A 57,671-nucleotide genomic window follows, 5' to 3' on the forward strand; every position below is an offset into this window, starting at 1 on the left:
CATATTCACATTAATTTTTACGCATTTTCTTTCTCTCATTTTTAACACACTCCTATGTAAATAAATTATCTATAAAGGATATATGGTTAAAAATGAAATTTAACAAAAAATTTTATAAAAAATTATTTTACACTATTAAGCACAATCAATTCCTTTTTCTTTTTCTCCACAATGTCTTCAGTTTTTTTCTTTATAAATTGCTAAAAATTCAATATTACGCTAGCAAGAGAAACAATGCAATTTTTAATTTTTCCTACATGCACTTTATAATAATAATTTTCTTTTCTATCCAACCATCCCTTACTGCTCCAAAATTTAAAGTCAGCAGAACATTGAGGTGCCTTTGAAAATGCTCTTTGCTGCATTTTGAAAGATAAAAGTTTAATAAACGATGGCTTTATAACGTCTGTATTAATTATCTTACTGTAGAACAAATCCGCTTGTTTATTTAATTTTTTCATTTCCTTTGTTGACTTTGCATCATCCCTTTCATGTACTGGAGCATAAGTTAATCCAACTTTTGCACAAGTTATAAATCCCATTGTACCAATTATGAAGGATAATATACTTCCCACAACTCCTAATCCCACCGCACCGGTAGATATTACTACCATTGCCTTCTTCCCATGAAAATCAGGTCGATGACATCTGTAAGCAAAGCGATCTAGAAAGTTCTTCATAATCCATGATACATTGTATGTATATACTGGCGATCCAAATATCACAGCATCAGCTTGTTTCATTTTTAATTCAAGATTATTTCTATCGTCCTTTAACGGACAATTTTCTTCGCCTTTTTCAATGCATATAAAGCAACCTTTGCAGGTATTAATATTAGTTTTGCTCAGTTGCACATATTCAAATTTAATTTCATTATTCTTTTCTGCTAATCTTTGTTCAATTAGTCTAACAGTCTTATAAGTATTACTATTTACTCTAGGGCTGCCAATTATCGCCAATATATTCATATTTCTTTCTCCCATAATATTTTTCACAATTTAAATTTATACAATTAAATATCGTTTAAATATATTATATTATTGGTCAGAGTTATATGCGGCACTTGTTATGACTGCAATTAAGTGGTGCCTGCAAAATGATGGATACTAACAATTAACTAATCATCCTCAGCTTTTTTTAAATTATCAGAAGTGTTTGATTATCTATGTGAATGAATAGTACTGTATTTGGTAAAGACGTATTCAGATAATGCAATTAGATATTCTATTCTTGAAAGTAAAGATACTCCCAACAATATGGGAGCAACTGTAATTAGTTTTTGCGTAATTTTTTCAACATATCATAACTCAATGTACGAAATACCTGGCAATACTTTCGAAATCCATCTTGTCCAATAATATAAATATTAGGCATATAGTCCATTCTCTTTTTTGAATATATAATACGTTCCAAGCCATTATCTATAGCTGTATGATTGCTTAAAGCCACATCTACCTTTTTACGTGTTGCTTCACTAATAAAGTAATCTAATGACTTGAGATATTGGATTACTTCATTCTTTGTCCATGGTGGTGTCGTCTCTCCCCATAGTGCTGCCATATGAATTTCTCCATCATCTTTTACAGGGAATATGTAGCTTAACCCTCCCGGAGTATGACCAGGGGTACCGTAAACATATATTGTTTTATCACCTAATGTTATGGTATCGCCATCCTGAACATAAACATCAATTTTGTAATCTTTCCAGGTTTCTGGTCTATCAGGCTTAGTTGGATGCTCCTCCCAAAAAATATCATCTACTTTAGAAAGGTATGTGCAAGCATGGTATTTCTCGACCAACCATCTCCCACATCCTGTATGATCAACATGTCCATGAGTCAAAACCAGTTTTTTTATTGTATCAGGATTCCAACCTACATCTTTAATCGCATCAACTATTGCCTCAAAAGCTTTTTTTGCCGGCCAAATAGCATCTATAACTATCAATCCTTCACTAGACTTTAATACAAAACAGTTCGTTTCTTTTTGTGCAACGATTAGCAAATCATCAAAAATCTTAGCATGAGTAAAAAATGACATGTCTTCCATTGCTTTGATTGTTTCTTTCGTAATAACTGGCTTATTTAATCTATTCATTTAATATACACTCCTCTGTACAAAATTAATTTCATAGCTGCACAGAGGATAAACGATTCTTGGGATGCATACGTAAGAATCTCTTCATGATGTCACCTTCTCTAAAAATTAAAATTTATCTTTATAAATTATAACATATTTTATAAACATTGGATTATTTTGTTTAACCAAATATTTTTATGCATAGAAAAAAAATACCTATGCTCTGTAAGTACCTATAAATAACTTATTCCATGAAAGTTTATAATATCACTTTACGAAATATATAATTCCACTAATTATTCATCTATTTTTAATATTTTGAATAAATACTAAGGATACCTTATGGCGTCAGCTTCACTGTTGAAAAAAACGCAAAATATGGTAGGATACAAATTTTGTTTATAAAAATAGAGTAGCTTTTACACTACTCTATAAAACTATTTTTTTGATTGTGCCTTAGTTATTGTTTATAATTAAGCACTTACTATAATTTGGCTTTCACTTACACCAGAAGCAACTAAAAATTCATCTTATCTACTGTCTTTTTTATTACTATTTAACAAAAATACCGTAGATTCAACTTTAAATAATACGGTATTTGAAAATTTAATATTTATTATTTATCATAATTTTATATATTCAGTAACAAAATCAGTAAAAAGAATGCCTTCTAAATGGTCAATTTCATGACAAAAACATTTTGCTAAATCTCCTGTACCTGTTAATATTATTTCTTCACCTTTTTCATTAAGTGCTTGTATTCTTACTATTTTGGGTCTTAATAATTTTCCAAATACATTAGGATTGCTTAGACATCCCTCAATAACTTCTTGACTACCTTCCTTGCTAATTATCTTTGGATTAACTAATTTTATAAGTCCTTGACCCATATCTATAACAACTAATCTTTTTAGTATACCTATTTGTGGTGCTGCTAACCCACCGCCATTTTCTTCATTATACATAGTTTCCGCCATATCATCTAGAATCTGCCGTATTTTTTCATCTACAATCTCAACTTCCCTACTTCTCTTTCTTAATATTTCATCACCAAAAAGTCTAATTTGCCTCAATGCCATTTAGATTGCCCTCCTACTTAGTTGTGCTCTTGATTTTCTTTCACTTTGTTCAAAAAGAAAAACTTCTTCTATAGAACAGTGAAATATTTGTGAAATATCGTAAGCTAACCATATAGATGGCTCATATTTTTCTGTTTCAATAGAATTTATTGCTTGCCTTGATACTCCTACAAGCTCTCCCAATTGTTGCTGTGTTAACCCAATAGCTTCACGAAATTCTTTTAATTTGTTTTTCATTAACAATCACTCCTGTAATGTTTACCTTACACAAAAGTATATTCTAATTTAACTTTCATATCAAGTTAACATTACATTGTAAGCACTCTAGTATTTAGTATAGTAAATTATAATTACAACTCATTTATTATTTTTTTGGGGATTGCATTCTTGCACTTAATTACATACTTAAACGTAAATAAATGCTTTCAATCAATCCACTTATTGCCGGAATCAAAGCTCTCCCACTTATAACAATAGCTATAGCTGGCAATATCTTTTTTGACTCTTTTTCAAATAGTGCAACTAATGCAAAAATAATTTAACGCTAAATATAAATTCAATTGCTCAAACATATATCCAATGTTTAATAAATAGTGTTCCTTTTCTTCACTATAAATCAGCAAACAGTATTCTCCACGTTTAGATGTAGTATTTTCTCTTGGAACAATCTTATATTTTATTTCTATTTCCTTACAAGCGGATTTAAGCTTTCTATTTTTTCATTTATGTACTGCAATTCTTCTTCTGAAAGTGTTAATGTATCATCAAATTGTCTAAATGACTTTCTTTTAAAAATCATATCATATAATTCATTCAATGTTGCAATCTCCTTATAATCTTTTCTCAACTCAAATGTTATTTGATTATAAAATTTTTTACAACATAAACGTTATCTTATTACCGAAACTCTGAATCGCCTCTCTAATACCTTCAAAAAATTACTATTCATCTCATTCTCCAACTAATCCACTTTCTCTCATCCTCTTAACAAACTTTTCAGATTTCTTATTGACCTTTTCCTTTAGAAAAATAGAAATTATTATTGAAATAAAAAAATATATAGATAACATTCCTGCATTATAGTATAAGGAGCTCCAAATAATTCCGCCTTCTGCTTCTCTCATTCCTCCTATAGCATAAGTAAAAGGAAGCATTGGACTTATATTTTGAAAAAACTTAGGTGTAAGCTGTATTGGAAAGGTTCCTCCTGATGCTGAAACTTGAAGTACCATTATAATCAAGGCTAAAGCCTTACCAACATTTCCAAATACGGAAACAAGCGTATAGATAATCATGATAAATACTAACCCTACATACATAGAAAATATTAAAAATACTATCAGACTTATAGCATAAGTTTTAATGATAAACAGGTTTCCTAAAACAATAATAACAGTCTGAAGTAATGAGAGCGTAGCAAGAGTTAAAAATCTACCAAAAAACATCTTTGTTGTTCCTAATCTTTTACCCTCTTCTAAAGGCTCTACATGTATAGACAATATAGAAAGCAGTGTAAATCCTCCCACCCAAATAGCTAGAGTGCTGTAAAATGGAGACATGGCTGATCCATAGTTAGGTATAGGAAATACTCTATTTTGCACTAGTTCAATTGGATTTGCCAGAAAATCACTTACATCTTTTGTGTTTTTATGTAAAAAGTCTGTAAGTTCATTAAATTTCTGATCATTATTCAAATTTTTAAACTTTTCAACATTACTATGAATAGTCTCTTGAGCCTGAGGAAATTTATCTTTAATATTTTTAAGCTGTGCTGCTCCTAAATCAGTACCAAGGTTTGCGTCTTTTAGTAAACTATTTATTAAAGGCATATTATTTTTTGCACTTTCTAAAAGCCCTAGCGAATTATTTGCCATATCGGTTGTATTATTTACCAGATTATTTATTTGTGGAGAAATAGTGTTATCAAAATTACTTATTGACTCATCCATAAGCTGAGATGTTTTATCTATATTTTGTATAGCAGAATTTATTACATCAGAAGAAATTGCATTACCACTACTTAGAGTACTTATAATATTATCCAGATTCAATTTATTTTGAACCAGCTGATCTCTAATATTTTGCATTTTGCTTATGAAATTAGAAAGCAAATTACTATGTAACATGTTATTTACAGACTGAAGTATATTTATATCATTATTAATAACAGAAATTGCATTGTTCAAATTATTAACTGAAGACTTTAGCGCCTCCTGCTGACCTTTAACATCTGTATTTATAGAATTATTAATGCTGCTTAGGTTATTTTTAACTGTGTCCGCATTAGCCTTTGCTCCAGCTAGATCAGTTCTTATATATGGAGATATGTTTTTTATTGTTCCATTGACTTTTCCAAAAAAATCATTACTGGATTTGATAACATTTTGAGCATTATTCAAGGAATTCGTTATATTAGGTACATTCTCCTGAATATTTTTTATGAAATTATTCATATCTACAGCTCCATTATATGCATTATTTATGCCCTCTCCGATTTGAGGAAGATTAGCATCTATATTACTTACCAGATTTATAAATTCCTCCAAATTAGGCTTAAGTTGCTCTAGTTCAACACCATAAGCGCTCATATAATTAAGCACAGTGTTACTTACTTCTTTAGTAACAGAACTAGTTATTTCACTTTGCAGCGTGGTTAGTCCGCTTTTTGTAATCTTAGGCGCAATAGCATTAATTTTTTCGTTAACTGCATAAATTAAGTTAGCTTTAGTAGGTTCGCCATTTGCTGTAATAGATAGAAGATTGCTTGAAAAATCTTCAGGTATGGTTATACTAGCGTAATACTTACCATATTTCACTCCACTTTCAGCTTCACTTTCATCAACAAAAGTCCAACCAATACTTTGATTATTTCTTAGTTTATCCACTACTTCATTACCCACATTGATTTCTACGCTTTGAATCTTAGAACCTTTATCATTATTTACTACTGCTACTAACAATCCTTTGGTGTTACCATAAGGGTCCCAAGATGCTATTATATTAATCCATGCATATAAGGCAGGAACAAAAAGCAATCCTGCTATTATAAGCATAAGAGGTTTATTAGATATTATTTTTTTTATATCCCGTTTATAAATTTTAAGTATTATACTCATAAACCTTTATATACTCCCTTTCTTGAATCTAATATTAATATGTTAATTTCATTGGATAAATCAAACATTCTAAAAAGATTATGTCTGACTTATATTTTCCACTAAAATATCAAATAATTCATAACAGAGTTAAAACAAAGGGATGGATAATATCTTAAAGACACCTTTATAAATATCACTCTGAATATTGTCATATTTATTTGCTTGTTTAAAATATTTATATTTTCTCAATACTATTTCAATTAATCAAGGATTTATGACAGGCACAAGACTTATCAAGTATTCTTAATATACTTTCAAGAAGATTTCGCTACAAAAATAACTATTCAAGCAGTAGTATTTTAATCAAAAAAATATCGCAATCAATATGCGATACTTTAATTTATTATTATTTATACCATTAAGAATACATTGAATATTAACTTCAGTTAGTTACTATAATTATAATTCTATATTATTTGAGTTATTTTGGAATAACAGGAACCCATAATTCGTGTCTTGGTTTATGTTTTGGTCCGTAAAAACATTCAATACATGGTAAGTTAGCAAATTCATAACCAGAGGTAGGAATCCATTCGGAATATAAACGCTTCCATGCATCTGTAATATTAGGGAAAACTGCCCAGGTACTTGGTGGAATAATAAGAGTTTCCATACCACTAGGAGCTTTGCCATCATACCTTACTCCCATAAAATAATCAAATTCTTCATCCATAATAGTAGCTTCTTTTCCACAAACGCCAAGAATACTTTCCAGCATGCATTTTGGATTCTCCCATGACATATCAATCAATTCCTGCGTAAATCCATCTTTTTTTGCATTGTTCCAAAGTGTAGGAATAGTTTTAAACGCTCTGCTTGTTTTCACTGATTTACTTTTTCCTACAATTCTCAATTCAAAATCGATATTTTCAATTCTGTACTCCATTTCCATATCTCCCTTAATTGAAATTTGAAAAGATATTCTTGGATAAGCTTTTAATTGAACTCCTTTTTGACGCGCATCGGATGGATTTATTCCATGAGTCTTTCGGAAAGCCCGTGAAAACGAATCAGCAGATTCGTATCCGTACTTAACTGCAACATCAATAATTCTAGTATTATTTTTTTGAATTTCAAATGCTGCATTCGTTAATCTTCTTCGTCTAATATATTCCGAAAGCGATATACCTGCAATAGATGAAAACATTCTCGAAAAATGATATTCCGAGCAATAAGCAGTTTGTGCAACTTCTGTGTAGTTTATCTTGCCATCAAGATTATTTTCAATGTAATCCAATGCCTTATTCATTCTTTCAAGCCAATCCATAAAATCGCTCCTCTCTATATTTAGTTTACCAAAAAAAGAAGTTGTCCAACCGACATTTGATGCACAAAAATATCGGTTGGAGCCATGCGTAAAATAAATATAATTAGCTTCATGTTTAATTATAGATGTTATTAATTCAGATACCAATATAGTCTATTGTTCTTTTATATTTTGCTAAAACAAATAAGATAGCCTTCATCTAACAAGGATAATAAGGGTTTAATTTTTTCAAAGCCATCATTTAGATTTTCTATTAAATTCAACTCCTAATGTCTCTCACAAAAAATTCTCCCTTGATATACAACTTATTACTTAATACTTTTTAGTATTGTATCAATATTATTATAATTAGCTCCAAGATCTTTAGCCTTAAGTATCTCTTCTTTTGCTAAATCAAACTTTTTCATATTATAATATACTATTCCCAGGCAATAATGCCCATCTTTTAAATCTAGCTGTTCTAAGTCCTTTGAATAGTTAACAGCATCATCATATTTCTTTAAATAGATATCTGAATTAACAATGCATTTTAAAGTATAAATTTTTATATTTTCAGATGGATTTAATTCCAAGATTTCCTTGGAAATTTTTTCGGCCTCTTTCCAATTTTGTGCATTAAAATATTGCTCTAGTTCTGTTACTAATCTTATTTCTTTACTTTGAGTATTATTAAAGCCCCAAAAAACTGTTGATGACGTTATTATAACTGCTAGTAATAAATAGACATATCTATTAAAATACCATAATCTCTTTTTCGATTCATTGAAAATACCTGCAAAAGTTAATCCGCCTATAAGCCCTCCCAAATGTGCAAAATTATCTATTCCTGATTTAGTAAATCCATAAAACAAGTTTATGCATATTATTCCAACAATGTTGTAGCCTAAGCCAGACTTAAATAATGCTGGTTTCTCTATACATATAAAAAGGATAGCTCCAAATAATCCGAAAATAGCTCCTGATGCTCCTGCTCCAGGATTCATATTAAATGCGAAACTAAATATATTACCTAAAATTCCGGCTGCAAAATATATAGCTATAAACTTGCCCTTCCCAAAAATTTTTTCAGCAAGTATACCGACTAAATATAATGAATAACAGTTTAAAGCTACATGAACTATGTTAACATGTAAAAATATTGGCGCTATAAACCTCCAATATTCTCCTTGTAATATATGTTCATTTTCTTTACTTCCAAATTCTAATAGCAGTGTATTATAATCTGTACCTGATTTCCATGAATATAACCCCATTAAAGCAAATATTAAAAGATTTAATGCAATTAATATGTACGTAATTACTGGTTTTTGACTCTTAAATTCAACCCTAGATTCCATTTTCTTTTTCTCTACAATGTCTTCAAAGCTTGCAGATGAATTATCAATTTTCTTATATTCACTAAAATACTTATTTAAATGTTCTTTTACTCCAAATTCATCTTTTTTAGTTTTGAAATGACTCATAACACTTTGCTTTTCAAGATTCACAACAATACTTCTTAAATATTTTCTGCCTGCTACTTTATTAACTTGGTTATCCTCAATAAGCTTGATTATCTCTATTGGTGGGTCATTTTGAAAAATGAATATTCCGAATGAATATACAAAAGTATTCTTCTTAGTATTAAGAAGACTTTGCTTAACATCTATAAAATATTGTTTTATTTCTTCTTCAGAAAACAAGTCCCCATTAATTAATTCCAACGCAATCATTGTGCCAAAATAATCTTTCATCATTATATTATCTTTTTCGTCTATTTTTACTTTATTCTCTTCATCACATAAAGGTATAAAATCCTTATATTGGGTAAAACTCTTCATTATTAATTCAATTTCATCTTTATACATATAATCCCCCTATCTCAATATTAAGAAATATAACTATATTTTACCACAAAATAAATATAAAGTGAGTGTGACATAGTCACTCCTTTTTACTTTATAAAAATTTATTCATTTGATATTGAACGATTTTCCTCAAAGATGAATATCATGTATTCGAAAGGGGCTGATTCAAAAATGGAATTAGATGGAGTTAACTATAGCAATAACATGCGAAATTTACAAGGCAAATGCCAAAAATACTTATACTGCGATGTTACTTTAATAATGTCAGATGGAAGCATATTTGATGGAATTATTGAAAATGCAGATCAAGACCGTATTGTAATGTTAGTTGGTGAGGATGCAATGGATCTAGATGATAATAATGATGATGAATATAATTATGATGAAAAAAGACAGTATGGGAATGTTGGATTTCATCATCGTCCACGAAGAAGATTTAGACGTTTTAGACGTAGATTTTTCCCGTTCGCTAATATAGCTGCTTTAGAATTATTATCATTCATTCCTTCACACCATCATCATCCTTATTAAGAAAGAAAGAGTATAAGGGTTAGGCTTATACTCTTTATATATTTTATGTTCAATTACTTTGACATTATTGAATAATGATATATTTAAAACTTTTATTTATTAAGAACATATTTTATTAATTACTACGTCAAATCTAAAGTTTATCTAATTTTAGTATGATACATGAATCACTTATCGTTAGTTTAATTTCAAACCTCATACAAAACTTTATACAATACTATGTGTAAAAATGAATAAATTTTATCAATATAGACAGCCTATAACTGTATATTTTATTAATAAAAGCGTATGGATGATTAACTTTACATTCTAGTATTGTGTAATTTCTTCATTTGATGAAAATCTGCATCCGTTAGTAGAATGGTGTAGTGAAAGTATTACAAATTAATAAAATTACTTTATACCTTTTTCAAAATCATTTTAATACCAAAACATATTAATAAAAATCCAACAAATATATTTAATATTTGTATTACACTAGTGGGTAAAAATATCTTAGTAAAACTTCCTATTAGATTAATTAGTGATAGAAAGAATATTGTAGATAATAATGCTCCAAAGCCAAAAGAGTAAACATCTTGCCTTTTTATATTTTCTTCAGTAATCTTTGTTGAAAATATACCCGCCCAAAAAATTATTGTCAAAGGATTTGATGAAGTAATGATAATTGCACTTGTAAGTGCATTAGTAGAAATGAAAATCCCCTGTATACTTAAGCTCGGTATAATTTCAATATTAAATTGATTTAAAATTGCGCCGAATCCAAAAATAAATAGAATTATAGAACCAAACATTTTTAAACATACCTTTATGTTCTTTTTATCAATTATTGAAGCTACACCAAGAATAGCAATAGTAATAAAAATCCCATCAACTAAAGCAACACCTAATACACTTATTTCTCCAGTATAAAATCCATTTAATGCTGCCATTTGAAATATAAATAAACAAACAGGTCCAATTGCAAATTGTAGCAGCATACCGAATTTAAAACCTTTAAAAATCATTTTATTACCTCTCAAATATTAATATCTTCCTTCAACGAAGAAAGAGCTATTATTGTATTTGATTTAATTACACCTTTTATATTTTTTAATATTTTTGATATAAAATGTTCTAAAGAATTTGTATCTTCTACGAGCACTTTTAATAAGTAATCATACTCGCCAACAACATGGTGACACTCTAATACAGAATTATATTGAACAATATATTTTCTAAATCCCTCTACATTTTCTGGCTTATCAATGTTAACAAAGACAAAAGCTAAGAGTCTAAAATTAATTTTGTCTCTATTAACTTTTATAGTATATTTTTCAATTATATCTGCTTCTTCCATCTTTCTTATTCTTTCTGCTACAGCAGGAATAGATAGATTTACTCTTTTACTTATTTCTGAAGATGATGCCCTACCATTTTCTTTTAAAACATCAATAATTTTTAAATCAATTGTATCCATAACATTTAACCACCTTTTAATTTATTTAATTAATGTTATTGTACAAATAAATTTAATTTAAATAAATAATTTCTAAAATTACAATAAAATATTAGTTATTTTTAATATTAACTTACAATATTTAAAGTTCATGCTACTAATTTTAGTATTAAACCTAAATATCTGTAACTGGTTAATTTTCTTTTTTCTATATCAAGTATCGAGTAAATCCATTAATCCTACATCCGTTTTTAGTATTACGCAAAAAATACCGCATAACATAATGCGATATTTTTATTAATCTCTAATATAATAATAATCCACGCCAGTAATTTAATAGTTATTCTAATTCTCTCTACGTAAATAATAAAACAGTTACACTTAATATAAATTGTATAATTGAAAATGGAGTCATTACATATTTTTCTTTTTTACTTTTTGTTAGAATTCCATTCCCTACAATTGCATATGCAAGGAATAAAGTATTCACTATTATAACTATCTTCATAAACATAGAGTTAAATCCCATATGTAATATATCACCTCTTTGCAAATAAGCCATACCAATAAAGGTAAATATACAAAAAAAAGTTCCACTTGTGAAACGCATTTTTTTTGGTAGTACTTTATTTTGCCCTCCAAGTACATATTCACCAAATGGAGCCCCAAATGTAATGGATAACTGTAATAAAGCCATTCCAAAAGTAATCACTGCACATATGAGTGAACTAACATAACCTATCATATTAACATCTCCTCGATTTTTTATATTGTATTTGTTAATATAATAAACCCTGTAGTATACTACCTAGTCAATACTCTTTTTATTTTATTTTTTTCTTTATTTCAATACAACTTCTTATATTATAATTCTCAATATTATATATAACCTTTTCCAATCCCCTTTTTAAACCACGCAAATCTTCAATTTTATTCTCAATTACTTCTATTTTCTTAAATATCATTTCTTTGAATAAATCATTTTGAGAATTCAGCTCTTCTTCCGGAAAAGAAATAATATTTTTTATTTCATTTAGAGTGAAACCAGAATCTTTTATTATTAAAATTACTTCCATTACTTCAATATGGCGCTTGGTATATATTTTATAACCATTTTCCTTTTTTTCAGGTAATGGTAATAATCCAAACTTTTCATAGTATCGAATTGTTTCCTTATTTACTCCTAGTAATTTAGAAATTTGACCAATTGTATATTCTTCCATTTATCCTCCATATAACTGCTTACGCTCCCAGTTTACAAGTGTTTACTATTTATAAATCAATTATAGCATATTGTGTATTTTAAAAATTTCATTTAGGAAAAATCAAAGCTATTCATCATGATGATAATGCATATCTAAGTACTATTGTTGATGAAGCTATCAGCTATTATTATGAATATCTTAAAACATCTCTATTTAATTATATACATATATTGAAGTTATTGTTATAATCGAAGAATGTATTAACTACAATTTATTCCGTAATTGTAAAAAGTTCAGATTTATCAAATTATTGCCAAGGAGAAAAGACTAATGGATATCATTAAGGGACAGAAGCAAGACCTATCAAGCATTCTTAATATAATTTCAAACTGTATAAAGTATATGGAAAGTCAAGGCCTATATTTGTGGGATGAATTTTATCCCAATTCAGGTATTATTGAAAATGATATTAAGCGTGAGGATTGTTACGTTTTAAAGACTAATGGAAAATGTGTAGCATATGTTGCAATAAATGAAGAGCAGCCACCTGAATACAGTCAAATAAACTGGATTAGCAATGGAAGAAAGGTGCTAGTTATTCATAGATTATCTGTTCATCCTGAATTTCAAGGAAAAGGTATTGCAAAAAAAATGCTAAAATTCATTGAAGATTTCGCTACTAAAAATAACTATTCAAGCATTAGGCTAGACGCTTATAGTGCAAATGAAAATGCACTTAGATTATATGAGAATTTTGATTATGCGAAAGTGGGACAATTTTATCTTCCAGTAAAAGAGTTACCTTTCTATTGTTATGAGAAAAATATTTAAACCACCTACTATGTTAATCCCACTTAGCTAGGCGCACAATTGGAATTTGGAGCTTAGATAAGAGGTAATAGTTATAAAGTTGAATAAATGCTAAGGATACCTTATGTTGTCAGCTTCACAGTGGAAAAACACGCAAAATAAGGTAGGATACAAATTTTGTTTATAAAAATAGAGTAGCTTTTACACTACTCCATAAAACTATTTATTTTCTTAATTGTGCTTTAGTTATTGTTTATAATTAAGCACTTACTATGATTTGACTTTCACTTACACCAGAATCAACTAAAAGTTGCTTAGTTGTTTCACTGCTTACATAAAATTTGGCTTTATCACAAAATCTAAATGCATCCATTCCTATACTTGTTACACTATTAGGAATTTTTACACTTGTTAAATTAATACAACCTTGAAATTCAAACTGATTTATGCTTGTTATACTGCCCGGAATTATTATGCTTTTTAAATTAGTACATCCATCAAATGCAAATGGATCTATACTTTTTACGCTATTAGGAATGACTATGCTTGTTAGATTACTACAGTTCATAAATACTATAGATTCTATACCTGTTGTACTATCTGGGATTGTTACGCTTGTTAAATTCTTGCAGGCAGACGCTGATGTAAATCTTATACGTTTTATCTCAGTATCATCAATTTTGTTTGGTATCACTACTGAACTATCAGAACCGGTATATTCTACTATTGTTCCAGTTGATTTATCAAATTTAAAACTTCCACTTGTTGTAAGTTCTGTCCTCGCACCACTATCATTTAGATAATATCCATCAATTGTTGTATCTTTAGCCATGTAACCTTTAGAATCAAAATAGTACCATTTAGAATCAATTAACCTCCAACCTGTAGCCCATGAATTTCCTTCTTTATACCACCAACCTGTAGGATTTTGTTTCCATTCTGCACTTGCTCCTATTGGATTTAGTGCTAATACCGAAGCTGCAATTAATGAACTCGCTATTACTTTTTTCAATCTAAAACTTCTCATTCTTTACCCCCTATGTAATTTATTGTATTTTATAACATAATATATAATTATATCATATTTTTTCAATAATACATTTATTATTATTACTAAAAACTACATTTGTAAAAAATCAAAAATATTAGCCTGAATAATTAATTCTGTGCCTATATCCTTCCAATTCTTTTTTATATTCATCTGTCTTATGTCTAACAAAGTGGGTATTTATATTGAACTATCTAAGATCATGGGCATTTTCACGCCCCAATCTGCTTTACTATGACATAATATTAATATCTTTTTTACTTTATGGCAGCATACAATCCCAAATAAAACTATTATTTGGACAAACAGGTTTAATTAAATGCTATAATTGGATATATATTACCAATACATAGGAGGCTCAGAGATGAAAAAGAAATTAGCTAAACTAATCCTGATTATATCAATATTGATAACTATTTTTTTGTTAACTTTTATTCCTCATAAATTAGTAGATATTTCATCAGACGATGTATCATCAATATACATTTTTTGTGGAAGGAACGGAACTCATATTGAAATTACAGATAGGGACACAATAAACCATATAATAAATAATTTGGATTCAATAACCTTTCAAAAGGATAGTTTTAATTTTTTTAGAATGGGGTATGCATATCGAATTACTATTTATACACACAAGTACATTCCATATAGAGAATTTATTATTAATTCAGATACCAATGTAGTCTATTGGGGTTTTTTATATTATGCTAAAACAAACAAGATTAATTATGAATTTATTCAAAGTTTATTTAGTTAGATAAAAGCACCCCAAAATTCAATTTTGAATAATGCGGTGCTTTGAATAATTTTTCGTTTTTTATCATTCTGATGTAAAATATAAAAAATACGTATTAACCTAACTATGCATCATACTTATGCTATACATGGTATGAATAATGCGAAAATACCACTATATCCGAAAAATTCATGTATTTAACATCCGTAAAAATAAGCTTATACATCACCTATCAAATCTACATCAAATGGTGTTTCTTGGTACACATAGTAATTCAACCAATTATTATAAAGTAGATTTCCATGGGCTCGCCATGAAACTATAGGTGCTTGATTAGGGTCATCCTCTTTGAAATAATTCTTCGGAACCTCAATTTTTTCTCCTTTTTGTAAATCTCTAAGATACTCATTTTTCAGAGTAAAAGGTCCATATTCTGAATGCCCAATAACAAAAATCTGTTTCCTATCTTTTGACATAATAATGTTAACCCCAGATTCTTCAGATTCTGAAACAACCTGTAATTCACTCACTCCTTCAATATCCTCTCTTTTTATTTCAAAATACCGTGAGTGTGGTACAGAGTATTCGTCATCAAACCCTCTTAATAAATCAATGTTTTCAACTGTTGGATGATGTCTAAACACGCCAAACATCTTTTCTTCAAGCGTACGTCTAGGGATGCCGTAATGATAATACAGACCTGCCTGGGCTCCCCAGCATAAATGAAAGGTGCTTGTAACATTGGTTTTAGACCATTCCAATATCTTTTTTAGTTCATCCCAGTAAATTACTTCGTCAAATTCCATTTTTTCAACCGGGGCTCCTGTGATAATCATCCCGTCAAATTTCTCACCCGATATCTCTGAAAATACTTTATAAAACGTCGATAAATGTTCTCTGGAGGTATTCTTGGAATCATAGCTTTCCATATGAATAAAAATCACTTCTATTTGAAGCGGCGTGTTAGAAAATGCCCTAAGCAAATCTAGCTCAGTGTCTTCCTTAAGCGGCATTAGATTCAAAACCAAGATTCTTAGCGGACGTATATCTTGATGGAATGCTCGACTGTTGTTCATTATAAAAATGTTTTCCTGCTCCAATAACTGTTTTGCTGGTAAATTATCAGGGACTTTTACTGGCATTTTACCACTCCTTTAACTCTCATTTAGATAAATAATCAGAACTTCACTATTTATCACCAACGTTACTTAATAACTTGTAAATATACAATATTATACCATCAAATTGTATAAGCAACAAATGTATCCGATAACTTTTATACATTTTTCTCAACCCGTTATTCAATTTTCATATAAATTATCAATGTGCCTTACTTCTTCTCCAAATTTTAGTATTCTGTAGAAACAAAATCGCAAATTCAATCTCTTGAATAATTCAATATTGGCAAAGTTATTTCCTTTTATAATTGGTATTTTCATTTAGATATTTTATAAAATTTTTACTTATCTCTATCTTCTTATTATAATTCTCTATAATAGATATAATATCAGATATTCTAGCTGTAGATAGTAGTATAGATAGTGGTGTAGATTTTACTCGGAGCTTTAATATCTCTTGGCCATGATTACCAAAAAATATGCTATATAAGACGCCATACTTCTTTCCTCTATATGATTCTTGAACTAATTTTATATCCAATTTTTTTATTGCTTTAAACAAAACTGTCTCTTTAGAAAAAATATTGCTAGTTTCTATTCTATCTGTATAAACGCTAACATGATTAGTATATATATAAACTGTTACTGCTAACATAATTAGTTCAGCAAATAGAAAAAAGCAAATAAAGCCTATATTTTTTATGCAAATTATCATTAAAATTGGGAACACACAAAGAAGAATAAATAAAGGCATAAATATAAGCTTAACTGCCATATTATAGTCTGTAAGAATAGGTTTTTCTTTTTTCAATATATATCAGCCTCCTTTATTGTTATAATATAATTTATAAAAATTTTAATTATAATTTTTACTTATATTTTATCTAAACATCCATCTATTATTTCTAATATAACAATATTATGAGTTGATAATTGTAAAATTCCGGCTCACTTTCTATGTAAAATGAATTTCTGATGTGGATAGTTAAATTTAGTTACAAGTTCATCTTCTTCGAATCCACATTTTTTATCTCCCCTTATATCATCTTCTCTAAATGTTGTAACTGATATATCTATGTTATTAGGAAATAATTATAACTCTTATTTCTTACAGTCTTTTTTATAATAGGTTATGCTCAGACCTATATAAATTACTCCAAGAAAAGCAAAAGAAATTCCCCTTAAATATTCTTTATCAATTAGATTCATTATTGCTACAAATAAAAAGCACATACTTGAAAGCAACCATAACTTCCATGTTTTTATGTTCACAATTTCTCCTCCTCATAATATGATATATTCCATTGAAGTAAATCTAATGCCGTCTACAGTTTATTCAGTATTGGTATCCTTAAATCCAAGGTGATGATATATTTCTATTGCATACGGGGATGAATTCACTGTAATACTCTTAATGCTTTTATTAGATTTACAATATTCAACTAATGTTTGAAATAAATTCTTTGCTATGCCTTTCCTTTGGTACTCTTTCTTCACAAAAAACATAGAAATATGATTATTGTCTCTGATTGCAATAACCCCTTTTAAATCACCTGAAATAAAACAACCCCAAAACATCATTTGTCCATTATCAAGCTTTTGAGTTATTGATTCATAACAAATAAACTCCTTGAACGTATTAACGCCTTGTTCAGAATAATCTGGTGCTTCAAATTCTTGAAAAACACTCCATATTAATTCAAGAGCATTTTTCATATCACTTTTTTGTAATTTTGCTATCTCCATATTATCCCTCATTCATATATAGTAGTCAAAATTACTGGCTGTCATTTAGTATACAAAACAATATAAATAATTAGGGTTTTTTATAAAACTTTTGTCTGTCCAGTATAAGTTAAGATAGCAATTTTTAATCTAAAATTGCAATTGCTCTAATAGGGGCCCCATCAGAATTTTCGTATTTTAAAGGAAGAGCACAGAATGTAAATAAATCACTTCCTACAACCCCTAATCTAGTGAGATTTTCAATAACAACAATATCTGTTTTATGAAAAAGTTGTTTATGAATTTTTAAGTTTACATCTGAAATAGGATCGATTCCAATAACATCTAAACCAACACCTTTTTTCTTACTATGAATTAAATATTCAGCAACTTCTTCTGTAATATATGGATAATTTCCAAAATATGCACTAGTGCCCCAGCGCTCATCCCAGCCTGTGTAGAATAAGATATACTCTGCCTTATCTGCCTTTTCTTTTACTCTTTTAATGTATTCCATAGTAATCCTTTGACCATCTTGTAAATCACTACAATCAATAACCAATCCTTTTCCTACAAATTGTTCAACTGGCAATGAATCTAAAGTGGCTCTTTGATCAAATAAATGTGCTGGTGCATCCATATGAGTTCCTGTATGTGAAAACATTGTGAGCAAGGTTTCCTTAAAACCATCTTTCTCATATGTATTTGCAATCTCCAACTTTGGACATTCTGTCCCTGGATAAACTGGCATATTTTCTGATATAGTATGCGTTAAATCAATTATTTTCATAATGTTTTTTCCTTCCTAATCTAATATTAATAATAAGCTTAACAACATTGCCAATCGTATTCTACTTTTGAAAAGTCTCTATTTTTCAAATCTTCTTCACTAATAAAAAAATTGCAGTTTCCAGCATCACCAAACATAATTCCACATTCATCTTCCACATCTAATTGTAGTAGTAAAATATTGTTTTCATTATAATAAGCAGGCTCTGACTGAACAAAATATGGATATCCTCCAACTCTACTACCTGCTCCATCAAACTCGTCCCACATTTTTTCTTCTTGCTCTTCATTAAAAGATTTTTCATTAAATAAATCATCAAAACTTTCGCAGCAACAAGTCATTGGCATTTCTCTCACTTCAAAATGCATTTTACCATTTTTATTAAATGGTAATAATTCTTCATAATCTTCTTCATATGGATTTTTATTAATTAACTTATTCTCATCTGTTGTATACTTCTCAATATATATAACTTTACAGGGCCCATTATAGCCATAACTGTCATCGTTGTTAACAAAGAATTGTAGTAAGCCTTTTTGAGGCATATTTTCTAATTCAGCTAAATCTTCTAAATTTATTTGTGCGAAAAATACCATCGACTTTCCTTCTATATCTAGAGGGTATTCTTCTAAATTTTCAAGATAAGGGCATCCCCCTAATTTACTTTCCCATGGTTTTGTGTCTTCTGCTGAAAAAGTAATTTCATTGCTTTTGCGAATTGATTTCCTAATAATTTCTTCGTATTCCTTAAATAATTCTGGTACCTCATACTTCATTATTCTAATCTCCTTATAAAACATATAAATTCATTTCTTAGTTGTATTTTCATTTATTATTTCCTATTGATTTAAACAAATTGCATTTTACCATAATCAAATTTCCAGTGATCAAAATAAAACCATCTGTTCATATATTCAGTATTTTCTTTTACTAACTCAATGATATATTCTTTATTAAATATCTTATTTAGCATAATAATTTCATATTCAAACCTATATTTTCTTGAATCATAATCAGCTTCATATTTCCAATTTTCTTTTAAAAGCTTTCTGCTGCTGCATTCTATTTTATTTCCAATTTTCCGAATAATATTTTTCAAAAAATGAAATTTTGCTTTATCATAATTAGATTCAGGAAGTTTATCACTTATAATATAACTTCCTCTATCACAGTACACACTATAGAATCCACAATCTTTTTTATAGCCGCAACTTTGATCCCAATTAGAATCTAAAACTACATTTACATAATAAAAATATTCTTCAGGGAACTTTAACTCATCACAGATATTTATTATTTCATCTTTGAATTTTTTCCATTTGGAGCTTTCTTCATCTGTCATCTTATATTTATACAACTGAGCTGGCATGTAAATATTTTTAGGATCCGTCAAAGCATTATCATCTCCTTTAAATATCAAAATTACTGTTGCTTTTTTCTTATTTCACTTTCTATTGCAATTAATATAGTATAAAATATCTTACCAATAATCACACATAAAATTATTTTAAATATTTCTTATATTCCTATAAATATTTTTTCATCATATCTATTTTTCCTTACTAAAATTAACAGCCCAGAGTTACTGAAGTATGAGATGCGCCTAACTTAAAATAATAATGCTATTATAATATCTATAATAAAAATAAACTTGATAGCAGGGGGAATATTAAATTTAGGCGCCGACTTCTGCATCGGTGCTTGTACTCCTACTAGTATTTTACTACTATCTATCTTTGAATTTGAATGAAGGATAAGTTGTTTTATTTTTTCACTTTCAACATAAAAAGTAGCTTGTTCACATCCCAAAAATGCATTGTTTCCTATCTTTGTTACATTGTTTGGGATTGCTATACTTGTTAAGTTTTTGCAATTACCAAATGCCCACTCATTTATGCTTGTCACATTATCTGGTATTGTTATGTTCGTAAGATTATTACATCCATAAAATGTCCAAGCACTTATGCTTGTTATACCATTAGGAATTTTTATGTTGGTTAAACTTTCACAATTCTCAAATGCACCTGATTCTATACTGGTTGTATTATCTGATAATGTTATGTCTTCCAATTCTTTACAACCATCAAATGTATTTCTATTTATAACTATTACGTTCTTTGGGATTACTATGCTTGTTAACTTATTACAGCCACTAAAGGCTCTTATTCCTATACTTATTACATTATCCGGAATTTTTATATTTGTTAGGCCATCACATTGATTAAATGCATAATCTCCAATACTTGTAATGTTATCTGGCATTACTATACTCCCTAAATTACCACAATTGTAAAATGCATAATCTCCTATAAGTTTTATGTCAATACCTCCAATTTCTTTTGGAATTACTAGTGGAATTACTTTACTTGACGGGCTGCGTAAAGAATTTGATTTACGACATCTCACTAGAGTGCCCGTTGATTTTTCAATTTCATATCCATCAACTTTTATACACTCTCTCCCAACTCCATTTTCACCTAAATACCAACCATCAATATCTTTGTCTTTAACCATATACCCGTCTTTATCGAAATAATACCACTTTTCGTCAATCGTTCTCCAGCCTGTCGCCCATGAATTCCCTTCTGTATACCATTTACCTCTAGGACTTTCTTTCCATTCAGCACTTGCTCTTATTGGATTTAATGCTAATACTGAAGCTGCTATTAATATACCAGTCATTACTTTTATTAATTTTATTTTACACATTTTATTATCCCCTAACCCCTATGTAAGTTAATTAACTTGCTTGCTTTAGTCTTCATAATCTCTATCAATATTATTCACTGTTTCCTCATTTGCTGTGTTTGCAAACTGTATTATGGTATCCTTTTTTAAGGATATTCTTGTCTCAGCAAGATCATTTTGTTACTGATTTCATACATATTAAATTTCCCACTAAGCTCTATTTTTTCTATTGGCTTACGACAATGTCAAATGTAGTTTGTGTTCCATTAACATCTATAGTAACAGTAGTATTTCCTGGTTTATACACTAGAATTTTAGGATGAAGTTCATTGATATAACCATCCTTTAAACTAACATCAACTCCTGCATATGCAATGCTTTCATCAGTAGATTTAGACATTATTACAAGGCTCGGAAGCAATGATCTATCAGTATCAGTCCCACTTACCTTAATGTTTCCTAATTGAACAATTTGCTTAGGTTTACAATATAAAGTTTTTCCTTTTGTTTCTACTTGCAGTTTTGTTATATCTTTTGTTGCCTTAATTCCTTTCCCGTAGACTATTTCACCATTTGAGTCAACTTCACTTATTTCCATCATATTACTATCATCTAACAACACTTTCTGATTATCAGTACTTGATTTTGTTATCATGACACCATAAGGCAGTTCATTCATTAAATTACCATAACTAACTTTTATACACTTTCCATCATTGCCATATAGGAACTTTGCTCCATAAGTTGAAGTAACTGCAACACATTTTAACATCACTCCATTTTTATCAAAGGCATATGATTCTCCATCTATGTTCCATGGTCCAGCAGCAAAACTTTTATCCATTCTAAAATAAGTTTTCCCATTGTCATCAAACCAACTATATTTAGGACTTCCTTCAAATTTTTCTCTTGAAGGTAAAATGCTGTTAGGCACTAATTCGTCGTCTACAATAGTGTCACATAATAATGCACCATTTTGATCAAATTCATATATAGAATTCTTGATTTCTACTTTTCCAACTGCCATGCTTCCGTCATTTTTAAGATAGTAATATTTTTCTCCATCCATGATCCATCCAGTTACCTTTTTTCCATCATTCCCAAAATAGTACCATATACTATCTTTTTGATTCCAGCCAGTAGTAGGGTGAGACTTTTCTATCATAGTTACTCCAGCAACATCTGTATGCCCAAAATTCGCTAATCCCCATATAACCCTTACCATCATTAAAGTTGCTGCAATATATAAAGCCACTGTTATTTTTTTAATCATTATATTTTCCCCTCAAATTTATTTTTTCATAAATAATATAGCAAAATGCCATGAATCCATTTCTGAATTTACGGCATTGCAAAAAATTTTAGTTAAATATTTAAAATAGTTTCACAGAATTTTACCAGGTAATCCACCCATAAGTTCTATAATCACGAAGCCTAATTCTATAGTATGCCTCATTATATAGTTCTTTTTTTAGCTTTCTTCTAAAATTTCGCTTAGTATAATACCTTACGAACTTAGATTCATGTCTGTAGATACTTTTAGTATTGTTGTGATGCCTATAGTCTTGAAATGCTTCCTTTCTGGGATCTCTATAACATTTTTCTGTTTTATACATTCTTTGCATATTTTGAATGTACTGCTTTTCCTCCCATAATAGTATTTCTTGATTTAAATCATTCATTTCCATCCCTGGCACAGACTTTAAATTTACCTTGCGGCAATATTTCCGTACCTAGAATAGATTCATACGATATAAATTCATAAAATAAAAATTTCACTCCAATCGAAATTAAATCTAACACCATTTTTATATAATTATAGCATATATTTCTAAAATTTAAAATTATTTAACAAACTTGAGCATAATTCCTTATTATTAATATCTTTTGATAATAAGTCTTTCTAATACACTTGAAGCTTTTCATTTTATAATTATTTTTAGTCAAAAAAAAGGTACACTAAGTATTTATACTTAATATACCTTTAAAAATAATTATACTCGTAAAAATTTTTCATAGGTCTCTATTTTATCCTCTCTATTGTTTTTCCTTATCCATCTATTATAATCTAAAATAACTTCTTCTATTGTTTTTAATTCTAATTTAGTGTTATTTTTTCTTTTCATTTCTGCATACATATTGATTTTGATTATATTTCCCATTTCTTATCACCTCCATCTTGATATAGGATATTATTAATTTTTTGTGATTATTGCAAGCATTATTATCATTTTGCTTATATCACCGATAACGATTACTCTTTCTAATAACTATATTACAATAAATTTTTGTCAATTATTTGTCATTAGAGAACGTTTTCTTAAAAATTTTTATTCAATCCTTCTCATCTGAATTCAACTATACATAAAAATATATTTTAGAAAATAAATAGAAGCAAATGCCACTTTTGCAGTCATAAATTATCCAGAAAGGCTGTTGCATTGCAACAGCCTTTCTTTAATAGATAACTACATATTTAATTTTTATCCGATAGCTAGCATCCGTAACACTCCCACTGTATATGAAACTCCTCTGTCTAAAGTCAGATGAGTAAGCGATTCACACTAAATCATAGATTTAGGTTCTCTGCTTAAGTGGGAGATAACGGCTGCACGCTCCTGGACTAGGTGCCCCTTGAGGGTATAAGTTCAACTAAGATTCAGATGGGGATAAAACCCACCTGAATCAAGTTTCACTTGACTACTAATCATTAGTTTGAGAATTCTTGTGTTCCCATGTATTTGCTGTTTCCTGAGATTACTCCTATACCAACCTTAGTATATTTTTCATTCATCATATTTGCTCTATGACCTGGTGAGTTCCACCATTGATTAAATAATTCAACTGGATCTGAATTGTTATATGCAATATTTTCTCCTGCTGAAGTATAATCATAGCCTATTGTATGCAGCCAGTTTGTCCACTTTGTTCCGTCTGGATTTGTATGACTAAAGAAGTTATTTTGAATCATGTCGTCACTCTTGTATCGTGCAACTTGTACTAATGTATTATCTATAGTTAATGGCTGAAGACCTGCTTCTGTTCTTTTTTCATTCATTAACTGAAGAATCTTATCCTCAGCGGAATTTTGTATGCTAATTGAATACTTTGTTGGCAAATTAGGCAGCCCCTGTACATCTACTGAAGTTGCATTTGTACCACCTGTCGGATTTACTGCTGAATTGCTAATGTTATTCCCATTATTAAGATTCATAAATAAGCCTGTATTTAAAAGATTATTTGCAATTGCATTATTATAATCGTTAGTATTTGAATTAATTGTTGCTGCAGATACTCCTAATGATGAGAAACTTCCTATTGTTGTAGCTGCAATAACTGTAGTTACTATTCTTCTTAAATCATTCTTTCTCATTAGTTTTTCTCCTTTTGTATGTTTTATTTGCCTTCTTGATTTTTATATAAACAACAAATATTTTTTAAGTTTTTGTTGCTTTCAAGTTAAGGCATGTCTCTATCTTATCATCTTTTCGACAACATTCAACACAACTTTTTCTTAATTAATTGATTTAAATGCTATCAGCTTTGACTTACTTTACTATGTTATTGTATGCTTCTTTATGCACCATAAGGCATATGAAAATAAATAACAAGTCCAAAGTTGCCATGATTATTTTTCATCAGGCAAGGATGCAAATTGCCCTCATAGCGGGCCTATTAGAGCAATTTGGAGACGAAGGATGATGGAAAATAGGCTGGCAAATGGACTTGTTATTTTTTGAATGTGCCTAATATTATTTAAAAGCTTAAAGCGCCAAGGCTGATCCCCAATATTTATTATTACGTATCATTTCTAAATCTCTCTCATATCTTTATTTTAATAATTAACTTTGAAACTCAACTTCTCCACATGTACAGAGTTTATAGGGGAAATTTAAAATATAAAAAGCTATAGACATTTAATAAATAACACATTAAAATGAATTAAAAGAAAATAATGGTTATTTTTTTGAATATGCCTTATGGGAGTGTGAAAATGAAAGTTAATATAAACATTATTTCTTCTGAACTAGAAGAAGAAGTTAATTTCAATATACATAATGTTGAAAAGAATATTACTCAAGCTATAGAATTGCTGACATCATCAAATCAAGTTATTAAATACCTGCTTGGAAAAAAAGAAGACAAACATTATAAAGTTAACGTTGATGAGATTTTTTATATAGAATCGATTGACCGAAAAGTATTTATATATACAAAAACTGAAACCTATGAAATTTCTGAGAAATTGTATATACTTGAGGAACAATTATCTACTGTTAATTTTATTAGAGTTTCTAAATCATTGTTACTAAATATTAATAAAATATACTCTTTCTACCCAAAATTAAGTGGGAACCTAGAAGCTCTTTTAGTTAATAAGGAAAAAGTTATTATCTCAAGAAGATATGTTGCAAATTTGAAAACCAAATTAGGAATGAGGGACAGCGAATGATCATTAAATATTTAAAACCAATATTAAAATTAACCTCAATAGTTTTTACCGTAATAATATTATTTCAACTTATTACAAAACAAGAATTAAATAATAGCATATTATATGAATTATTAGGTTTATCTTTAGTGTTGTCATTAATAAAATCCATTATTAATAAATATATTATTTCTGAAGATTCAATATTTAACTCACTATCCTATATAATTATAATTTGGTTAATGGTTATTGGATCAAATTATCTTTTTAACTGGAATATGTCCTTATCAGCAATGTTTTCATCATTTATTGAAGTCATATTAATTTATATATGTGTTAGACTTATTAATTATCAGCATGAAAAAACAGAAGTTAAAAAAATGAATGAAATTCTAGATAGAAACAGAAAAAATGAACAACAATGATCCTAAATTGTTGTTTATTTTTTAATAGTCGCGTTCCACTTGATGTTCTTTTTTCACCGCTTAGTTATATATATTAACCGCTTACGCATATACATATTGTCCTTATTTAATTTATATTATATTCTTACAACATGATATGAATTAAGAAAGAAGGTTATTTATATGATGATTATTAATATTATTTCAGAAATTGTTAGCGGGACTCCGTTTTATGTTTGGATTATATTTATTGTTCTTTTAAAGCGTGGAATGAAATCTACTAGAGATGGTGAATTATCCTTTAATAAAATGTTAATTATGCCACTTATATTTATTGTTTGGGGTTTGGAAAAATTACTCATAGGTTTTAGTTATTTAGGTACTTCTATGATTTTTTACACTGCATTTATGTGCTTAGGAACACTATTATCCTACGCCTTATACTCTAAGTACAGAAAGCTTTATATAAAAGATAATTCTCTATATAGAACTGGCTCATACTTACCATTAACTATTATGATGACTAATTTTTTTGTAAAGTATTTATTAAATGTTGCTCTAAGTGTAAATCCATTGTTATACAGCGCATTGTCCTTTAATATTTTATATTCATTATTAAGTGGTTTCTCTGTCGGCTTATTCATTGGAGGTATTTTGCAGGCATACAATGCTTATTCACACTTAAAAGCAGCAGTATAATTATATATCAGTATAAATCAGGACCACCCGTAAAACGGGTGGTTTGCTCTGCGCCTGTAAGGCTTTGTTACTGGCTGTGCTACTCGCACATTGAACGGTTTGCCAACCGCATACTTTTACAAACGGGCACCTAAAAGGTGCTTTATTTTTTGTTTCCGTTTACCGGCTCACCCGTAAACGGGTCAATATATTCCTTTAAACTCAATTGTTCATATGCTATATCTTCTTGTATCTGATTTTTTATATATTCTTCTATAACCTTTTTATTTCTTCCTATGGTATCAACATAGTATCCTTTACACCAAAATTGCCTATTGCCATACTTGTATTTCAAGTTTGCATGTCTATCAAAAAACATCAACGAACTTTTACCTTTCAAGTATCCCATAAACTGTGCTACACTTAATTTGGGCGGTATACTAACAAGCATATGTATTATATGATCCTTACATGCATTCGCCTCGATAATTTCTACTTTTTTATACTCACAAAGTTCTCTTAAAATTCTTCCGATGTCCGCCTTTATTTTTCCATATATTATTTGTCTCCTATACTTCGGCGCAAAAACTATGTGATATTTACAATTCCATTTACTATGTGCTAAACTACTATTGTCCATTACGGACACACCTCCTTGTTTTATAGTATTGGTCGGCAAACCTACTATAATTTTACAATGGAGGTTTTTTATTTTCTACTCACCGCTGAAAGCTCTTTAGAACCACCCGCGTAGCAGGTGGTATTCAAAATACAACAAAACCAGGGCTTATTCTTAAGCCCTGGTCCATTTCGAAACAAGTGTACTTATTGGGACTTTAAAATCATTTTCGGACTAAGCCTAAAATATTACTATTAAAATCATCGTTCATAAGAACCACCTCTTTCGATTATTATTATGTGCAGTATTAGTTTTAATATGCTAGAATAATTATTATTCTATGAAAAAAATAAATTAATAAAAATGCTAAACTTTTTTAATCGTAAAAAACTTAAATCCCCTTCATCTTCCCCTTCACCAAACTTACGTAACTCCCTAGTACCGCAAGACTCCTCACCACTTCATCCACATCAAAATTCAAAGTATGTCTTTTCTTCTTTAAAATCTCCTCTAGGTTAAAAAGCATAGATGCACCTTCCTTTAGTCCCAATTTATCACAGCTTACTGCGAGTCTATTCATTTCTCTTAAAGTACCGTCTAAAGTCACACTTACTCCACTAAGTAAAATCCCATCTAAAAGCCCTTCAATATCCTCAATAACAGTCTTTAAGCTTTCATTATTCTCCACGAAATCACATCCTTTATAAAGTCAAGTTCACTAAAGTACCATCTTCATAGTAAGCTGTTATGGGCACTGCTATAAGCCCAGCTTCTCCGAGATATACTTTTGCAAGCAGCATAAATGGATAGTTTTTCATTCTTTCTATCCTCTCCAGTTTTTCTATAAGCTTTTTATTGTGGCTGGAATACTTAACCTCAATACTTACACATTCTTCTTCCTTATCATATAGGGGCATTTTAAAGACCTGATGCACTTTATCAAAGCTGCTTTCTCCAAACTTTGTTGGCTTTACAAGGAACAAATCATCATTTTCTTCCCTTTCATTAAAGTATAAGCTAGAGTTTTTAGAAACAGTTAAAAATAAATCCTTCCATAAGGTAAAAGTCTTATCTTTAAGGTAAATACTTGAAAGATCTGTAACTCCTATAACTTCTCCTTTACTGCTTTCACTAGAAGATAATCTAAAATCTCCATTTACCTTTCCATTAATAAGCTTTATTTTAGCTTTAGAGAAGCTTTCTATATCAGAAGCTACTCCCCATGGACAGGTTTCCATGCTGTAACCGCTTTTCTTATCATAGGACAAATTTCTAGATATGGTGTAAGTAAACCATTTGTTAAAGCCTTCTACTGTAAAGTAAAATGTAGTTCCTTCATAGCCTGATTCTGTTATCCATTTGTTAGCTCCTACTGCTGTAAGCTCAATAGGTGGAATTTCATAATAAGAACTCTTATGCTCTCCTATTAATTCCCCTAAAGTTTTTTCATCGCTGCAGTTTTCCATGGCCATAGTTAAAATATAAATGCTTTGAAGCAAATATCTGAAGCCTTCCACAGAAAAGGAGGCATTTTTATTAATATATAATTTTAGCTTTCCTTGAAGTGCTCTTATTTTCTTCTCCATATTAGGAATATCGCTGTTGTGACATATAATTGCCACCTGCTCCAGCTTATCTAAAAAGCTTTCAGGAATTCTAGCAAGGCCTGTAAAGTATATTTCTTCTATGGTTTTTCTCACTTCTTTTATACAGCTTTCTAAGACTTCCTTGCTTATAACTTTGTCCTTAGCAATAAAAGAAATAATTTCTTCCTTATTTAAGGCACCTTTGTAAAGTCCATAGTGAATTACTGCCTCTGCCTTATGTCTGCAAAGCTCTTTACTTTTACAGCTGCATAAAGAATTATTAACTATACTGCTGTCCTTTATGGATATATCCTTCTTTTCTTCTCCCTTTACAGAAATAAATTTTACTGTTTCTTCTCCTTCAAACTCCACCTGAAGTAGAGCGCCTTCTTTTATATCTGCTTTTAATCCAAACTCCATTCTTTTAACGAGATTTCCAAATTCTCTATCTCCCAAAGCAGTCTTTATACTTTTTAAGTTTATATTTAAAAGCTCTGAATAATCCTGAAGAAGCTCTTCTTGTTCATCAGAAATTTCCTTTAAAGAAGATGACTCTCCAAAGATTTCTTCCATATGCTGTTTAACATATAAATAGCTCATAACCGTATGCTTGCAAATACTTCTTGAAGGACAGCTGCACTTAAAAGCTTGTATATCTTCATTTATGCTACAAACATTACCATCTGGCAGTTCGCATTTTATAGATGCTTCTTCCACTGTTATTTTTACAGCAGCACCGGAATTTAAATCCTTTGAAGCTCTATTAAATATACCCTTATTAGTAACTCCAATGAGATATTCATCATTAATAGAAAGAATATAAGATTTTAACTTGCTTAAGAAATTATCTTTGCTATCCATTTAGCTAACCCTCCTGGCGTCATTGCTGCAACTTCTGCTCCAAGTGCAGCCATTTTAGCTGCAGCCTTTTTGTCATAAAAACTATTAGCTTTGTCATCTAAAGCTGTAAGGATTATAAGCTTAGCCCCAGTTTCAATTATTGCCTTAGCCCTTGCATACATTATGTTGTAATTATAGCCATCATAAAGGTCTGTCACCATTACCACCATAGTTCTTAAAGGACTCTCTATTAATTTTTCTGCATAACCTAAGGCCTTTCCTATATTAGTTCCGCCTCCAAGTTGAACACTCATAAGTGTTTGAACTGCATCATCTACATAAGCAGTTAGATCCACTATCTCTGTATCAAAAATAAAAAGACTGGTTTTTAACATAGGAAGCTTTGAAAATATTCCTGCCATTATAGCACTGTGAATAACAGAAGAAAGCATACTGCCGCTTTCATCAACTGCAACTATTATGTTCCAAGGATTGTATTTTCTTACCCTGCCATAAAAATAAACTTTATCTACAATCATTCTTTCTTCTTCTTTATCATAATTTTTTAAATTGGCTCTTATGGTCCTCTTAAAATCAATGTTTCTAGCAGACTTTACAGCACTTCTTTTGTTTCTGTCCACTTTTCCCATGATAGTCAACCTTACTTCATTTTCTAAGCTTTTAGTTATTTCATCTGCTACCTTCTTAACTATTTTTCTAGCAGTATCTAAAACATCGCCCTTCATTAAATGCTTCATTTGCAGTATATTTTTTAAAAGCTCTGTATTAGGTTCCATAGCCTCCAGCACCTTTTTATCTGTTAAAAGCTCCTTCATGTTATATTTCTCTAGAGCATGCTTTTCTAATATTTCCACTGTTTCTTTAGGGAATAAGGTTCTAACCTTTGTTATCCAAGAAGGCACTGTAAGGTTAGAGTTTCCTCTTCCTCCCCTTGGGTCATCTACTCTTATTCCTCTTTCTTCATCATAATCCCTATCATATAAGAACTCCAGCAAATCACTAAGCTCTGAATAATTTCCGCTGTCTTCTGAAAAACCTATGCTGTCCTCTGCAAATTTTCCAAGTACCAACCGCCATCTATTTAAACCAATTAACTCTTCCTTCATACTTTATCCCTTCCCTGGTATACCTGCCATTTTTCCAAAAGCTCCACTGCATATTTATCTAAGGATACTGCTAGTTTTATATCCTCTTCCTTTAAGACCTTCTCATATAGAATATCTTCTTCCTTAGTGCTGTAAACTTTTGCTGCCTCTTTAGCAATACTGTCAATTTCAAAAGGATTAAAAAAGGTAAAGCTAAATCTTAAATCAGGGAGAAGTGCCATAAAATGTTCCTCTTCTATATTTCTTAAAAAACTGTCTATTCCCTTAAGTAAATCCTCTTCAATAAGCAATAAATCCTTAGCTGTAGAAAATAGTCCCTTTAAAAAGCTTCCTGACTTCATAAGCTTTTCCCCTGTTCCATAGAGATACTGTACTGTTTTATCTGCCACTTCCTTAGAATCAGTTGCGTTTAATCCATAAAGTATACCTAATGCTGCTCCTTCTACAGCACTATTTAAGTCCTTCTTTGAAATAAGGAGCCTTAAGCTGTCTATTAGAGATTCACTATCAAAATTAGCTTTATTAGAAATATGATAAATATCCTTTAGCTTAGAAATTACTTCATTTTCATTGTCATAATCCACAGTATTCAAGCTGGTTATTTGAGAAACAGCTTTATTATAAGCAGTAGTAAAGAATTCCTGTAGTTTTTCTTCCATATTAATGTTAAGTAAATCTTCTGCATTACATAGAAAATTTAAGTTGTAACAAGAATTTGTAACAGAAACAAAATCCTCATCTCCATTTAATATTTCTCCAAAGGAAGGCAGAAGTCCTTGAAAACTGCTTTCAGCTCCCATAAGTGCAGCTTCTATTAAAAGCAGTGAAGCTTCTCCTGAAGCATTTTCACAGGCTTTAAACCTTTTTGAAAGCACAGAATTTGCTGCTTCCTTTAAGCTTCCCCCCTGCACAGAAAGTTCAATGAGGGTACTTTGAAGTTTAGTAGTCCATTTATACTTCCATACTTCTCTTATTAAATTAGTATTTTTTCTATTAATAAAATCTGGTCCTTTTTCCATAAGACAAAAGTTAGTATTTAAAAACTTCATTATATGAAAAAACTTACTCTGCTCTCTATGCTTTTTACTCTTATAGATACTAAGGGAAACTTCATTTTCTAAAGTAGTAGTTTTTATGTTAAACTTCCCGCACAATTCATTAAAATCCTGTACTATAGGAGGAACTTCTGCTAAGGCACAAAGTTTTCCTATTTTATTTCCTGTAAGCAATTCTCTTAAATACTTTAAAGAAACCTGTGCCTCTGCATCCATTTCACCTTTTACAAAAGAAGAGGTTATACCATCCTTAAGCTCATAAACTCCACATTCATATTTATCTCTTAAAGCCTTAAGTCCTCTTGCCATATTAAAGGCTTCTATTTCATCTGCTGTAGAGAGATTTCCATGATTTTTTCTTATAAGTTTTCCTGTATGTACAATAAAATTAAGTACAGCTTCTTCATAAGGTTTATCCATATGTTTCTCAATATTTTCAAAAACTCTTTGATAAAAAGCAGGGTGAGGCATTCCACTTGCATAGCCATTTAATTGATCACTTTCCTCAAAGGAATAAGCCATGGCATATACTCCTGTATCAGCTTCAGCTATATTATGAAGAGTTATTTCATTATCAGCTTCAAGGCCATCAATGAGTGCGGATGTGTGAAAGCCTCCACTTACTACCAGCACTTTATTGTATTTTTTAGCTGCCTCTCTTATTTTCATGCTCATAAAGATTTCTCTAGAGAGACAGCCATCTTCTTTAAGCATTTCTTCATTATAGCCTGCTCTAGATAAATAACAGGAAAATATCATATTTTCTATGAACTTCTCTGTGCTTATTCTAAGTCCATCTATTTCAAATAACTTTTCCCAAAGCTCATTATAGTTTCTACAGCCTTCCTTTTCACAAAGAGCTTTAATAAAAATACTTTCCTTCATTAAATAATCATCATTATAGGTGTTTTTTTCCTGAGCCTTTCCCATAACCTCTAGTTTCTTACTGTTTATAAGTATTTCTGCATAAGATAAGTCTATAAACTCACAAACTATATCTCTTTTCTTACCTTCTCTTAATGCCAAAAGCTCTGGTGAAAAATCTAGGAAGGGATAGTAACACCTGTATTTTTCCTTGTTTTCTTCTATAAATCCATTTCTATCAAAGTAACTATAATAAATACATACAGGAGCTTTAGTTTCTTCATGAGCTATATACTTTATAACTTTATTAGCTTCTGCTGGTCCTTCAATTAATATAATTTCAGGTTTATAACTATCGATTACTTTCTTAAGATGAAAACTACAGGCTGGACTGTGATGTCTTACTGGGAAAAACATTACCCTGTTGTCTAAATTGTAGGATTTTTTCACATAGTATTTTATTTTATTATCTATATCCTGCTTATCCATATTTTCAACCATGCTAGCTCCACCTTTATTTAATCCACTTTTTAGCTTCATAGAATTCCTTCCAGTTTCCACCTATTCTTGTACTTTTACCTTTAACTACAATGTTAAAATAACTTCTAAGCTTATCCACATCTTCACGGCTTTCCTTAAGTACAGAACCTAATATGTTTTGCACCATATTACCCATATCAATTTTAGAATCCCCATAATAAAAACTACTCATAAGAGTTTGATAATATACCGACACTGCCTCTGCTGTACTCATTACTGCAGAAGGTTTGTCTATTCTACTGCCTTCAGAAGATATTCCTTCTCTTAATTCATGGAAGGTTGTGGCAAGAATTTCTGCAGCATCTCTGTCCACTTCCATTTCAATATTAGAATTTTTAATAAGCTTTTCTACTTCTCCCTCTATAATCTTAGCTTCTAGTGAAACATCACTTATCGGGAATACAGTTTCAAAATTAAATCTTCTCTTTAAGGCACTGCTCATTTCGTTAACTCCACGGTCTCTAGTATTAGCAGTTGCTATAACATTAAATCCATGAGAAGCACAAAGCAGCCCTTCTTCCCCAAACTCTGGTATATTTAAAACTTTATCACTGAGTATACTGATTAAACTGTCCTGTACTTCTGCTGGACATCTAGTGATTTCTTCAAACCTAGTTATAATTCCCTTTTGCATGCCTATGAACAAAGGAGAAGGCACTAAAGCTTCCCTAACTGGTCCTTTAGCTAAAAGGAATGCATAATTCCAAGTATACTTAATCATGTCCTCTGTAGTTCCTGCTGTTCCTTGTATAGTATTTGTGCTGCATCCGCAAATAGCTGCAGATAATAGTTCACTTAACATGGTTTTGGCTGTCCCCGGCTCTCCAACCAGCATAAGTCCTCTGTTTCCAGCTAAGGTTATAATACATCTTTCAATAAGAGTATCATCTCCATAAAATTTCTTAAGTATATTAACATTTTTTCTTTTCAGCTTTAGAGGCTTGCTGCTTCCTAAAATAAAAGTCCTCACAGCCTTAGGAGACAATCTCCAATTTTCTGGCTTAGGCCCTTCATCATTAGCCTCTAATGCAGCTAATTCCTCTGCATATAATACTTCAACAGTAGGTTTTAATGCTTTTATTTCACTCATATATATTCTCCTTTATACTTCCCTAGATAATTGATCAACTCGTTTTAACATTTGCGGCATTCTATATTCGCCTTTTAACTCTTTTACAAATTGTGCAGCATAATTTAAATCTAAGCCAATAGCACTAACATACAGTGGTTTGTTACTATTTCCACGATATACTTCCAAATAATTTGTACTATCTTTAAAAAAAGTTTTTGCCACTCCCATAACAGGGGTTTTATTATTTAAAGCTTCATATAAATATCCACCTAATCCTTTTTTATTCTCATTAAGCCAAACGAAACTATCAACAATAATAAAATCTATATTTTCTTTTACCTCGTTCAAAAGTTTTAATATACATGGCAGTTCTCTTTTATAAAATTCTCCTGGAATATACTCATTTATCTCATGGACTAGTACATTATATTCAGCTAAAATACGCTCATCTTCATCTTTTTGAAAAACTATACAACTAGCCTTTGCGTAATTTTCATAATAGTAAACATCAAAACATGCTGCAATTACACTTTCCATTACTTTTCACCTTCTTAATATTTGAACTCTTCCCACCAGTCTTCTCCACCTTCAAGCCAGTATTTCACCAAACTAAAAATTATAACTTTGGTACACATGACTTATTCTTTAACTGTGATATCATACATCTCAATAAACAAATTCAAATTTTTATTAAGCTCCTCTATTACCTTAAATGCTGGTTCTAAAGTTTCCTCTATACCGTCAATAAATAGATCTATGTGGAATTTTAAAGTTGTTCCAAGTTGTCTTCCATTTGGAGTTACTGGTGGCAACGCAAATGGTCTTAATTGAATTTTAGTACCACCCCTAGCTGAATCTCTAATAAACCAAGCTAAAAATTCAAGACTTCTAAGGCTATCTCCCGAGTTATCAAGACTAAATTCAAATTGAATAAGTACTTCATTTTTAAGCCCACCTTTTGTACGCAGAATCGCTACATGAGGAAGGTGTGAAAACTGAGATGTTTGTAATAATTCAGTATTTACCTCCTCTAAATTATCTATACCACTTTCTATTGAAACAACTCCCATTAACTTTAAAATTGTATTATGAAAATTTTCTATTTCCTTTGGATAATTACCCATATGATCACCCTAACTTTTTTATTTTTATTACTCTAAGTTTTAACAAAAATCCCAATTAACTAAGACCTAGTTAAACATTATAATTTTGCAGCTTTTAAAAAGATTGTTCACTATTGCACTTTGGCATCTTCAAGGATTATCCACATGTTTTTTTCATCATAATCTTTTACCTTTGCACATACTAAGTGATTAGGATATAAGTTCTTTGCTTCTGAGTTTCTGGCACCTCTTCGTAAACAGTAATAGTAAATGTTTTGTTATCTAGTTCTATAATAACTCCTTGTGGTATGAATAGCCCATATCTCTATCTACTCTATTTGAGGCTATATACCTGTTATCACATATCATTATTTGTCTTTCTTTATATCCATCATTTACTACTTCCATATATGTATGGTATTCCTTTCCATTCTCAAACCAATCCCATTTGAACTTTATATACATTGAATCATTTCTTACCCATCCAAAAGTTAAATTTTTGCAAGACCATTTTATATTAAATAAGGTTCTTTATTAATACTGCTGCTCTGTTTCTATGTTTACTATCAATTATTCCATCAAAGTATAATGAATAACTTCTACCACAAGCCTTTAATTTGCGAAGTATTATATTATCCATATTAAATGTAATCTTTCTTCCTGTAACTTGATTAATATAACTCTTTTTATCTATATGCTGTAACCAACATTCCATAAGCTCTCCAGATTTAACTACAAGCCAGCCGTTACCTCCTTTTATTGGTTCAGCATCGCTGCCATATGTAAATGTTAATGCATATGTATCACTATCTAACTTCACACTTTCCATAGAATATATAGAACATAATTCGGTAAATTCAAATAACTGCTTTTCTTCTATCTGTTTACCATCAGTATCATAAACTGCATAAAATATTTCGCTAGGCCTTTCTACATGAAATATGTTTCCGCCATTTGCAGTTACCTCAACTGTCTCATAATTTTTCCAATTGATAACAGGACTATTCTTTTCAAAATATGCATCCAAAAACATACCTTCTACAAAAACTTTACGTTCCTTAATAGATACTCCTTTATGATCAAGCAAGCGGTGCAATATCACCTTTTCATCAATTGTTGAAAAGGCCTGTATTCCTTCTTCATTATACAAGCATCTACTTACCAATGGCTCTTCTATTTTCACACGCTTTACTGACTGAAAGTGTTTAGTCTTAGAAAATTTATATTCTCCTAGTTTTGTAGGTTTTTTATTAAAGGTTCCATCAGTATACGATAATATCTTATCTCCATCTCTAAAAATATGCTCGGCTACTGATGCCATTAGTTTACAATCCCCAATATCTTTTCTATCCCCTATGGGCAAGCATACAACCCTATTTAAAGATGTTTTTGAGTATCCAATTACACACCAAATTTCATCATTTGGGCCTTCGAATAAATCATATGGTACTCCATCATATTCGCAGTAACATGTAGTTTGTAAGTTTTCTACATCCATTTTAATATAGCAAAAGTTATTTTTATATTTATCTAATTCATCTAAGTGTGATGCAATATCAGATGCATCTTTATAGTTATTTATACTAAAAAACACTTGATTCTTTGATGGTAAGTAGCACATATCCCCTGTGCTCAGACGATAATCAGCATCGATATATATACCATAAAATTCATTCATATGATAATTGCTGATCTTAAAAATATTATTATCTATAATTAAATCTTCCAAAGTTTTCCTCCTTAATTCAATCTAGTTATATCAACCACTGATTTGCTATTTCTTAAACCCAATCTACAAAATTATTACATCCATTTATTCTATAAAAGGTATATTCAAGACACTGTTCATAGAAAGTAACATAATTAAACCTTTTATATATTTTAATTTTCTCTATTCTGTTGCCTATATTTCCCTCGTCAACATAGGTTCTTTTACCCCGCAATATCTGCTGACTCAAAACTTCCGTTTATATTTCCACTGACTATGATGCAGTGTCCTGCAAACAAGTCTCCGTCAAAGAAAAAAATCTCAAACTTACCTTGAGGGTAAACGCTTATAGTATCTAGTCCTATAGATTCAATAAACAGTTCTTTTGTAACCTCGTCAATATCATCCTCTTCATCAATCCAATCATTGGCAAGTTCTAAAAGTTCACTTGCAGCATAGTCTCTAATTTTATCACTCCAGTTCTTCTGATTTTTGAAAAGCTCATGTGCGGTTTTAAGAGAATTTTCCATTGCTTCTTCATCATCTAAATCAAAATATAATCGTCCTTCTTCACCTGCCCAAGTGATATCAGTTTCGAAAAGTTTAAGCCCTTTATCTAATTTAAATTCTCCAATAATCTCATCTTCATAAAATACTGGTTTTAGTTCTTCCACCAATATGTTCTGAAGCTCTTCATCCTTGTAATCGGCATCTATAAGTTCCACTAACATGAAAGATCTTTCGCCCTTTCTAATCTTAAGTTTAATTACGGAACTTTCCTTAATAGTCTTTTGCCACTCCTTAAGACCTTCATTATCAGTGAGCCAAGTTAGGTTTACCTCCTCTTTTACTGCTGGTTCACTACTATTTAAATCTTTCCAAGCAATAAGATTTATAGAAGCTCTCCATAACTCTTCTTTTCCGCCCTTGCCTGCACCGACTCCTAGAGCTGCTGTTACAGCGGCCACCTCAAATATCTCCTCTTTAAATCTATTTTCAAAGCTTTTTATTTCGCTGTTTTTACTCATGATTTCCTCCTATTTCAAGACTATTATATTTATGTTATTTTCAGAATGATCCCAAAATCTTCTTCAAAATCGTTTAAATTAACTAAATCGCTTTTCTCTAAATATTTAAAATATCTATCCGCTTCCCCTGGATGTAATTTTCCTGTAATAGCTTTTAAAAGATTTCGCCCTTCCTCATATATTCTAAATTCTAATGGTATTTTCCCGTCCTCATCATACTCAAAATCACATATTTCCTCCATTAACTCCTCAATTAATTCATTTTTGCTTATTGGAAGATTTCTACACAACCTATGTGATAATGAAATATCTCCCCTTAAAGATCTTTCCAATAAACTATAATCTTTATTACACCTGATATTCCTATAAAAAATCTCATTTAAAGCTCTCCTTTCACATTCCCAAGCCTTTCATAATAATCTTCAGCATCCCATTCCTCTTCTGAATACAACATTTTAAGAAATTCTGTAAATGTACTGCTAATTTCTGGTATATACTTCTTTATAATGTGTTGTGTTAATAATTCATCTTCCTCTTCTATTTCAAAAGGATAAAAACTGAACTCCAATTTACGCTCTTCTTCATTAAATAAAAACCATGATTTATCTGCATAAACTACTCTTGGTTCACCATTTTTAATTGTATTTAAATCCATACAAATTACATTCCCACCTACTGTAGTCGCAAATGTGATAAGTCCATATTGAATAAGGTAAGCTCCTGGAGAAAGGTCACAATTTTCTTCCTTAATACCATTAAGATCTAATAAACATACATCACCATTTAATATTCCAAGTTCTCTTGGTTCGAAATTTTCATAAAAACTTATTATATTCTTAGGAACTTTATAATTCTTCAAAGCTAAAAGTTCGCCATCTTCCTCATAAAATACTGATGACCAGTAATTAAAGAAATCATATAAATCTGTCAGCACCTTTAATTTTTCCTTATCTAAACAAGGTGAAAATGCAGCACCTATGCTTCTCTCATCAAAGCCATTTTGTATTAAATAATTTTGTATTTTACTTATAATTGGTTTATACTTGTCCATAATTAATCTTCCCTTACATCATTATTATTTATGAATTGTGCCTACAATCTAAATGGCTCATTATAATTACCAGGATGTATTACTTTTAATTTTTCTTCTTTTTAGATTCATAAAGACAACCTATTACTTCACAAATATATTCATAAAATGTTTTTCCAGTCCTATCTATACTTCCCAAATCACCATCCCAAATTTCTCCTACTTTCCAATCTTCATCAATTAAAAAAACTAAGGCTTTATTAGAAGGATCACATCCAAATTGTAATACCCTTTCTTCAAAATCTAAAAATTCCAAAAGACTCTCATCATAGAACTCATCAAGTTCACATAGATCTCCAAAGATAGTACAAAACTCCCTTCCAAAACTACCTACACCTATTTCCGAAAGATACTCTAAATACTCCTCAGGAATTTGAGGATATTCTTTTCGCAGTTCTTCTATCTGCTTTTTAGAGTACAATTCTCTTTCCTCTTTACGTGAAATTAGTTGGTCATCTAATTGATCTATATATTTTAATTCCTCAAGTTCTTTTTCATATCTCACAATATCACCCTTTCATTAAATTTAATTTCTCCAAATACAAAGTTCCTCAAGGTTCTTTAATTCCTCTACACCATCAATACTTTCTAATGAAACAGTACCTAATTCTAGAATTCTAAGCTTATTTAAAACTTTCAAAAAATCAATTTTATGAATCTCAATACAACAATCCATAAATCTCAATCCTTCTAATTCTGTAAAATACTTAAAATCATCTGTATTTAATAGGCTCTCATTTTCAGCATCATCTTCATACTCTTCTTCATAAGGGGCAAAACTTTCTAAGGATTCTTCAAATTTACTACTTTCCATTGATATATTCTCAGATTCCCTATCAAAAATATTTGATTGTTCTTCAACTACTTCTTCCTTTAATTCTAAAGAATAACTGTCACTCCATTTATTTATTTCAAGAAATTCGTCTATAGAATTAAATTTTGTTACATTATATATACAGCAACATTCATATTCATCACCACAGTCACTTGGAATAAATTTTTTAGGTGGTGCTTGGAGACTTAATTGAAGTTCATAATCATTGCTTGTCCCAATTCTAATGTATTTTATTTTCTTTAAATACTCTTCTTTTAATATGTTATCTTTCTTATCTAAAATTTTACATAGGCAATCTTCTAACCATTTTGATTTTAACTTAATTTCCATTTGTCCCCCCCCCTTTTCTCACACTAAATATTCTCTACCCAAATCCACTATGTCTTTTGACTTAAGCATATGCATGACTGCATTACTCCCATTTTTTCTCACCAGTTCTTCTTCTGATTCGGTTATAGGAACTAATGTGTAAAAATTGATCTGCGCACCATCATCAAATACATATGGCGGAATATCCTCAGATACGCATATCATAATTCTACTTAACTCAGTGCCATTCTTAAATGGAGTTACAGTTCCGCCAGGCTGCCCATTAGGTATAATTACTTCTTCATTTATAATACCTTCATATATATGTGGCAAATGACCTATTAACCTCAACATTTTAATAGGCCAATAGTTTTCTTCATCTTTGCAGGATTCTTGATCTAGCTTCCAATTAGCAGGTAGCTTTATTAATAATTCAGCATATTTATATTCGTTATCTTCTACTGAAAATCCCATTGGATACTCACACATTCCAGTAGTTACTAATGTGAAATAGTTTTTCTCTTTACTTGGATTAATTATATTTGTATCTATAGATACTCTGCTGCCAGGAACTATTTCACTTACACTAGAATCAATACATCCTAAATATTTTTCTATATGCTCTAAAACAATATTTCCATCATCTTCGATCATGTCTTCTTCGTAACTATCATAATCCTTATAGCTCAATTTATATTCCTCCACCTTTCTTTTTTACAAAACCAAAAAGATTGTTACTCTATTTTTCTTCTCTCCACTTATCATTAGTCCCAGTTTTAGAAACCAAAGCTCTACTTACTTGATAAAGAATTTCACTAAAGAATCTTTCAGGCAGTGTGTCTAGGGACACCATATTTTGTTCCTGAGTTTTCTCACTTATATAAGCATACTTTGACATGGTTCCTAATTTATAAAAGCACAAATCATACACTGTTGCTTCTTCATTTTCATAGCCTACAGATATGCCGCTGAAATTTAGTCCAGCTTCTACTTTATAGCTGTTGTCTTCTTTATAAAAAGCAAAATAGCCACCGCCATCTCCAATGGCTCCTCTAATCCATCCAAATCCCGTTAGCTTACCTAATAAAGACAAACCATTCAACATAGTGCCGCCAAAGCGTTCTACAGTGTTTCTCTTCTTTTCTTCTTCTGTAACAATAAATATTTCTCTATTTAACTGTTCAAAGGGCTGTTTAATTTCATAGTTTTCAAATTGTTCCTTCCATAAAGACATATCCTCATTATTTAATTCAATAGGGTGAACAATTCCTATTATCATTCCATCCTCTAATTCATACTCTTCTTCATCTTTAGTATTAAAGCTGCCATCCTCCATATATCTGAAGCTGTCTGTTAAAGCATTGTCTTTATAAACACCCCAAACAAGACCTATAGCAAATTTATGCATAATAGGATTTTCAACAAAAAGCTTTATCCAAGAATCTTTTGTCCACTTTCTATTGCTGGACAAGGCCATTTCTAAACGGATAGCTTGTATATTGGAAACTGTCTTTAGCTGCTTCTTTAAATTTTTAAATTCTACTAAAGCTTCCTTTGCCTTAGCTTCATCATCTTTTTTTGTTGGAGCTGGCAGGCTTTTAAGCTTTTTACCACTTTCATCGGTTATTTCTAAAGTAAGCTCTGGAGTGAGTAATGCAGTAAATTTTCTATCTCCATAATCAAAAACTCTTTCTCCTCTTACGTCAAAGCCTAAGTTTGGAACTATTCTATCAGAAAGCTCTTCTATATCTACTCCAATTTGCTCTGCTGCAAACTTAAGAGCTAAAGCCGCGGCAGTTTTAACCTGCTTAAATTTAAACTTTCTAGATATATTGTCTACTATTATTAAGGCTTCATTGCTTCCATTTAAAGCAAGAGCCTTTACAGCTTCACTGGCTATTGCTCCTCTTGAATTCTTAGGCCACTCTTCTATATTTTTTTTAAGTAAACTTATTACTTCATAGTCTCCGTAAACTGAAGCAAAAGAAAGTATCCATTTTTTCTTACTTTCTGCACCTGCATCTAACCACCTTTGTAAAACCTCTAAGGCAAGCTTTGATAAATCCTTTTTATCTAAAAGCTCTCCTACCTTTAAAGCTTCACTGCTTAATCCAATTTCAATGCAGGAAGCATAACATACAAGCACATATTTTATAATTTCACCTTCCGCATAAGCTTCACTTTCCTTAAACTTTACCTTTGTCAAAGTATCACAATCCAGCCACCTTAGAGCTGCTGCTTTATTACCTTTTAAGCCCTGCTTGCAGTATTCTAAAATATCTAATTCTTCATCTTTTTCTTCTAAAGCACTTTCTAGATTTAGAGCCTCTCTTAAAAGAGCTTTTATCTTTTCACTTTTTTCTATTTCCAATGCTTTACCTAAGGCCTCCAGTACTTTTTCATCCCTGCTCTTTAAAAGTACCTTTACTGCTGATTCCCTAACTGCTTGTTTTTTTGAACTTAAGCTAGGTATCACCAATTGCTGCCTTGTCTTGTTTGAACTTAAAAGTTCTATAACCCTCTCTCTTACCACTTTAGAAGAATCTCCTAAATATTCAATAAGAATTTTTGCACTTTCAGTCTCCTCAAGATTCTTGTTTAAAATCTCCAAAATACCCTTTCTGCTTTCAGCATCACAATTAGGGATATTTTCTATTACTTCTTCTGCTTTTGTTTTAATTAGATTTTCTATAATGTTAACTGCTTGGCTCCTTAAGCTATTTCTAACGTAATTACCAAATGCGCAATTACCTAAATAGCATATATAGTTTCTAACGGACGCCCCACAGCTTAAAAGTAATTGAATGTAAGAATTCAAATCATCGTCAGGCACTTTTTTACCCTTATATTTGAGATAATCATCATACATATGTCTTAATATATCTGGGTTTCCTATAGCAATAAATATATCCATAGCTCTTTCAAACATAGGAGATTGATCTTTTAACCAGAATAGAATTTTAGAAAAGTTATATGAATACAGATGCATGTCTCTTTTCCCAAATAAACCTTCCAATGATTTTTCTATATCACTAAAGGAAATATTTCCTCCTAAATATTGTATGAAATCTTCATAAATATCTCTTTCAATATTATTCTTATCCATAAACACAGAAAACTCATATATAAAAACATCCTCTACATCATTTAAAAATTCTGTGCCTTCTCCCTTTTGCCAAAGAAGAAATGCCATATAAGCTTTATTTATACCAGAGCACATTGAAGTAGCCCTCTTAAATTCTTCTCTGTGTTTATCTACCTCTTCTTTTAGTTCTTTTTCAAAAGTATAATCATATCTTAAGCTATTGGATTCTCCAAGCCATGCAATATATAGTTCTTTTTTAATTTTAAGCATGTCTACAAGGCTTGATATCACACTATATCTATTATATTTTAAGTAATTATGCAAAGCATAAAAGAACTCTTTATAAGCAAATTCTGCAGCAAATTTAATAAATCTTCTTGAAATTTCAGATTTAATACATATGTTACAGCTAACTCCTATGAGAAATCTAAAAACATATTTATCAAGGTTTAAAACTAATTTGCTGTCATTTTTTAAAGTTTCCGCTATTACTTCTAAATCTGAAGTTTCTTCTTTTAAATATTCAGTTAATGCTCCTGCCTGCATTTCAGATATATTATTGTTGAATAGATTTCCTACTGACTCAATCATATCTTTTTCTAACCAATTGACATATTTTTCACTATTTTCTTCCTTATAAGCTAAATAAGATATAATTATAGCTTGTTCATTTATTTCGCTTATCTCAACAGCTTCTGAAAATGAATTTTTATATTCTTCATAAAGACCATCATAAAACAAAATAAAATCACGGCTTAAATTTCTTTCCATCTTGGTGATAGATGTAGCATAATAGGCTATAACAAAAGCTGGACTTAAACCGTATTTTAGAAAATCTCTATAATAAGAAGCTCCTTTATAATAAATTGTCTTATCCAAAACAAAAAATAAAGATGCTTTTCCCATTTGAAATAATATTCTTAAGTACTTTGATAAATAATCCTCAGCCTTATGCTTGGTCAAAGAATTATATGCACTAACTACTGCCTCTACGACTTCACTCTTTAACTGTTTCATATCTATGCTTGGAAGTTTCTTAAAGAATTCCTCCTCATTAAGGCTTCCTTCTACGTATTCCTTAAAATTATCAATAACTTCATAAGTTAAACCTAAATCCAATAACACATTACTTATTTTTTCTGCCAAATGCTGCTCCAATCCCATTTTCCCTAACACTCCTTTTAAACTTAAATACAATTTATATACGAAACCAATCTTCTTCACAAAAATCCCTAATATTAGTTAACGCATATATCATACCCATACCATTACTATCATTTAATGATGCCTTAAAAAACTCTTTTAGTGAATTTATAAATTCCATATCTCTTTCCTCTATTTCATCAAAGGAAATTCCCTGTGAATTAAGTTCTTTTTCTATACTTTTGCATAGGTCTTGTATATTCAAAGTTTCTAAATCTGAGACTACCTTTTTCATATTTTCTATTGATATGTACTTTAAACAAGTATTATCGTGATTTGTGAAGCTATTTGCTATCATTTGTATTTCTTCTTTATCATCTTTATCTATGCCATAGATTTGAACTACTCTTTCTGCTATTTGTTCTTCTGTAGGATTTTCTACTCCAATCTCAGTTTCTAAGGCACTGTATTTATAATTGAAATCACTTATTCCAAATAATAAAGAATGGATGGCTCTTTCTCTTTTATATTCCTTATCGTTCTTGTAATTATTAATATAATAATCTTCACGAAAAATTTCGCTTATGACATAATCACTTGTTTGGTACTCTATCATTTCATCACAGTTAACGTTTCCGTTTATGATATTTACTAATTCCTTTTGTCCCTCCATAGAGTTCATAAATTCTTTTTTAACCTTAATAATTTTTACGCTTTCTATTTCCATTTCTCTCTCCCCTGCTTAACAATCCAATAACAACTCCAACACAAACCCAAGCTACATCTCTTTTTATAAAATTCATAATCCAATCTTTTTCAACCTATCTTGAAATTATTCTCCACAAGAGTACCAAAAACAGCTTTTTTATAATTTTTAATCTAAGCACCATTCTTCAAAGCTGCATATTATCTTCATCACCATCAATAACTACTTTACTGTCTATTAATCCAAATTCATTACCAGAATTTCTAAATAACACTTCAATTTCTTCTATCTTTTTCTCCTCTTTAAGGCTTAGAACTTTATTTTTCATTTCATTAAAATAATTCATGCTCTCAAAAGCTTTAGGAAAAGAAGAAATAATATCTCTCATAATTTCTTTCCTTTCCCCGCTCTTTTCTTTTTTTCAACGAAATCTATTGTGTATTTTTTAATTACAGGTTTTTCACTTATAAATCCCTATTTTCTCTTGTTTTAAAAGCCTTCTCTGCAATTTCCCTTGCACTTGGTTCATGTCCATATTCCTCAACATCATACCAATAAATCAAATCAGAAATATTATTGTGTGTTATACTTTTCTCCAATAATTCTATGTAATAATTTATATATGGATATACCTCTTCAACTTCTTCTACTCCTTCTGGTGACTTAAGTTCAACAATCATTTCTATTATTTTAGCAGCCTCTTCAATAGTTATATCATTGACCATTGGTGGGTTAGGTAAAGATACTTCCTTAGCCAAATCTTCAAGAGATACGCTACCCCAATACTCTTGAAAATCTGTAGGCTCATATTTTTTTTGAACCTTTGAATTAAGCTCATATATTTTATCATTCAAAATGGTCTTTTCATTTTTCTCATAATATTCTTCATAATATTCATCAACTAACTCAGAAATTTCTTCAATAAGCTTCATTAATTCTTCGACTAATTTTTCATCAATTTTAGGGGGCTGTAATTCACTTCTTAACACAATCTTACCTCCTTAAAATTCTAAAATCATATCATACCATTTTGCACCACCGTGCACTGATTCAGACACTCCTTTATTTTTGTATCCAAATTTCGAATAGTATGGGATAAGCCTTTCTTTACAAGTTAAGATAACACCTTTTCGTCCTGCATTTCTTGCTGACTCTATCATATGTTTCATCAGTTTAGCAGCAATTCCCTGATTTCGATATTCCTGCATAACATCAAGTCCAAAAATGGTCTGATACTTTCCACTTGGAACATGTAATGAGACATCATGAAAAAGCTCATCACATATAACAGTTTCATTAATAACACATCCATTAATAAATCCAATTATTTTTCCCTCTATTTCTACTACAAAAAAACTTTGAGGAAAGGTCTTTATACGTTCTTCAAAAGATTCTTTTGAAGCAGCCTCCTCGGCTGGAAAACACTTGCGTTCTACCTCTGCTACTGCATCTAAATCTTCTATACTAACCTGTCTAATTTTAATATCCATTTCAATCTTCCTTTCAATAAGCTAACGATTAAGCTTCCAGTTAGCTGCAAAACCAGTTTTAGCTTCTAAAGCCCTGTCTACATCATAAAGTATCTCACTAAAGAATCTTTTTGGTACCTTCACTGGTACAATTGTATTTTCTTCAGTTACTTCATCATAAACATAGCTTCCTCTTTCTACTGTGTTCGCTTTATAAAAAGTTAATTCATAAATAGTAGTTTCTTCATTTTCATAACCAACTCCAAGGTAATCAAATTGAAGCTCCGCACCTATACCTATTTTTTCATCTTCTTTATAAAATTGATAGTAACAGCCTGCGTCTTGTACTGAACCTCTGTACCATCCCATTTTAGTAAGCCTACCTACTAGTGAGAGTCCATTAATCTTAGTGCCTGCAAAACGTTCTATATTTTTCATGCTCTTTTCTTCTTCAGTTACAAAGTAAACCTTTCTTTGAAGCTGAGGGAAAGGCTGTACTATTTCATAATCTTCAAATTGCTGCTTCCAGCCTTCTAAGATTTCAGTCTTCATCTCAAGAGGATGCACAAGGCCTATGATAGAATTTTCTATAAGTTCATATTCTTCCTCATCCACTGTATTAAAACTTCCATCTTCCATATATCTAAAGGTATCCTTTAGTTCTCCTTCTTCGTAAACACCCCATACCAAACCAAGAGAAAAATTGTGCATTATAGGGTTTTCTATAAAAAGCCTTTCCCAATCTTTTTTCTTCCATAGTCTGTTCACAGCAAGTGCCATTTCCAGCCTTAAGCTTTGAGCTCCAACAATATTTTTCATTTGCTTCTTGAGGACTTTAAATTCATTTGCTGCTTCTTTTGCCCTTAATTCATCATCGGATTTGTTTGGCTTTGGTAAAGTTTTAATTACCTTTCCACTGTTATCCGTAATCTTTAAAGAAAAATCTAATCCTAAGCTTGCAGTAAAGCTTCTGCTTCCAAAATCAAATATTCTTTCTCCCCTTTTGTTAAAACCTAAATCCGGTATTATTTTGTCTGCCAAATCTTCTTCTGTTAAATTAAACATCTTTGCAGCAGAAACAAAGGCTTCTTCTGCTGCTTTTTTAATTTGTTTGTGTTTAAATTTTCTAGCTATACTATCTATTATTATTAAAGCATCATCACTTCCATTTAAGGCTAAAGCTTTTACAGCCTCACAAGCGATGGCTCCCCTTGAGCTTTTAGACCAAGAATCTATTTGGGCTTTCAAAGTGTTTACTACATTGAAACCTCCTATTGCTGAAACCAAAGCCAGCACCCATTTCTCTTTTGTATCTGCACCATTATTAATCCAAATATTTAAAATTTCATTTCCAAGTACATCTAAATCCGTCTTACTGCACTTTTCTATTACCTTTTCTGCTGTCAGATTTCTTTCTACCACATTTTCAATAGAATATTTACTTATTAGATAAGTTACTACCTCCTTTAAAATTGGCTTTCCATCCTCATACCTTACCTCTGGAAATCCTTTTGCTTTAATCCATTCTGGAGCAGTATAAGAAGTTTTCTTAAGTCTTTCAGTGCAATAACTGCTTATACTATCAGCACTTCTCAGTATTTCACCATCTAAATAATCTGAATTTACAATATTTAAAAGTAAAACCTTAACTTTTTCATTTTTCTCTTTTTCTGCAAACTTTTCGATTTCAACTGTAAATTCTCTCATATCAAAATTCATTAAAATTCTAGCAGCTATTTCTCGAGTGGCAGTTTTTTTACTTGTCAAAATCCCCAAGACTTGTTCCCTACATCCTTCATAGGAACTGAGAAAACCTGCAATTTTATCTCTAATATACTTGGAATCATCTAATAAACTTCTTACTAAAATCTCAGAATGTTTTTCCTTATCCGCATTAAATAAACCTTCAAGTACAACTTCTTTAGTCTCTATTTTTAAATCTTCTACAATATTTACAAGCTCTGTATTTCCTTCATTACATAAGGCTCTTAAATATTCCTTTGCTTTTGGATTTAAAACTTCATCAGCAATGAGAATTAAATGCTTTTCATCTATACCTTTACTTAAAAGCTTTTTAGCAAAACTTATATAACTCATCCCTTGACCTTCTATTACATTGTAGGTAACTGAAGCTGCCAATCCATATTCTCCTGTATTAACTGACAAATATAAAAACCTATGTATAATATCTCTAGTTTCCTCTATAGAGTAAATTAATTGAAAGCAAAGGCAATAGCTGCGCCCTAAATAACCTCTCTGCCCATTATATTTTTTAGCTCTAGCAAAAAAGCCTCCTAATAAATCTTCATTTTTGCCTTCCAATACATATTGCATTATTTCAGCCTTTTCTGCTGATCCTAAGTCTTCTAAAGCTCTAGCATTATATATAAAACCGTTTAAAGCTATTCCAATAGTTTCCTTAAGTGTCTCAAAATCCCCCTTTTCCTTGGAGTTACTATAAATAAAATAAGCAAGAGAAAACACTTCTACATCATGAAAATTATTATGCTCAAGCTTCTTTTTCCTCAAAGCATCAAAAGTTTCTTTAAAAACTAACGGTATTTCTTTTATCCTTTCTTCTATTTCTTTACGTATCTTCTTATTCTCTTCTCTAACATACAAATTTATTAATCTATGTATATACAGTTTTTTATCAATATTAAACCTATTTGCAATATCATAACTTTGTGCTGTTTTATCATAAAAACAAATGAAGTCTACTAACTCATTAAATAACATTTTTCTATTAGTACTTTTACTAATAATATTGCTGACAACTTCAATTAAATATCCATTTTCATCACAAGCATAAGAAAAAAAAGCAACTAAGGCTATTTGTTTATCCTTTAGATATTTATTTATATTTTCTCCATCTTCTAAATTTTGTTTTATAAATTCTTCTTCATTCTGAGGTAAACTGTAGGAATTTTTAATTGCTAGAGCAGCTAAAGCTAATTTAACAAAGTCATCTTTTGCTTCTAAAAATGATCTTTTTAGTATTTCTTTATCTTCTAACATCATTTCTTCAACAATCGTAACTACATTTATTACACTTGCACGACTGGAACAATTTTTTATAAGCCATATTAAAAGTTTTTCCTTGTCTCCCATGGCATTTAAATAATTTACGGTTTTAGCTGCAGAATAAAATCTCCCATAGACTATCGTAAAGAAACTGTCTCCTCCTATAGCAAAGAACACATTGATTATTCTTTTAAAAACTTCTTGATTATCCATAAAGCTGTCCATGAGCTTCCAAAACTCTGCTCTTATGTTGTAATGATTTCTAAGAGCCTTTTCCATATTGCATTTATCAACTTCTTCTAAATTTAAAGAATTTTCTCCACTTTCAATGTAAGCTTTAACCTTTATAATCTCTTCATCTTTTATAGAACAGTTGCAAAGTTTGACCTTAAGCAAATTTAATAGTTCGTCCATTTATTTACCTCCATAATATATTCTAAAATTTTAATTAAAACATACCTAAGTTTAGTATTAACGTGATACAAATCCAAATTTAACTATTGAGTTTTATTCATTTCTATCATTTTAATATAATTAATTTACAAATTAGATTATACTATACTTTCCTATTAATTGTAATAATTACATATTAATTTAAAATATGTTAAACTCTAATTTGTTTATTCAATCTTATGATGTTGAATTTCTTTTGTAACTTTTTTGATATATTTTTTAATAATATATGCTAACCAAGGTAAATATTAAAATAAATGTAGATAATTATTTGTAATAATGTTAAAATATTATACGTTGTTAATTTATATTGAAATATAGTATAAATATGGGAGGAAGATATGAAAAAATTAAAATTAACAAAATTATTAGCTGCTACACTAGTAATTTCATCATTCTTAGCACTAAATCCTATAGCTGCAAGTGCAGAATGGAAGCAAAATAATAAGGGTTGGTGGTATACAGAAGGGAATTCATGGTCTATTGGCTGGAGAGTAATCGATGGAAGTTTGTATTATTTTGGATCAGATGGCTATATGATGAATAATGCTGACAAAGTATTTTTCGACAAAGAAGATGGACTAAATAGTGATGGACAATTCACAAATGTCACAATAAATGGGAATTGGGCTTTTTGCAAACAAACAGGTAAAATAGTAGCATATTTAGGCTCTGAAAGCAGTATAAATATACCAGACAAAATTGATAATATTACAGTAACAGGTATAGGTTCTTTTGCATTTGAATCTCATAAAATAACAAGTGTGACAATTCCAAATACAGTAACAACCATAGGCGTTGGTGCATTTGATGGTTGTAACTATTTAACAAACATAACAATACCAAACAGTGTAAAATCCATTCTTTCCCACGCATTTGCTGATTGCAGAAGTTTAACAAATATAACAATTCCAAGTAGTGTAACAAAAATGGGTGATGGTATATTTCTTAGGTGTATCAATTTAACAAATGTAACATTAGAAAATGGTATAACATTTTTAGGTAACGATACATTTGATTGCTGTGTTAAATTAACAAATATAACACTACCAAATACTTTAACAAGTATAGGTGAAAGTACCTTTGCAGGCTGTATGAGTTTAAAAAACATAGTAATTCCTACTGGTGTAACAACTATAGGTAGCGAAGCCTTTTACTATTGCACTAATTTGACAAGCCTAACACTCCCTGATGGAGTAACAAACATAGGCATAGGGGCATTCAAACATTGTACTAGGCTAACTAGTATAACTATTCCAAATAGTGTTCAAAATATAGAAACTCATATGAATGGTCCTTTTAACAAGGTAATAGTAACTAATCTATTTGAAGGCTGCATAAATGTCAAAATTTATGTAAAGAGTGAAGCAACAAAACAGCTTTTAGTTAATTCTGGTGTAAGCGCAAGCCAAATCATAGTAGCTTCTTAATTATAAACAGTAACAAAATAGTTTTATATAAAAGTTTTGGTCCCTGATTTCTAATATTTAATGCATAAAAAATCCCAGTAATCAATTGCATACGCATTACTGGGATATTTTAATTTATTCTTCAGGGATACTTTTACAAACTCAATTCTCCTAACACCCTTCAACCCTAATATTTCCTATATCAAATTTATACAAATAGTGAATCAAAATGGTAAAGATTACTTTGCTTCACCCATTATTTCTTTGAATTTATTGCTGTTTGGGATGCATCAATAAATCCATTTGAAATCCAATCGAATCCTTGATAATCTGGAGCAAGCTCGTTCATAATCTTATTTACTATTTCTTCGTCTATAGGGCAAATAACACCATGTATCATATACTTACCATTTTCATCAATAGTTTTATCGCTACACTTAGGATCTGCAAAAATCACTACATTTACTTTTGTAGAACCAACATGCAATTGACTTTCAACTTTATCACGTAATCCTTTTTCCTCTAATTCTATATCTGAAAATATACTTCTATTTTCAAATGGCTGTGATATTTTATAATACTTTGTCGCCTTAACATTATTTAAATCCATTCCTATATTATAATTATTCTTAGGATCTAAAATTGACTTTTCAAAATTTTTTAAAGCTTCTTTATTTTTATTTTCATCATTTTTATTTTCTTTGCTTTTGTTTTCATAGGTTATATTACTTTTAGTATTATTATAATTAGATGGATTCTTAAATATAGTTAAATGACTTAATCCATAAAACATAACATATAAAATTATGATTTTACTTAGTTGTTTAATAATTAAAGTCTTATTAACACGAATTCTCTCTTTTATAGTTGATTTTTTTACTACATTCTTCTCTTTTGCTACTTCCTCTCTAACAAGAGTGTCTTTATCAAATAATATTTTTCTAACATGCTTTCCTGCCAATTGAGCTTCTATATTTTTTAAATATTTTTTTATTGTTTTATTATTCTCATCAAAGTATAGCAGTTTTTGAAAATTCTCCCTTGCCGAGATTAAATCATTATTATAATAATAACAATAAGCAAGGTGCCTTAATGCCAATTTATCATTATTATTACTATAAAATAAGTACTTCTTTAAATATGGTATAGCCTCACCAAATTCTTTGAATGAAACTAAAATAATTCCTATATGCAATGCACTGCTTAGATCATTATTATTTATTTCAAAAGCTGATTTATAATAATCATATGCTGTTTCTAAGTGTTCAAAATCATAATGATAATCTCCCTTTAATCTTGATAATTCAGCATCACCTTCAAATAAAGAATTTGCCTTTTTTAAATGGTTATATGCATTTGCATACTTTTTGGCCTTTAAGGCTTTTTCTGCCTGCTCTCTTTCATATAAATACTCATCTGCAATTTCTGGGTTTATTGACTTTATATAATCATATCTAAGCTTACTAGGTTTCTTAAGATTTTCAAAAAATTCATCAACAATAAAGGCAGAATATTTATTATATAATTTTATTTCATTTTGGCTCCATGTAAAATTATTGTTTAGCTTTAACCATACTTCGGCTGGTAAATATTTATGCTTTGTTAAAAAATTAAAAATCTCTTCTTCTATAATGGGAAAAGCTTCTACATTCCAGATTACAGCTGAGTTTAATAATTCTTCCCACACTTCAGGATCTGATCTTAAAGACAGATCGTGATATATATCCTTTAATCTATTTAAAAACTGCGTTATTTGATTATATAAATTAACTTTTGCCAATTTAGCATTATGACAGTTTTCATTAATATCTAATTCAGGCTTAAAAATAATTTGTTTATCTTTATTTATATAACTCTCAGATATATAATCCTTGACCTCACATACGTCCACTTCATTGATAATATTTTTATCTAGATTATTATTTATTTTTTCTTGATTTCCTTGATTTTTATTATTTTTCTTTACATATTTTATCGCTGCATCGTATGCTTCTCTAAGCCTTTGGTAGCTTTTGGGGTTATCTTCTGGATTATTTATTTTAAGCAATTTTGAATATGCTTTTTTTATTGTTTTTATATCGCTATCATAAGGTATCTCTAATATATCCCACCAATTCATAAGTAATAGTAACTCCTCAATTTATCTAATATTTTAAAGTATAGCTATATTTTACCACAAATTAAGAACTTATTTTACATATACTCTCAGTTACTTTTAAATTAAATGACCATATGGCGAATAATAAGGTTAAGAGCAAAGAAAACAAAACTGCACGTCATAACCAAATTACATTTTCTATGATTATGACAAATGTAACTGCAAATAAAAATAAAAAAATCATTTTATTTTACTTTAAATATTAATATTAAAGACTTATCATAAATGAAATTATCGCTGTACTTACCTCTTCCGCTTTTTCTTGCTGTGCCCAATGTCCGCAATCTTTAAGAAATGTAGTTTGACGAAGGTTTGGAACAAGGTTCTTCATCTCACAAATTATTTGTTCCATTCCTGGAATGCTTAAACCAACATCACTGTCTCCTATCATAAATAAAGCTGGAATTGTTACTTTCACTCCATAAAAACAGCTTAATAATTCCCTATTCCTGTCTAAATTACGATAATAATTCAATCCACCACGAAAACCTGTTTTATTAAATGTCTCTGTATAAACATCTAAATCTTTTTCTGTAAGCCAAGAGGTTATTCTAGGTATTGGTAAATCTGAAAGCAATCCGCGCTCTCTTAAAAATAAATACAAGTTAATTGGGAAAGGTTAAAAAAATGGTAGTAAAATCTGAAAAAAATGATAAACAAATAAGTTTTAACACTTACTATGTGCGACTATCATCAATCTATGGGTAATAACCATACTAGACTATATAAATCTGCAGCTGTATTAATTGATATCAAAGTTCAACTTAAATTGCAAGATATAGTACTAAGCATGTTAATGAATAGCAAAACTTTTCCAAACAATGAAAAAGATAAATTAGAATTAATTACTGTTATGATTAGCAGCGGCATATATTGCGCTACTAAACGTTGGCATAGTAAAGATAGCTTAAAAGATACTTCTCTATTAGTTGAAGAAGTTCTTCCTTTTATGATTTCAGGATTAAAATCGGCAATTGAGAACTAAATTAATTATTAAAAAATTCATGAAAGAAATGTCGTGAATTTTTTGCTTAGAAGCAAAATACTACATTTGCAAGATTAAAATTTATTATTGGCAATTTCCAAACTCCCGTGAGGCATTTCGAAATTCTGTTGGAGTCATACCTCTTTTTGCTGTAAATTGCTTTATGAAATAAGTATCATATTCAAAGCCAGTAGCACGTGCAATTTCATTTAAACTCATATCTGTATGGGTTAAAAGACTCTCCGCAACTTTTAATCGATATGCTAGTAAGTACCCCATTGCTGTACATCCATATAAATCCTGAAATTTTTTATTTAATGACACACGATTCAAATGAGCACATCTTGTTAAATCTTCTAATTTTATTTTATCAGAATAGTTTATATGTATATATTCCAGAACTAAATTAACAGGCGATTTTTCGCTATGGTGATTTAGTTCTTCAAGCACCCCTAGTATTTGTATTAAATACTTCTTTATTCTACAAACCCAAAGAGAATCGCTCTGTGCATATACTTCTGTTCCCATAACAAAGAACCACTCATATAATTTAGGATAAACTTTCTCATCCTCAGCATATACGCCAGTATTAGTGTTGTCTTTTTTAAAAAGAGAAAGACCCATATCTATTTTTAAGTTAGTTGACAGATAGCCCTTAGTTTCAGAAAAATGAGCCGTATTAAAAAAATCAGGGTGAAAACAAAATGACTGTGAAGCTACATTGTGTTTTTCAATAACTTCTATTTTATCATCCTTAGATAAACAAAGAATACTAGGGGCAATAATTTTTACCGGGCGGTCATTCAATTGTAAATTAATGCTTCCGCTCGTAATAAAAGTTATAGTTAACCTTTCCTCATAAGGGAAATTTATAAAATTTTCATTTGCAATAAATTCAATATATACATTTCTATTCTTGTAGCGATCCATTTGCGGCATAAAGATTCCTCCAATGACAAATAGTATAGTTAAAAGCTTCATTTATAACATTGTATCATAATTTTATAATGCTAAACTGATATTAATAAATGAATAAAAGTTATCATGAATGGCTTATTTGAAAGGAGAATTTTTATGTCTATTGAACGCTTTAACATCCAAATTTCTGATGAAGTACTTGATGATTTAAAATATAGACTGGAGCACATCCGCTGGCCTTATCAGTTAGAAGGCTCAGGTTGGGAACGGGGTACTGAAATAAATTATTTAAAGTCTCTTATTTCCTATTGGAAAGAACAATATGATTGGCGCTCACACGAAAGAGAATTAAACCATTTTTCTCAGTTTCACTGTAATGTAGATGGGATAGATATTCACTTTATACACGAGAAAGGTAAAGGTCCTAATCCAATGCCAATTATCCTTACTCATGGATGGCCTGATAGTTACCTTCGCTATAAAAAGATTATCCCTCTCCTTACTGATCCTGAAAGTTATGGCGGAAGACCTGAAGATTCTTTTGATGTAATTGTACCTTCACTACCTGGCTTTGGCTTCTCTAGTAAGCCTAAACATGGTGGTATCAACAACTATCGTGTTTCTGAGCTTTGGGCAAAACTTATGACTGAAAAACTTGGCTACAGTAAATTCGCTGCTGCAGGTGGAGATATTGGTTCAGGGGTTACAAGATATCTGGCATTAAACCATCCAGAACTTCTAATAGGAATACATTTAACAGATATCGGTATAATTAGAGATCTCATGACCTCACAAGATAAGGAAGGACTTTCAGAAGAGGAGCTAAATTACAAGAAAACTGCTTCTGATTGGATTTCAAAAGAGGGAGGTTATATGTCTATTCAATCCACAAAACCACAGACTCTTGCATATGGACTTTCTGATTCACCAGTAGGCTTGGCTGCTTGGATTGTTGAAAAATTTCGTGGATGGAGTGATTGTAACGGTGACCTAAGTAAAAGCTTTAGCGAGGATGAACTTCTCACTAATATAATGATCTATTGGGTTACAAATACTATAGGTTCATCAGCTCATATATATTATGAAAACATTCATTCTTTGCCTCCACTAGGACGTATAGAGGTGCCAACAGGTATAGCCCTCTTCCCTGCTGATGTATTGTTACCACCAAAAGAATGGGCTATGCGCAATTTAAATGTCACTCGCTTTACTGCAATGCCTAGAGGTGGACATTTTACTGCTATGGAAGATCCTAAGCATTTAGCTGAAGAAATTCGGGAATTCTTTAGATCTTATAGATAAAAGACAAAAGGAAATATTTATATATAACGATTAAATAAGCCTAATTAATAGTAACAGGTTTACTTAAAGGGTGAAATAATAAAAATCGCAAAGGTTTTACAACAACTTTTCCATAAATAAAGTATGCTAAATAAACAACTTAGCATACTTTTTTATACTTACTATAAAAACATTTTCTATCTAAGTAAATGTTGTAATTCTGCATCA

General features: G+C 30.1%; 58 protein-coding genes. 9 read left to right on the forward strand and 49 right to left on the reverse strand.

Annotation, left to right across the window (positions count from 1 at the left end; all coding sequences use genetic code 11):
• Nucleotides 1-200 precede the first annotated feature (200 nt).
• The 8 genes from COL3_RS01570 to COL3_RS01610 all read right to left on the reverse strand — a co-directional run bounded on the left by COL3_RS01570 (nt 201) and on the right by COL3_RS01610 (nt 9,430).
• Complete coding sequence (locus tag COL3_RS01570; protein WP_008422713.1) at nt 201-968, reverse strand: flavodoxin family protein; 768 nt, start codon at nt 966-968, stop codon at nt 201-203.
• Nucleotides 969-1,272: 304 nt separating this feature from the next.
• Nucleotides 1,273-2,097: an MBL fold metallo-hydrolase gene (locus COL3_RS01580; protein ID WP_008422711.1), complete on the reverse strand. Its 825-nt coding sequence runs from the start codon at nt 2,095-2,097 to the stop codon at nt 1,273-1,275.
• A gap of 605 nt (nt 2,098-2,702) precedes the next feature.
• Complete coding sequence (gene def / locus COL3_RS01585; protein WP_008422710.1) at nt 2,703-3,158, reverse strand: peptide deformylase; 456 nt, start codon at nt 3,156-3,158, stop codon at nt 2,703-2,705.
• The gene (locus COL3_RS01590; protein WP_008422709.1) at nt 3,159-3,395 is read right to left on the reverse strand and encodes a helix-turn-helix transcriptional regulator; all 237 of its coding nucleotides are present in this window, start codon (nt 3,393-3,395) and stop codon (nt 3,159-3,161) included. It abuts the gene before it with no gap.
• 445 nt (nt 3,396-3,840) lie between these two features.
• Nucleotides 3,841-3,975 (reverse strand): hypothetical protein, encoded by a 135-nt coding sequence (locus tag COL3_RS29495; protein WP_278286610.1) that lies wholly within the window; start codon nt 3,973-3,975, stop codon nt 3,841-3,843.
• 133 nt (nt 3,976-4,108) lie between these two features.
• Nucleotides 4,109-6,274 (reverse strand): YhgE/Pip domain-containing protein, encoded by a 2,166-nt coding sequence (locus COL3_RS01600; protein WP_008422708.1) that lies wholly within the window; start codon nt 6,272-6,274, stop codon nt 4,109-4,111.
• A gap of 463 nt (nt 6,275-6,737) precedes the next feature.
• Nucleotides 6,738-7,583, reverse strand: coding sequence for an AraC family transcriptional regulator (locus COL3_RS01605; RefSeq protein ID WP_008422707.1), 846 nt, complete (start codon nt 7,581-7,583; stop codon nt 6,738-6,740).
• A gap of 308 nt (nt 7,584-7,891) precedes the next feature.
• Nucleotides 7,892-9,430 (reverse strand): rhomboid family intramembrane serine protease, encoded by a 1,539-nt coding sequence (locus COL3_RS01610; RefSeq protein WP_008422706.1) that lies wholly within the window; start codon nt 9,428-9,430, stop codon nt 7,892-7,894.
• A gap of 171 nt (nt 9,431-9,601) precedes the next feature.
• Between COL3_RS01610 and COL3_RS01615 the strand changes: the two genes are divergently transcribed.
• Complete coding sequence (locus COL3_RS01615) at nt 9,602-9,961, forward strand: hypothetical protein (RefSeq protein WP_035283199.1); 360 nt, start codon at nt 9,602-9,604, stop codon at nt 9,959-9,961.
• A 398-nt stretch (nt 9,962-10,359) separates the two neighbouring features.
• Here COL3_RS01615 and COL3_RS01620 read toward each other — a convergent pair whose 3' ends face one another.
• The 4 genes from COL3_RS01620 to COL3_RS01635 all read right to left on the reverse strand — a co-directional run bounded on the left by COL3_RS01620 (nt 10,360) and on the right by COL3_RS01635 (nt 12,622).
• The gene (locus COL3_RS01620) at nt 10,360-10,968 is read right to left on the reverse strand and encodes a LysE family transporter (protein WP_008422704.1); all 609 of its coding nucleotides are present in this window, start codon (nt 10,966-10,968) and stop codon (nt 10,360-10,362) included.
• An 11-nt stretch (nt 10,969-10,979) separates the two neighbouring features.
• On the reverse strand, nt 10,980-11,420 hold the full coding sequence (locus COL3_RS01625) for an Lrp/AsnC family transcriptional regulator (protein WP_008422703.1): 441 nt from the start codon (nt 11,418-11,420) through the stop codon (nt 10,980-10,982).
• 334 nt (nt 11,421-11,754) lie between these two features.
• Nucleotides 11,755-12,144: a hypothetical protein gene (locus COL3_RS01630; protein WP_008422701.1), complete on the reverse strand. Its 390-nt coding sequence runs from the start codon at nt 12,142-12,144 to the stop codon at nt 11,755-11,757.
• 79 nt (nt 12,145-12,223) lie between these two features.
• Nucleotides 12,224-12,622, reverse strand: a complete 399-nt coding sequence (locus COL3_RS01635) for a MerR family transcriptional regulator (RefSeq protein ID WP_008422700.1) — start codon at nt 12,620-12,622, stop codon at nt 12,224-12,226.
• Between the two features lie 312 nt (nt 12,623-12,934).
• On the opposite strand from COL3_RS01635, the gene COL3_RS01640 reads away from it, so the two are divergent.
• Entirely contained in the window at nt 12,935-13,435 is a 501-nt protein-coding gene (locus COL3_RS01640) for a GNAT family N-acetyltransferase (RefSeq protein WP_008422698.1), read from the forward strand.
• Between the two features lie 238 nt (nt 13,436-13,673).
• Here COL3_RS01640 and COL3_RS01645 read toward each other — a convergent pair whose 3' ends face one another.
• Nucleotides 13,674-14,441 carry a leucine-rich repeat domain-containing protein gene (locus COL3_RS01645; protein ID WP_008422695.1) on the reverse strand — a complete coding sequence of 256 codons (768 nt, stop codon included), beginning with the start codon at nt 14,439-14,441 and terminating at the stop codon, nt 13,674-13,676.
• A gap of 385 nt (nt 14,442-14,826) precedes the next feature.
• Between COL3_RS01645 and COL3_RS01650 the strand changes: the two genes are divergently transcribed.
• Nucleotides 14,827-15,222 (forward strand): hypothetical protein, encoded by a 396-nt coding sequence (locus COL3_RS01650; RefSeq protein ID WP_008422693.1) that lies wholly within the window; start codon nt 14,827-14,829, stop codon nt 15,220-15,222.
• Nucleotides 15,223-15,419: 197 nt separating this feature from the next.
• On the opposite strand, the gene metA is transcribed toward COL3_RS01650, so the two are convergent.
• The 12 genes from metA to COL3_RS01700 all read right to left on the reverse strand — a co-directional run bounded on the left by metA (nt 15,420) and on the right by COL3_RS01700 (nt 24,895).
• The gene (metA, locus tag COL3_RS01655; RefSeq protein ID WP_008422692.1) at nt 15,420-16,343 is read right to left on the reverse strand and encodes a homoserine O-succinyltransferase; all 924 of its coding nucleotides are present in this window, start codon (nt 16,341-16,343) and stop codon (nt 15,420-15,422) included.
• Nucleotides 16,344-16,611: 268 nt separating this feature from the next.
• Nucleotides 16,612-17,130, reverse strand: a complete 519-nt coding sequence (locus COL3_RS01660) for a hypothetical protein (RefSeq protein ID WP_008422690.1) — start codon at nt 17,128-17,130, stop codon at nt 16,612-16,614.
• Nucleotides 17,131-17,420: 290 nt separating this feature from the next.
• The gene (locus COL3_RS28500) at nt 17,421-17,591 is read right to left on the reverse strand and encodes a hypothetical protein (protein ID WP_008422688.1); all 171 of its coding nucleotides are present in this window, start codon (nt 17,589-17,591) and stop codon (nt 17,421-17,423) included.
• Nucleotides 17,592-17,651: 60 nt separating this feature from the next.
• Nucleotides 17,652-18,065: a GNAT family N-acetyltransferase gene (locus tag COL3_RS01665; protein WP_008422686.1), complete on the reverse strand. Its 414-nt coding sequence runs from the start codon at nt 18,063-18,065 to the stop codon at nt 17,652-17,654.
• Nucleotides 18,066-18,189: 124 nt separating this feature from the next.
• The gene (locus COL3_RS01670; RefSeq protein ID WP_008422684.1) at nt 18,190-18,834 is read right to left on the reverse strand and encodes a cyclase family protein; all 645 of its coding nucleotides are present in this window, start codon (nt 18,832-18,834) and stop codon (nt 18,190-18,192) included.
• A 38-nt stretch (nt 18,835-18,872) separates the two neighbouring features.
• Nucleotides 18,873-19,610, reverse strand: coding sequence for a DUF1963 domain-containing protein (locus COL3_RS01675; protein ID WP_008422682.1), 738 nt, complete (start codon nt 19,608-19,610; stop codon nt 18,873-18,875).
• A gap of 71 nt (nt 19,611-19,681) precedes the next feature.
• On the reverse strand, nt 19,682-20,254 hold the full coding sequence (locus COL3_RS01680) for a hypothetical protein (RefSeq protein WP_143327520.1): 573 nt from the start codon (nt 20,252-20,254) through the stop codon (nt 19,682-19,684).
• 188 nt (nt 20,255-20,442) lie between these two features.
• The gene (locus tag COL3_RS01685; protein ID WP_008422677.1) at nt 20,443-21,543 is read right to left on the reverse strand and encodes a leucine-rich repeat protein; all 1,101 of its coding nucleotides are present in this window, start codon (nt 21,541-21,543) and stop codon (nt 20,443-20,445) included.
• 205 nt (nt 21,544-21,748) lie between these two features.
• Nucleotides 21,749-22,795: a cell wall-binding protein gene (locus COL3_RS01690; protein ID WP_008422676.1), complete on the reverse strand. Its 1,047-nt coding sequence runs from the start codon at nt 22,793-22,795 to the stop codon at nt 21,749-21,751.
• Nucleotides 22,796-22,916: 121 nt separating this feature from the next.
• Nucleotides 22,917-23,204 (reverse strand): hypothetical protein, encoded by a 288-nt coding sequence (locus COL3_RS01695; protein ID WP_008422673.1) that lies wholly within the window; start codon nt 23,202-23,204, stop codon nt 22,917-22,919.
• Between the two features lie 312 nt (nt 23,205-23,516).
• A complete protein-coding gene (locus tag COL3_RS28505; RefSeq protein ID WP_008422671.1) occupies nt 23,517-23,684 on the reverse strand; it encodes a hypothetical protein in 168 nt (55 codons plus the stop codon).
• A gap of 548 nt (nt 23,685-24,232) precedes the next feature.
• On the reverse strand, nt 24,233-24,895 hold the full coding sequence (locus COL3_RS01700; protein ID WP_008422669.1) for a CAP domain-containing protein: 663 nt from the start codon (nt 24,893-24,895) through the stop codon (nt 24,233-24,235).
• A gap of 621 nt (nt 24,896-25,516) precedes the next feature.
• Here COL3_RS01700 and COL3_RS01705 point away from each other — a divergent pair.
• The 3 genes from COL3_RS01705 to COL3_RS01715 all read left to right on the forward strand — a co-directional run bounded on the left by COL3_RS01705 (nt 25,517) and on the right by COL3_RS01715 (nt 27,057).
• A complete protein-coding gene (locus COL3_RS01705) occupies nt 25,517-25,975 on the forward strand; it encodes a LytTR family DNA-binding domain-containing protein (protein WP_008422666.1) in 459 nt (152 codons plus the stop codon).
• Nucleotides 25,972-26,379: a DUF3021 family protein gene (locus tag COL3_RS01710; RefSeq protein WP_008422664.1), complete on the forward strand. Its 408-nt coding sequence runs from the start codon at nt 25,972-25,974 to the stop codon at nt 26,377-26,379. Before COL3_RS01705 ends, COL3_RS01710 begins: the two co-directional genes overlap by 4 nt.
• Nucleotides 26,380-26,541: 162 nt before the next feature.
• The gene (locus COL3_RS01715) at nt 26,542-27,057 is read left to right on the forward strand and encodes a DUF6622 family protein (RefSeq protein ID WP_008422662.1); all 516 of its coding nucleotides are present in this window, start codon (nt 26,542-26,544) and stop codon (nt 27,055-27,057) included.
• A gap of 142 nt (nt 27,058-27,199) precedes the next feature.
• On the opposite strand, the gene tnpA is transcribed toward COL3_RS01715, so the two are convergent.
• The 21 genes from tnpA to COL3_RS01825 form a co-directional block, all read right to left on the reverse strand.
• Nucleotides 27,200-27,676: an IS200/IS605 family transposase gene (gene tnpA / locus COL3_RS01720; protein WP_008422659.1), complete on the reverse strand. Its 477-nt coding sequence runs from the start codon at nt 27,674-27,676 to the stop codon at nt 27,200-27,202.
• Between the two features lie 370 nt (nt 27,677-28,046).
• Nucleotides 28,047-28,343 carry a hypothetical protein gene (locus tag COL3_RS01725; protein ID WP_008422656.1) on the reverse strand — a complete coding sequence of 99 codons (297 nt, stop codon included), beginning with the start codon at nt 28,341-28,343 and terminating at the stop codon, nt 28,047-28,049.
• A gap of 13 nt (nt 28,344-28,356) precedes the next feature.
• Nucleotides 28,357-30,102: a hypothetical protein gene (locus COL3_RS01730; RefSeq protein WP_008422654.1), complete on the reverse strand. Its 1,746-nt coding sequence runs from the start codon at nt 30,100-30,102 to the stop codon at nt 28,357-28,359.
• Nucleotides 30,078-31,208 carry a VWA domain-containing protein gene (locus COL3_RS01735; protein ID WP_008422653.1) on the reverse strand — a complete coding sequence of 377 codons (1,131 nt, stop codon included), beginning with the start codon at nt 31,206-31,208 and terminating at the stop codon, nt 30,078-30,080. The genes COL3_RS01730 and COL3_RS01735 overlap by 25 nt, the downstream gene beginning before the upstream one ends.
• Nucleotides 31,205-33,667: a DUF5682 family protein gene (locus COL3_RS01740; RefSeq protein ID WP_008422652.1), complete on the reverse strand. Its 2,463-nt coding sequence runs from the start codon at nt 33,665-33,667 to the stop codon at nt 31,205-31,207. Before COL3_RS01740 ends, COL3_RS01735 begins: the two co-directional genes overlap by 4 nt.
• Nucleotides 33,642-34,757 (reverse strand): AAA family ATPase, encoded by a 1,116-nt coding sequence (locus tag COL3_RS01745; protein ID WP_008422651.1) that lies wholly within the window; start codon nt 34,755-34,757, stop codon nt 33,642-33,644. The genes COL3_RS01740 and COL3_RS01745 overlap by 26 nt, the downstream gene beginning before the upstream one ends.
• 12 nt (nt 34,758-34,769) lie before the next feature.
• Nucleotides 34,770-35,276: an endonuclease V gene (locus COL3_RS01750; protein WP_008422650.1), complete on the reverse strand. Its 507-nt coding sequence runs from the start codon at nt 35,274-35,276 to the stop codon at nt 34,770-34,772.
• A 101-nt stretch (nt 35,277-35,377) separates the two neighbouring features.
• Nucleotides 35,378-35,863 carry a hypothetical protein gene (locus tag COL3_RS01755; RefSeq protein WP_008422649.1) on the reverse strand — a complete coding sequence of 162 codons (486 nt, stop codon included), beginning with the start codon at nt 35,861-35,863 and terminating at the stop codon, nt 35,378-35,380.
• Nucleotides 35,864-36,359: 496 nt separating this feature from the next.
• Complete coding sequence (locus COL3_RS01765) at nt 36,360-37,571, reverse strand: hypothetical protein (protein ID WP_008422648.1); 1,212 nt, start codon at nt 37,569-37,571, stop codon at nt 36,360-36,362.
• A gap of 203 nt (nt 37,572-37,774) precedes the next feature.
• Entirely contained in the window at nt 37,775-38,578 is an 804-nt protein-coding gene (locus tag COL3_RS01770) for a DUF2262 domain-containing protein (RefSeq protein ID WP_008422647.1), read from the reverse strand.
• A 29-nt stretch (nt 38,579-38,607) separates the two neighbouring features.
• A complete protein-coding gene (locus tag COL3_RS01775; RefSeq protein ID WP_143327521.1) occupies nt 38,608-38,910 on the reverse strand; it encodes a hypothetical protein in 303 nt (100 codons plus the stop codon).
• Between the two features lie 47 nt (nt 38,911-38,957).
• Nucleotides 38,958-39,629, reverse strand: coding sequence for an SMI1/KNR4 family protein (locus tag COL3_RS01780; protein ID WP_008422642.1), 672 nt, complete (start codon nt 39,627-39,629; stop codon nt 38,958-38,960).
• 85 nt (nt 39,630-39,714) lie between these two features.
• Nucleotides 39,715-40,173 carry a hypothetical protein gene (locus COL3_RS01785; RefSeq protein WP_008422641.1) on the reverse strand — a complete coding sequence of 153 codons (459 nt, stop codon included), beginning with the start codon at nt 40,171-40,173 and terminating at the stop codon, nt 39,715-39,717.
• A 21-nt stretch (nt 40,174-40,194) separates the two neighbouring features.
• On the reverse strand, nt 40,195-40,833 hold the full coding sequence (locus COL3_RS01790) for a hypothetical protein (protein WP_008422640.1): 639 nt from the start codon (nt 40,831-40,833) through the stop codon (nt 40,195-40,197).
• A gap of 18 nt (nt 40,834-40,851) precedes the next feature.
• Nucleotides 40,852-41,502 carry a suppressor of fused domain protein gene (locus COL3_RS01795; protein ID WP_008422639.1) on the reverse strand — a complete coding sequence of 217 codons (651 nt, stop codon included), beginning with the start codon at nt 41,500-41,502 and terminating at the stop codon, nt 40,852-40,854.
• A gap of 49 nt (nt 41,503-41,551) precedes the next feature.
• Nucleotides 41,552-45,061 carry a DUF4132 domain-containing protein gene (locus COL3_RS01800; protein ID WP_008422638.1) on the reverse strand — a complete coding sequence of 1,170 codons (3,510 nt, stop codon included), beginning with the start codon at nt 45,059-45,061 and terminating at the stop codon, nt 41,552-41,554.
• Nucleotides 45,062-45,095: 34 nt separating this feature from the next.
• Nucleotides 45,096-45,767: a hypothetical protein gene (locus COL3_RS01805; protein WP_008422637.1), complete on the reverse strand. Its 672-nt coding sequence runs from the start codon at nt 45,765-45,767 to the stop codon at nt 45,096-45,098.
• A 166-nt stretch (nt 45,768-45,933) separates the two neighbouring features.
• Nucleotides 45,934-46,134: a hypothetical protein gene (locus COL3_RS01810; protein ID WP_008422635.1), complete on the reverse strand. Its 201-nt coding sequence runs from the start codon at nt 46,132-46,134 to the stop codon at nt 45,934-45,936.
• A 76-nt stretch (nt 46,135-46,210) separates the two neighbouring features.
• Nucleotides 46,211-46,735, reverse strand: a complete 525-nt coding sequence (locus COL3_RS01815) for a hypothetical protein (RefSeq protein ID WP_008422633.1) — start codon at nt 46,733-46,735, stop codon at nt 46,211-46,213.
• Nucleotides 46,736-46,747: 12 nt separating this feature from the next.
• Nucleotides 46,748-47,236 carry a GNAT family N-acetyltransferase gene (locus COL3_RS01820; RefSeq protein WP_008422631.1) on the reverse strand — a complete coding sequence of 163 codons (489 nt, stop codon included), beginning with the start codon at nt 47,234-47,236 and terminating at the stop codon, nt 46,748-46,750.
• A 21-nt stretch (nt 47,237-47,257) separates the two neighbouring features.
• Nucleotides 47,258-50,653: a DUF4132 domain-containing protein gene (locus COL3_RS01825; protein ID WP_008422629.1), complete on the reverse strand. Its 3,396-nt coding sequence runs from the start codon at nt 50,651-50,653 to the stop codon at nt 47,258-47,260.
• A 380-nt stretch (nt 50,654-51,033) separates the two neighbouring features.
• Between COL3_RS01825 and COL3_RS01830 the strand changes: the two genes are divergently transcribed.
• The gene (locus tag COL3_RS01830) at nt 51,034-52,122 is read left to right on the forward strand and encodes a leucine-rich repeat domain-containing protein (RefSeq protein WP_008422627.1); all 1,089 of its coding nucleotides are present in this window, start codon (nt 51,034-51,036) and stop codon (nt 52,120-52,122) included.
• A gap of 235 nt (nt 52,123-52,357) precedes the next feature.
• Here the strand turns inward: COL3_RS01830 and COL3_RS01835 are convergent, their stop codons facing one another.
• Both COL3_RS01835 and COL3_RS01840 read right to left on the reverse strand, forming a co-directional pair.
• On the reverse strand, nt 52,358-54,220 hold the full coding sequence (locus tag COL3_RS01835; protein ID WP_008422625.1) for a J domain-containing protein: 1,863 nt from the start codon (nt 54,218-54,220) through the stop codon (nt 52,358-52,360).
• Between the two features lie 247 nt (nt 54,221-54,467).
• Nucleotides 54,468-54,836, reverse strand: coding sequence for an alpha/beta hydrolase (locus COL3_RS01840; protein WP_008422623.1), 369 nt, complete (start codon nt 54,834-54,836; stop codon nt 54,468-54,470).
• 123 nt (nt 54,837-54,959) lie between these two features.
• Here COL3_RS01840 and COL3_RS01845 point away from each other — a divergent pair, with 123 nt between their 5' ends.
• Nucleotides 54,960-55,244 (forward strand): hypothetical protein, encoded by a 285-nt coding sequence (locus COL3_RS01845; protein WP_099716540.1) that lies wholly within the window; start codon nt 54,960-54,962, stop codon nt 55,242-55,244.
• A gap of 84 nt (nt 55,245-55,328) precedes the next feature.
• Here COL3_RS01845 and COL3_RS01850 read toward each other — a convergent pair whose 3' ends face one another.
• Nucleotides 55,329-56,183 (reverse strand): AraC family transcriptional regulator, encoded by an 855-nt coding sequence (locus tag COL3_RS01850; protein WP_008422619.1) that lies wholly within the window; start codon nt 56,181-56,183, stop codon nt 55,329-55,331.
• A gap of 135 nt (nt 56,184-56,318) precedes the next feature.
• Between COL3_RS01850 and COL3_RS01855 the strand changes: the two genes are divergently transcribed.
• Nucleotides 56,319-57,464, forward strand: coding sequence for an epoxide hydrolase family protein (locus COL3_RS01855; RefSeq protein ID WP_008422617.1), 1,146 nt, complete (start codon nt 56,319-56,321; stop codon nt 57,462-57,464).
• Nucleotides 57,465-57,671: the final 207 nt, after the last annotated feature.

Source organism: Clostridium sp. LS, assembly GCF_002760435.1.
GTDB lineage: Bacteria > Bacillota > Clostridia > Clostridiales > Clostridiaceae > Clostridium.

What these genes read in the sequence shown, in the direction of transcription:
- COL3_RS01570 (WP_008422713.1), bottom strand. Translation starts at nt 968, where the DNA reads ATGAATATATTGGCGATAATTGGCAGCCCTAGAGTAAATAGTAATACT.
- COL3_RS01580 (WP_008422711.1), bottom strand. Translation starts at nt 2,097, where the DNA reads ATGAATAGATTAAATAAGCCAGTTATTACGAAAGAAACAATCAAAGCA.
- def (WP_008422710.1), bottom strand. Translation starts at nt 3,158, where the DNA reads ATGGCATTGAGGCAAATTAGACTTTTTGGTGATGAAATATTAAGAAAG.
- COL3_RS01590 (WP_008422709.1), bottom strand. Translation starts at nt 3,395, where the DNA reads ATGAAAAACAAATTAAAAGAATTTCGTGAAGCTATTGGGTTAACACAG.
- COL3_RS01600 (WP_008422708.1), bottom strand. Translation starts at nt 6,274, where the DNA reads ATGAGTATAATACTTAAAATTTATAAACGGGATATAAAAAAAATAATA.
- COL3_RS01605 (WP_008422707.1), bottom strand. Translation starts at nt 7,583, where the DNA reads ATGGATTGGCTTGAAAGAATGAATAAGGCATTGGATTACATTGAAAAT.
- COL3_RS01610 (WP_008422706.1), bottom strand. Translation starts at nt 9,430, where the DNA reads ATGTATAAAGATGAAATTGAATTAATAATGAAGAGTTTTACCCAATAT.
- COL3_RS01615 (WP_035283199.1), top strand. Translation starts at nt 9,602, where the DNA reads ATGGAATTAGATGGAGTTAACTATAGCAATAACATGCGAAATTTACAA.
- COL3_RS01620 (WP_008422704.1), bottom strand. Translation starts at nt 10,968, where the DNA reads ATGATTTTTAAAGGTTTTAAATTCGGTATGCTGCTACAATTTGCAATT.
- COL3_RS01625 (WP_008422703.1), bottom strand. Translation starts at nt 11,420, where the DNA reads ATGGATACAATTGATTTAAAAATTATTGATGTTTTAAAAGAAAATGGT.
- COL3_RS01630 (WP_008422701.1), bottom strand. Translation starts at nt 12,144, where the DNA reads ATGATAGGTTATGTTAGTTCACTCATATGTGCAGTGATTACTTTTGGA.
- COL3_RS01635 (WP_008422700.1), bottom strand. Translation starts at nt 12,622, where the DNA reads ATGGAAGAATATACAATTGGTCAAATTTCTAAATTACTAGGAGTAAAT.
- COL3_RS01640 (WP_008422698.1), top strand. Translation starts at nt 12,935, where the DNA reads ATGGATATCATTAAGGGACAGAAGCAAGACCTATCAAGCATTCTTAAT.
- COL3_RS01645 (WP_008422695.1), bottom strand. Translation starts at nt 14,441, where the DNA reads ATGAGAAGTTTTAGATTGAAAAAAGTAATAGCGAGTTCATTAATTGCA.
- COL3_RS01650 (WP_008422693.1), top strand. Translation starts at nt 14,827, where the DNA reads ATGAAAAAGAAATTAGCTAAACTAATCCTGATTATATCAATATTGATA.
- metA (WP_008422692.1), bottom strand. Translation starts at nt 16,343, where the DNA reads ATGCCAGTAAAAGTCCCTGATAATTTACCAGCAAAACAGTTATTGGAG.
- COL3_RS01665 (WP_008422686.1), bottom strand. Translation starts at nt 18,065, where the DNA reads ATGGAGATAGCAAAATTACAAAAAAGTGATATGAAAAATGCTCTTGAA.
- COL3_RS01670 (WP_008422684.1), bottom strand. Translation starts at nt 18,834, where the DNA reads ATGAAAATAATTGATTTAACGCATACTATATCAGAAAATATGCCAGTT.
- COL3_RS01675 (WP_008422682.1), bottom strand. Translation starts at nt 19,610, where the DNA reads ATGAAGTATGAGGTACCAGAATTATTTAAGGAATACGAAGAAATTATT.
- COL3_RS01685 (WP_008422677.1), bottom strand. Translation starts at nt 21,543, where the DNA reads ATGTGTAAAATAAAATTAATAAAAGTAATGACTGGTATATTAATAGCA.
- COL3_RS01690 (WP_008422676.1), bottom strand. Translation starts at nt 22,795, where the DNA reads ATGATTAAAAAAATAACAGTGGCTTTATATATTGCAGCAACTTTAATG.
- COL3_RS01695 (WP_008422673.1), bottom strand. Translation starts at nt 23,204, where the DNA reads ATGAATGATTTAAATCAAGAAATACTATTATGGGAGGAAAAGCAGTAC.
- COL3_RS28505 (WP_008422671.1), bottom strand. Translation starts at nt 23,684, where the DNA reads ATGGGAAATATAATCAAAATCAATATGTATGCAGAAATGAAAAGAAAA.
- COL3_RS01700 (WP_008422669.1), bottom strand. Translation starts at nt 24,895, where the DNA reads ATGAGAAAGAATGATTTAAGAAGAATAGTAACTACAGTTATTGCAGCT.
- COL3_RS01705 (WP_008422666.1), top strand. Translation starts at nt 25,517, where the DNA reads ATGAAAGTTAATATAAACATTATTTCTTCTGAACTAGAAGAAGAAGTT.
- COL3_RS01710 (WP_008422664.1), top strand. Translation starts at nt 25,972, where the DNA reads ATGATCATTAAATATTTAAAACCAATATTAAAATTAACCTCAATAGTT.
- COL3_RS01715 (WP_008422662.1), top strand. Translation starts at nt 26,542, where the DNA reads ATGATGATTATTAATATTATTTCAGAAATTGTTAGCGGGACTCCGTTT.
- tnpA (WP_008422659.1), bottom strand. Translation starts at nt 27,676, where the DNA reads ATGGACAATAGTAGTTTAGCACATAGTAAATGGAATTGTAAATATCAC.
- COL3_RS01730 (WP_008422654.1), bottom strand. Translation starts at nt 30,102, where the DNA reads ATGGATAGCAAAGATAATTTCTTAAGCAAGTTAAAATCTTATATTCTT.
- COL3_RS01735 (WP_008422653.1), bottom strand. Translation starts at nt 31,208, where the DNA reads ATGAAGGAAGAGTTAATTGGTTTAAATAGATGGCGGTTGGTACTTGGA.
- COL3_RS01740 (WP_008422652.1), bottom strand. Translation starts at nt 33,667, where the DNA reads ATGAAGCTAAAAAGTGGATTAAATAAAGGTGGAGCTAGCATGGTTGAA.
- COL3_RS01745 (WP_008422651.1), bottom strand. Translation starts at nt 34,757, where the DNA reads ATGAGTGAAATAAAAGCATTAAAACCTACTGTTGAAGTATTATATGCA.
- COL3_RS01750 (WP_008422650.1), bottom strand. Translation starts at nt 35,276, where the DNA reads ATGGAAAGTGTAATTGCAGCATGTTTTGATGTTTACTATTATGAAAAT.
- COL3_RS01755 (WP_008422649.1), bottom strand. Translation starts at nt 35,863, where the DNA reads ATGGGTAATTATCCAAAGGAAATAGAAAATTTTCATAATACAATTTTA.
- COL3_RS01770 (WP_008422647.1), bottom strand. Translation starts at nt 38,578, where the DNA reads ATGAGTAAAAACAGCGAAATAAAAAGCTTTGAAAATAGATTTAAAGAG.
- COL3_RS01780 (WP_008422642.1), bottom strand. Translation starts at nt 39,629, where the DNA reads ATGGACAAGTATAAACCAATTATAAGTAAAATACAAAATTATTTAATA.
- COL3_RS01790 (WP_008422640.1), bottom strand. Translation starts at nt 40,833, where the DNA reads ATGGAAATTAAGTTAAAATCAAAATGGTTAGAAGATTGCCTATGTAAA.
- COL3_RS01800 (WP_008422638.1), bottom strand. Translation starts at nt 45,061, where the DNA reads ATGGGATTGGAGCAGCATTTGGCAGAAAAAATAAGTAATGTGTTATTG.
- COL3_RS01805 (WP_008422637.1), bottom strand. Translation starts at nt 45,767, where the DNA reads ATGGAAATAGAAAGCGTAAAAATTATTAAGGTTAAAAAAGAATTTATG.
- COL3_RS01810 (WP_008422635.1), bottom strand. Translation starts at nt 46,134, where the DNA reads ATGAGAGATATTATTTCTTCTTTTCCTAAAGCTTTTGAGAGCATGAAT.
- COL3_RS01820 (WP_008422631.1), bottom strand. Translation starts at nt 47,236, where the DNA reads ATGGATATTAAAATTAGACAGGTTAGTATAGAAGATTTAGATGCAGTA.
- COL3_RS01825 (WP_008422629.1), bottom strand. Translation starts at nt 50,653, where the DNA reads ATGGACGAACTATTAAATTTGCTTAAGGTCAAACTTTGCAACTGTTCT.
- COL3_RS01830 (WP_008422627.1), top strand. Translation starts at nt 51,034, where the DNA reads ATGAAAAAATTAAAATTAACAAAATTATTAGCTGCTACACTAGTAATT.
- COL3_RS01835 (WP_008422625.1), bottom strand. Translation starts at nt 54,220, where the DNA reads ATGAATTGGTGGGATATATTAGAGATACCTTATGATAGCGATATAAAA.
- COL3_RS01845 (WP_099716540.1), top strand. Translation starts at nt 54,960, where the DNA reads ATGGGTAATAACCATACTAGACTATATAAATCTGCAGCTGTATTAATT.
- COL3_RS01850 (WP_008422619.1), bottom strand. Translation starts at nt 56,183, where the DNA reads ATGCCGCAAATGGATCGCTACAAGAATAGAAATGTATATATTGAATTT.
- COL3_RS01855 (WP_008422617.1), top strand. Translation starts at nt 56,319, where the DNA reads ATGTCTATTGAACGCTTTAACATCCAAATTTCTGATGAAGTACTTGAT.